This is a genomic window from Neiella litorisoli, assembly GCF_014773395.1.
Taxonomy (GTDB): domain Bacteria; phylum Pseudomonadota; class Gammaproteobacteria; order Enterobacterales; family Neiellaceae; genus Neiella; species Neiella litorisoli.
Map to the genome: position 1 here is coordinate 1 of NZ_JACXAF010000009.1, position 57,671 is coordinate 57,671.

At 48.2% G+C, this 57,671-nt stretch carries 53 protein-coding genes (1 of these 53 running past the window's edge); 21 read left to right on the forward strand and 32 right to left on the reverse strand.

Features of this window, described 5'->3' with window-relative positions:
• From IC617_RS08015 to IC617_RS08070, 12 genes are all read right to left on the reverse strand, one after another.
• Window positions 1-879, reverse strand: an 879-nt coding sequence (locus IC617_RS08015) for a hypothetical protein (RefSeq protein ID WP_191144475.1), incomplete at its 3' end; no start/stop codon positions are given.
• A gap of 77 nt (window positions 880-956) precedes the next feature.
• Window positions 957-2,000 (reverse strand): DUF3150 domain-containing protein, encoded by a 1,044-nt coding sequence (locus IC617_RS08020; RefSeq protein ID WP_191144476.1) that lies wholly within the window; start codon window positions 1,998-2,000, stop codon window positions 957-959.
• A gap of 102 nt (window positions 2,001-2,102) precedes the next feature.
• On the reverse strand, window positions 2,103-2,573 hold the full coding sequence (locus tag IC617_RS08025) for a hypothetical protein (RefSeq protein ID WP_191144477.1): 471 nt from the start codon (window positions 2,571-2,573) through the stop codon (window positions 2,103-2,105).
• A 131-nt stretch (window positions 2,574-2,704) separates the two neighbouring features.
• Window positions 2,705-3,751 (reverse strand): AAA family ATPase, encoded by a 1,047-nt coding sequence (locus IC617_RS08030; RefSeq protein ID WP_191144478.1) that lies wholly within the window; start codon window positions 3,749-3,751, stop codon window positions 2,705-2,707.
• A gap of 80 nt (window positions 3,752-3,831) precedes the next feature.
• The gene (locus tag IC617_RS08035) at window positions 3,832-4,356 is read right to left on the reverse strand and encodes a hypothetical protein (protein ID WP_191144479.1); all 525 of its coding nucleotides are present in this window, start codon (window positions 4,354-4,356) and stop codon (window positions 3,832-3,834) included.
• A 103-nt stretch (window positions 4,357-4,459) separates the two neighbouring features.
• Entirely contained in the window at window positions 4,460-4,633 is a 174-nt protein-coding gene (locus tag IC617_RS08040) for a hypothetical protein (protein WP_191144480.1), read from the reverse strand.
• A 721-nt stretch (window positions 4,634-5,354) separates the two neighbouring features.
• Window positions 5,355-5,549 (reverse strand): hypothetical protein, encoded by a 195-nt coding sequence (locus tag IC617_RS08045; RefSeq protein ID WP_191144481.1) that lies wholly within the window; start codon window positions 5,547-5,549, stop codon window positions 5,355-5,357.
• A gap of 317 nt (window positions 5,550-5,866) precedes the next feature.
• Entirely contained in the window at window positions 5,867-6,079 is a 213-nt protein-coding gene (locus IC617_RS08050; protein WP_191144482.1) for a hypothetical protein, read from the reverse strand.
• Window positions 6,080-6,174: 95 nt separating this feature from the next.
• Window positions 6,175-6,702, reverse strand: coding sequence for a single-stranded DNA-binding protein (locus IC617_RS08055; RefSeq protein WP_191144483.1), 528 nt, complete (start codon window positions 6,700-6,702; stop codon window positions 6,175-6,177).
• A gap of 752 nt (window positions 6,703-7,454) precedes the next feature.
• Complete coding sequence (locus tag IC617_RS08060; RefSeq protein ID WP_191144484.1) at window positions 7,455-7,799, reverse strand: DNA adenine methylase; 345 nt, start codon at window positions 7,797-7,799, stop codon at window positions 7,455-7,457.
• Window positions 7,800-7,879: 80 nt separating this feature from the next.
• Complete coding sequence (locus tag IC617_RS08065) at window positions 7,880-9,238, reverse strand: RNA-guided endonuclease InsQ/TnpB family protein (RefSeq protein ID WP_369410382.1); 1,359 nt, start codon at window positions 9,236-9,238, stop codon at window positions 7,880-7,882.
• A complete protein-coding gene (locus IC617_RS08070) occupies window positions 9,238-11,019 on the reverse strand; it encodes an ATP-dependent helicase (RefSeq protein ID WP_191144485.1) in 1,782 nt (593 codons plus the stop codon). The genes IC617_RS08065 and IC617_RS08070 overlap by 1 nt, the downstream gene beginning before the upstream one ends.
• Before the next feature lie 353 nt (window positions 11,020-11,372).
• Between IC617_RS08070 and IC617_RS08075 the strand changes: the two genes are divergently transcribed.
• From IC617_RS08075 to IC617_RS08095, 5 genes are all read left to right on the forward strand, one after another.
• Window positions 11,373-11,669, forward strand: a complete 297-nt coding sequence (locus IC617_RS08075; RefSeq protein ID WP_191144486.1) for a type II toxin-antitoxin system TacA family antitoxin — start codon at window positions 11,373-11,375, stop codon at window positions 11,667-11,669.
• Entirely contained in the window at window positions 11,647-12,156 is a 510-nt protein-coding gene (locus IC617_RS08080) for a GNAT family N-acetyltransferase (protein ID WP_191144487.1), read from the forward strand. The genes IC617_RS08075 and IC617_RS08080 overlap by 23 nt, the downstream gene beginning before the upstream one ends.
• Before the next feature lie 673 nt (window positions 12,157-12,829).
• Window positions 12,830-13,192 carry a PM1101 family membrane protein gene (locus IC617_RS08085; RefSeq protein ID WP_191144488.1) on the forward strand — a complete coding sequence of 121 codons (363 nt, stop codon included), beginning with the start codon at window positions 12,830-12,832 and terminating at the stop codon, window positions 13,190-13,192.
• Between the two features lie 298 nt (window positions 13,193-13,490).
• The gene (locus IC617_RS08090) at window positions 13,491-14,189 is read left to right on the forward strand and encodes an abortive infection family protein (RefSeq protein ID WP_191144489.1); all 699 of its coding nucleotides are present in this window, start codon (window positions 13,491-13,493) and stop codon (window positions 14,187-14,189) included.
• A 686-nt stretch (window positions 14,190-14,875) separates the two neighbouring features.
• A complete protein-coding gene (locus IC617_RS08095) occupies window positions 14,876-15,829 on the forward strand; it encodes a hypothetical protein (protein WP_191144490.1) in 954 nt (317 codons plus the stop codon).
• Here IC617_RS08095 and traN read toward each other — a convergent pair.
• The 6 genes from traN to IC617_RS08125 form a co-directional block, all read right to left on the reverse strand.
• Window positions 15,826-19,086, reverse strand: coding sequence for a conjugal transfer protein TraN (gene traN, locus IC617_RS08100; protein ID WP_191144491.1), 3,261 nt, complete (start codon window positions 19,084-19,086; stop codon window positions 15,826-15,828). The genes IC617_RS08095 and traN overlap by 4 nt on opposite strands.
• A 1-nt stretch (window position 19,087) precedes the next feature.
• Complete coding sequence (locus IC617_RS08105; RefSeq protein WP_191144492.1) at window positions 19,088-20,188, reverse strand: TraU family protein; 1,101 nt, start codon at window positions 20,186-20,188, stop codon at window positions 19,088-19,090.
• A gap of 133 nt (window positions 20,189-20,321) precedes the next feature.
• Window positions 20,322-21,599 (reverse strand): TrbC family F-type conjugative pilus assembly protein, encoded by a 1,278-nt coding sequence (locus tag IC617_RS08110; protein ID WP_191144493.1) that lies wholly within the window; start codon window positions 21,597-21,599, stop codon window positions 20,322-20,324.
• A 4-nt stretch (window positions 21,600-21,603) separates the two neighbouring features.
• Window positions 21,604-22,092: a S26 family signal peptidase gene (locus IC617_RS08115; RefSeq protein ID WP_191144494.1), complete on the reverse strand. Its 489-nt coding sequence runs from the start codon at window positions 22,090-22,092 to the stop codon at window positions 21,604-21,606.
• Between the two features lie 121 nt (window positions 22,093-22,213).
• Complete coding sequence (locus IC617_RS08120) at window positions 22,214-28,933, reverse strand: hypothetical protein (RefSeq protein WP_191144495.1); 6,720 nt, start codon at window positions 28,931-28,933, stop codon at window positions 22,214-22,216.
• A gap of 180 nt (window positions 28,934-29,113) precedes the next feature.
• Window positions 29,114-29,968 carry a DsbC family protein gene (locus IC617_RS08125; RefSeq protein ID WP_191144496.1) on the reverse strand — a complete coding sequence of 285 codons (855 nt, stop codon included), beginning with the start codon at window positions 29,966-29,968 and terminating at the stop codon, window positions 29,114-29,116.
• A 215-nt stretch (window positions 29,969-30,183) separates the two neighbouring features.
• Here IC617_RS08125 and IC617_RS08130 point away from each other — a divergent pair, with 215 nt between their 5' ends.
• From IC617_RS08130 to IC617_RS08140, 3 genes are all read left to right on the forward strand, one after another.
• A complete protein-coding gene (locus IC617_RS08130; RefSeq protein ID WP_191144497.1) occupies window positions 30,184-30,543 on the forward strand; it encodes a hypothetical protein in 360 nt (119 codons plus the stop codon).
• Entirely contained in the window at window positions 30,536-31,576 is a 1,041-nt protein-coding gene (locus IC617_RS08135) for a hypothetical protein (protein WP_191144498.1), read from the forward strand. The genes IC617_RS08130 and IC617_RS08135 overlap by 8 nt, the downstream gene beginning before the upstream one ends.
• A 125-nt stretch (window positions 31,577-31,701) precedes the next feature.
• Window positions 31,702-32,394 (forward strand): hypothetical protein, encoded by a 693-nt coding sequence (locus tag IC617_RS08140; protein ID WP_191144499.1) that lies wholly within the window; start codon window positions 31,702-31,704, stop codon window positions 32,392-32,394.
• Window positions 32,395-32,475: 81 nt separating this feature from the next.
• On the opposite strand, the gene IC617_RS08145 is transcribed toward IC617_RS08140, so the two are convergent.
• From IC617_RS08145 to IC617_RS08160, 4 genes are read right to left on the reverse strand one after another with little or no spacing between them, the layout of a single operon-like run.
• Window positions 32,476-33,648 (reverse strand): hypothetical protein, encoded by a 1,173-nt coding sequence (locus tag IC617_RS08145; RefSeq protein ID WP_191144500.1) that lies wholly within the window; start codon window positions 33,646-33,648, stop codon window positions 32,476-32,478.
• Window positions 33,648-34,334, reverse strand: coding sequence for an ATP-binding cassette domain-containing protein (locus IC617_RS08150; protein ID WP_191144501.1), 687 nt, complete (start codon window positions 34,332-34,334; stop codon window positions 33,648-33,650). The genes IC617_RS08145 and IC617_RS08150 overlap by 1 nt, the downstream gene beginning before the upstream one ends.
• Complete coding sequence (locus IC617_RS08155; protein ID WP_191144502.1) at window positions 34,312-34,578, reverse strand: hypothetical protein; 267 nt, start codon at window positions 34,576-34,578, stop codon at window positions 34,312-34,314. The genes IC617_RS08150 and IC617_RS08155 overlap by 23 nt, the downstream gene beginning before the upstream one ends.
• Window positions 34,571-35,089: a carbon storage regulator gene (locus IC617_RS08160; protein ID WP_191144503.1), complete on the reverse strand. Its 519-nt coding sequence runs from the start codon at window positions 35,087-35,089 to the stop codon at window positions 34,571-34,573. The genes IC617_RS08155 and IC617_RS08160 overlap by 8 nt, the downstream gene beginning before the upstream one ends.
• Window positions 35,090-35,405: 316 nt before the next feature.
• Between IC617_RS08160 and IC617_RS08165 the strand changes: the two genes are divergently transcribed.
• A complete protein-coding gene (locus IC617_RS08165) occupies window positions 35,406-35,939 on the forward strand; it encodes an N-acetylmuramoyl-L-alanine amidase (RefSeq protein WP_191144504.1) in 534 nt (177 codons plus the stop codon).
• A gap of 676 nt (window positions 35,940-36,615) precedes the next feature.
• Here the strand turns inward: IC617_RS08165 and IC617_RS19050 are convergent.
• The 6 genes from IC617_RS19050 to IC617_RS08190 form a co-directional block, all read right to left on the reverse strand.
• Window positions 36,616-36,792, reverse strand: a complete 177-nt coding sequence (locus IC617_RS19050; RefSeq protein WP_369410383.1) for a DUF6471 domain-containing protein — start codon at window positions 36,790-36,792, stop codon at window positions 36,616-36,618.
• Between the two features lie 154 nt (window positions 36,793-36,946).
• The gene (locus IC617_RS08170) at window positions 36,947-37,393 is read right to left on the reverse strand and encodes a hypothetical protein (RefSeq protein ID WP_191144505.1); all 447 of its coding nucleotides are present in this window, start codon (window positions 37,391-37,393) and stop codon (window positions 36,947-36,949) included.
• 420 nt (window positions 37,394-37,813) lie between these two features.
• Window positions 37,814-38,599: an endonuclease gene (locus IC617_RS08175; protein WP_191144506.1), complete on the reverse strand. Its 786-nt coding sequence runs from the start codon at window positions 38,597-38,599 to the stop codon at window positions 37,814-37,816.
• Window positions 38,600-38,625: 26 nt separating this feature from the next.
• Window positions 38,626-38,817 (reverse strand): hypothetical protein, encoded by a 192-nt coding sequence (locus IC617_RS08180; protein WP_191144507.1) that lies wholly within the window; start codon window positions 38,815-38,817, stop codon window positions 38,626-38,628.
• A 262-nt stretch (window positions 38,818-39,079) separates the two neighbouring features.
• Window positions 39,080-39,907 (reverse strand): abortive infection family protein, encoded by an 828-nt coding sequence (locus tag IC617_RS19055; RefSeq protein ID WP_191144508.1) that lies wholly within the window; start codon window positions 39,905-39,907, stop codon window positions 39,080-39,082.
• A gap of 205 nt (window positions 39,908-40,112) precedes the next feature.
• On the reverse strand, window positions 40,113-43,349 hold the full coding sequence (locus IC617_RS08190) for a TolB-like translocation protein (RefSeq protein WP_191144509.1): 3,237 nt from the start codon (window positions 43,347-43,349) through the stop codon (window positions 40,113-40,115).
• 213 nt (window positions 43,350-43,562) lie between these two features.
• Between IC617_RS08190 and IC617_RS08195 the strand changes: the two genes are divergently transcribed.
• On the forward strand, window positions 43,563-44,066 hold the full coding sequence (locus tag IC617_RS08195) for a hypothetical protein (RefSeq protein ID WP_191144510.1): 504 nt from the start codon (window positions 43,563-43,565) through the stop codon (window positions 44,064-44,066).
• A 101-nt stretch (window positions 44,067-44,167) separates the two neighbouring features.
• Here IC617_RS08195 and IC617_RS08200 read toward each other — a convergent pair whose 3' ends face one another.
• Together IC617_RS08200 and lepB are read right to left on the reverse strand one after the other, a co-directional pair.
• A complete protein-coding gene (locus IC617_RS08200) occupies window positions 44,168-45,016 on the reverse strand; it encodes a hypothetical protein (RefSeq protein ID WP_191144511.1) in 849 nt (282 codons plus the stop codon).
• Window positions 45,017-45,288: 272 nt separating this feature from the next.
• The gene (gene lepB / locus IC617_RS08205) at window positions 45,289-46,119 is read right to left on the reverse strand and encodes a signal peptidase I (RefSeq protein WP_191144512.1); all 831 of its coding nucleotides are present in this window, start codon (window positions 46,117-46,119) and stop codon (window positions 45,289-45,291) included.
• Window positions 46,120-46,463: 344 nt separating this feature from the next.
• On the opposite strand from lepB, the gene IC617_RS08210 reads away from it, so the two are divergent.
• From IC617_RS08210 to IC617_RS08255, 10 genes are all read left to right on the forward strand, one after another.
• On the forward strand, window positions 46,464-46,769 hold the full coding sequence (locus IC617_RS08210) for a hypothetical protein (protein ID WP_191144513.1): 306 nt from the start codon (window positions 46,464-46,466) through the stop codon (window positions 46,767-46,769).
• A 76-nt stretch (window positions 46,770-46,845) separates the two neighbouring features.
• On the forward strand, window positions 46,846-47,139 hold the full coding sequence (gene traL / locus IC617_RS08215) for a type IV conjugative transfer system protein TraL (RefSeq protein ID WP_191144514.1): 294 nt from the start codon (window positions 46,846-46,848) through the stop codon (window positions 47,137-47,139).
• A gap of 20 nt (window positions 47,140-47,159) precedes the next feature.
• Window positions 47,160-47,828: a TraE/TraK family type IV conjugative transfer system protein gene (locus tag IC617_RS08220; RefSeq protein WP_191144515.1), complete on the forward strand. Its 669-nt coding sequence runs from the start codon at window positions 47,160-47,162 to the stop codon at window positions 47,826-47,828.
• Window positions 47,825-48,961: a TraK domain-containing protein gene (locus tag IC617_RS08225; RefSeq protein WP_191144516.1), complete on the forward strand. Its 1,137-nt coding sequence runs from the start codon at window positions 47,825-47,827 to the stop codon at window positions 48,959-48,961. Before IC617_RS08220 ends, IC617_RS08225 begins: the two co-directional genes overlap by 4 nt.
• Before the next feature lie 2 nt (window positions 48,962-48,963).
• Window positions 48,964-50,352: a TraB/TrbI/VirB10 family type IV secretion system protein gene (locus IC617_RS08230; protein WP_191144517.1), complete on the forward strand. Its 1,389-nt coding sequence runs from the start codon at window positions 48,964-48,966 to the stop codon at window positions 50,350-50,352.
• Between the two features lie 19 nt (window positions 50,353-50,371).
• Window positions 50,372-50,914 (forward strand): hypothetical protein, encoded by a 543-nt coding sequence (locus tag IC617_RS08235; RefSeq protein WP_191144518.1) that lies wholly within the window; start codon window positions 50,372-50,374, stop codon window positions 50,912-50,914.
• Between the two features lie 11 nt (window positions 50,915-50,925).
• Entirely contained in the window at window positions 50,926-51,672 is a 747-nt protein-coding gene (locus IC617_RS08240; protein WP_191144519.1) for a thioredoxin domain-containing protein, read from the forward strand.
• A gap of 16 nt (window positions 51,673-51,688) precedes the next feature.
• Entirely contained in the window at window positions 51,689-52,474 is a 786-nt protein-coding gene (locus tag IC617_RS08245; protein WP_191144520.1) for a TraV family lipoprotein, read from the forward strand.
• Window positions 52,475-52,487: 13 nt separating this feature from the next.
• Window positions 52,488-55,073 carry a TraC family protein gene (locus tag IC617_RS08250; RefSeq protein ID WP_191144521.1) on the forward strand — a complete coding sequence of 862 codons (2,586 nt, stop codon included), beginning with the start codon at window positions 52,488-52,490 and terminating at the stop codon, window positions 55,071-55,073.
• A complete protein-coding gene (locus IC617_RS08255) occupies window positions 55,073-55,321 on the forward strand; it encodes a cold-shock protein (protein ID WP_191144522.1) in 249 nt (82 codons plus the stop codon). Before IC617_RS08250 ends, IC617_RS08255 begins: the two co-directional genes overlap by 1 nt.
• Window positions 55,322-55,422: 101 nt before the next feature.
• Here the strand turns inward: IC617_RS08255 and IC617_RS08260 are convergent, their stop codons facing one another.
• Complete coding sequence (locus IC617_RS08260) at window positions 55,423-56,097, reverse strand: hypothetical protein (RefSeq protein WP_191144523.1); 675 nt, start codon at window positions 56,095-56,097, stop codon at window positions 55,423-55,425.
• Window positions 56,098-56,981: 884 nt separating this feature from the next.
• On the reverse strand, window positions 56,982-57,317 hold the full coding sequence (locus tag IC617_RS08265; protein WP_191144524.1) for a hypothetical protein: 336 nt from the start codon (window positions 57,315-57,317) through the stop codon (window positions 56,982-56,984).
• Window positions 57,318-57,540: 223 nt separating this feature from the next.
• Here IC617_RS08265 and IC617_RS08270 point away from each other — a divergent pair, with 223 nt between their 5' ends.
• Window positions 57,541-57,671: the 5' end (the start) of a PD-(D/E)XK nuclease-like domain-containing protein gene (locus tag IC617_RS08270; RefSeq protein ID WP_191144525.1), read on the forward strand. 910 nt of this gene lie beyond the right edge of the window; 131 of the gene's 1,041 nt are visible here — the first part of the coding sequence; its start codon is at window positions 57,541-57,543; the stop codon falls past the right edge of the window.

Below are 57,671 nucleotides of genomic sequence, written 5' to 3' on the forward strand. Positions count from 1 at the left end.
ATCGCCTGAGTCCGATTCATCATCACCAGTTGAGCTATCGCCTGAGTCCGATTCATCATCGCCAGTTGAATCATCGCCTGAGTCCGATTCATCATCGCCAGTTGAGCTATCGCCTGAGTCCGATTCATCATCGCCAGTTGAATCATCGCCTGAGTCCGATTCATCATCGCCAGTTGAGTCATCACCTGAGTCCGATTCATCATCGCCAGTTGAGTCATTGCTACTAGGTGGTGGCGGCTCATTGGCTTTGTGCTCCAATTCATCCGCAATCTGCCTAGCGACATCAAGTGCGTCACGAGTGGATTTCAGGTTCGGGATTGCACTCATTGCGCCTTCAATCAGATCAACCAACTCGCCTGCCCCTGCCTGTAACAAGAGCTCGCGTGTTGCTTCTGCGATGTGAGTTAAGGGATAACCATGTTTTTGGTAAGCGCTACGTCCGTGATACAAGACATAGTTTATTACCAGTTCTGGCACACTCGCTTCAGGTCTAGGCATGGCGAAAATTTCACGCTCAATGCATTCACTGATCGTATTACCAAGTGTTTTTGCACAGCCAGGGAACTTGGCAGCAACGGCATTCTCCATTCGAACATCTTCAATACGATTAAGTAGTGAAAAAACCAAACGGCTCTCACCCATCGCGCAGTGTTGATCTGTAAATGCCAAGTGCCCATGCTCATGGTCACACAACCCTTCCACCAGACGTCGATAGCTTGGATCTTCAAGGTTTCCTTTAGGTAGAAAGACCCGCTGGAAATCGGTAGCAGGAGCGAAATGATCCTGCAGCACATGTTGAATATCACTCCGACGGCCAATAACACTAGCCATCGCTTGCAGCCGCTTTTGAAAACGGCGTTGCTGTCTTGCGTTATGCATATTGTCTCCTCCAAGAGAGTTGCCCAAACCAATGGTTGCTCAAACAGCGAGCAACACATTTAAGTTTGGTAGGGGGTTTACAGGCCTGCTCCCCATGAGTCGAGGTCATCCTGTTGATTGATATCGCCGGTTTCCAAGACTTCAAACAAATCGAGTGCTACAGGAGCAACGCTTTGTTCTTGTGCTTCGGAAATAGGATCGGCTTCTGAGGTTGGATCAAATGTAAAGAGTGGGGCATGACCCTCTGCAAAGCTTCGGATCATATCTTCGTTGCCCAGCGCCAACACAAAGTGCTGCAAACGAGCAAAGTCTTCACCTTCGATGTAACCAGCCTTTGGTAGCTTCGCTAACTCAGCTCGCGCTGCATCAACGATGTTGCCAATGGATGGATCTAGAAAGCTCAGGGATGTGAGCTTTGACATCAATCGGTCAATGCCTGAGTTAATCACTGACTGCTTGATCTTCTCCCGCAATTTCTTGCTGCCTCCGGGAAGCGGCTCAAAAAAACTTTTGGTGTATACATCAGATGCCATTTTCGCGACATCTTCATATACCAATCCAATGGTCTCCTCGATAACCTCATCGGCATCACCTTCATCGGCCGGCGCAAACGCTAGCGGCGGTGAGGCTTTGAAGATGAAGCTTTTCTCGAATTGCTCTTTGTTCCAAGAGTACTCTCGGATTAACTCCTCGACCTCTTGGTTCTCAGCGACATGACCCGCCATGAGCTGGTCAAAATCCTTCACGACCTTACTTAGCTTGTCGTAAAAGCGTTCTTCTATGTCGTTGATCCCATCGTGAAGCTCATCCAACCGACTAACCGGCAGTAATGTTGCTCCGCCCGCCACTTTGACACCCAAGCTGGCAAGCAGACGCTCAACAGCACGTGCGGCATTTCCTTTGAACGTCAGGTGTTCTTGAGGAAACCAGTTGAAACTGGTGCCTCGCATAAGCTTGGACTCAATTTGTTGACCATCAATGATGATTTTCTTTGAGTTCAATGATTTTTCACCGCAACAACCTCGGACAGTTACTGCGACAAGACAACAGCCTTGTTTCAGTGCTTCTAAACGGTCTAGGGTGCTTTGAGTGTTTTGTTTTGCGTCGTCTAAGTTAGACATGATTTGTCTCCTCCAAGAGATTTATCGGGAGACAGATCTATCCCCGACAGGGTAGAAATTGTCTCCCTGTTTAGGGGTTGTGCAACTGAAGGTTGCTAGGTGTTAGAACGGGATATCGAACTTGATAACACCATCCCACACGTTGAATGCCCAAGGCGCTCCTTTCGTGTTTTCGGTGTAACCTTTGTTGATTTTTTCCGTTATTTTCTGGTTGTACTTTTGCCCAGACTCAGTGAGCGATTGACCCATGGTTCTAACATAGATCCATTCATCATCACTCAATTCACTGCGCCACCAAACGTGCAGCGTGCAATCATCTTGCTTGATCGCCCACTGTTTGCCATCGGGATGTTCGAACATTCGAAACCCCTCTCGCACATCTTTGAACACCTGCCCGCTGTCATCCAAAGCGCAATGACATCGCAACGCAGGCTTGGCGGCTTGGCCTAATGAAAGACGCACCATTTCAATCAAGTCCCACCCTTTTTGCATAAAGCGTTCTCTTGCCTTTATGCCCTCTAGGTAGCTCACTTCATTGACACTGCCAATGATGTCGTTGTCATCAAACTCCACAAATACCGACTTCTGGCTTGAGATATTACGAATCGCAAAGTGTCTCTTGCCATTTGGCAGCTCAGCAGTTAACCGCTCGAACAGTTTTCCCTCCCACTCTTTAAGCGGGATTGAAGCAGTGTTCGAGCTAACTACTTTTTTGCGGCGTTACTGATCAGCTCTTTCACGGGCTCATCAATACTTTCGCTCCAGATAGCAGTCACAATCGCTTGTGCAGCATCTTCGTCTTCAGCATCAACGTTACCCCAAAAGGCAAAGCTCAGAGAGTCTCGCGGTGTGCAGTTCATGCCAAAGCGCAGCATGTAATATGCCCATGCTACTAAGTCGGCCGTACTGAACGTGCAACGAATCGAACCTTCTATCTTGCCGCTTCGATCTTCGCCTAAAAGCGCGTCTCGAAAGGCATTCGCCGTTTCAACCATCCGCGTAATGATCACAGTTGGTAGTTGGGTGAATTGATTAGACAAGATTTTGGTCTCATGAATTGCATCCGGGTACTTCGTCTCAAACCAACCAATGCGACGACGAAGCGCAGCATCAAGTGCTTGAGAAGTGATGTACCTGTCATGACCGCCCTCACCTTTGGTGTTGGATGTCGTCATGATGTAGCACTGCGGATGTTTTTTCAGTGTGCCGAGCCCTGGGACATGCCATGGTTTCCCTTCCAAAATATTATGAAGGGACGTTGTCATGTCATCCGTGGCTTTATCCACTTCGTCCAGCAGCAGCAATCCACCATCGCGATAAGCTTGAGCAGCTGGCAGCAAAATTCGCTGCGTTACTACCTGACCATTTTCAGCAACCAGTTCTTGCTCGGTTTCTAAATGATGGCCACGCTTTTCTGGTGTGATCGACACTTTGTAGAACGGCAAGTTAAATCGCGATGCTAACCACATCGCAAACTCAGTCTTACCAGTGCCGGTTTCTCCCCAAAGCCCAAAGACCTTGAGTTGTGCTGGCGCCTGCAACCACATGACGGCAAACCGCAAAATGTCATCTTGCGGCAAGTAGTTCGGGTTGGGGCTGATGCAATCTGCATGGCGGTGCTTGCGCATCTTGAAATCAGCCTCTTTCCATTCAGCTTTCTCAGGAAAGATATGCTCGCCTTTCACAATACCCATTTGGGTGTAATCGACAGGTTGCACTTGCTGCAATTGCGCGGCTGGTTGAGTTGTCATAGGTGTCTCCTCCAAGAGAGTAAATTGGGAGATACACCGATCCCCAAAACGGGCATCTTCAAATGTATCCCCGTATTGGGTTACCACTGAGCGTTGTACTCAATGGGAGTTAAGTCGAACGACAACACTTCCGGCAGTCGCAGAATCGCTTTCATCAAAGCGGCTGCAGTGTCGGAGAGTTCGCGACCTTGTTTTTTGGCAATATGGGCAATTTCGAGTCGGATCAGATTTGCATCTTTTCCGAACGCTCGACAGTAGGTTTCAAACTGTTGTGAACAAACCCACTCCAACTCACGCGTATAAGTGCCTGAGCCAGTGCTTGAGTCTCGCAACAAACGTAACGAGTACTCCAAGTGCCCTTCGAGAAACTGCTCAATATCGTCATCAGTCCAGCGCATGTAAAACACGCCTTCCTGACCATCGAAGCATGGATCAAATGAGAAATTCTCATCGTAGGCTTCGTTTGGAACTGTGCTCTGTCTCTCTAGCCGTTCTTGAATGTAGTCATCCAGCGAATGGGGTTTGTAATCGCTGTCCGACGACAAAGGGTGAAGTTGCTTTTTGCCGCGTCGTTTCGATGCGGGTACAAAGTTAACCTTTCCCATAGTCTCCTCCTGATATGGGTTACCCAACATCACAGGTGAAGACAGATCGAGCCCTCGACAGGACAAGACAATCTCACCCTGCTGGGTCTAGTGGGGTTAGCAATTAAGCGAGAAAGATTTCCTCGTTCGCTTGCTGTTGGTAGCGCTTTGCTTTAATCAAAGCTCGCGCCATCTGTGCCGGCGGTAAAATGGCATCTTTCAATCGACGATAAAGCTTGCGCTCACGACGACGAAGATACGCACCGTTGGCTTTAGAGGTTTTGGATGCTCTAGACATAGCCTCCTCCGTGGTGGTTAGGTCAAAAAGACCATTGGGCAGCCTGTATACACAGGTCATTGAAGCGTTTTCTCTTGCGCGACCAAGGCACATTGAATTCAGACAACTCAATGCACATCTGCATCATTGATTAAGACACTCGAAGCGAGTCGAGACAGCGAACTGCAAAGTCAAAACAAATCATGCTGAGATTTTCAGATGCCAGGCTTGGCAAAGGGAGGCACTTTCGTGCATTCGATAGTTTTGCAGTGCTTACCACATCACTTTGGTTACTCTTTGTGAAAAGCTCCAAGCTGGAACTTTTTAGAAAGAGCAAACGAATTTGCTCTTAAATGGACAGCCCTGTTAGGAAGGCAAGCCCAAACGTTTTTCCAAGGATAGATCCAAGGTCAACGCGTAGCCTCAACAAAGTTGAGGTGATCTTCGGCTCATTAAATGAGTCCGTCACCGACAGAAACTGACGGTCGCTGATAACTGCATTACTCAGCTGTAATGGGAAACACAACACAAGATGCGAGGCATTTCTCTAATCCATTTCAGACGAAATGGAAGTGTCTTTATTTTCACACAAGACAAAAGTGCCGATCAGATGATCGATTGAGAAACTGGATGTTCGGGAAAGCACTTTTGACAGAAAAGCACTTTCCAAAACCACCAGCAGGTCGTTTTGGCTCTTATTTAAGAGGCTATGCAGGAGTATTTCTTGCGATGGGAAGCCGCACTAACGGCATTCGTTGACTCGGGCGCTTGCGACCACAATATCCATTGGGCCGATAAGCTTGCGCTGTCGGCTGGCTGCTTGAACGCGAGCAATGATTTCATCATCGTTCAGCGAATAATCAAGCTCCAACGGGATGGTCGCGCCATCAGCAATGCTAATGGTTCCTGAGTCTATATTAAGCGAATGTTGCTTCATGAGGCCTCCTTAGAATGCAAAGTGGGATCGCTTCGCAAATGCACTTTGAATTTTCAAAAATGCACTTGAAAAGCGACCCCACTTCTTAAGAAGACTTGGTTTCGCTAACCGGCCAAACGACTAAAGATTAGTGTTTGGGCTTTTGTGGGTGGGATTTGTCATAAGCTGTCTTTGCTACGATGCTGCCTCCAACTAGCACAGCCACAAACAAACACACACTTAAGATCACCCACGCATAAATCGTCATTGGTGCTACCACTGAATTCAATGGACCTCCTTAATATTGTAGCAAACATGATCGACAGTCAGAAAGACTGTCAATCTGAATACAACAACATGACGATGTTACCGCCAATAAACGCCACCATAAGAACCGCACCTATAACCAATGACCAGACTGCAAAATGCAACTGAGACACCGACAAAGGGCCAATTCCGATAGTAGTTAAACCAGCGACAAACAGGCTTGCTCCGATTGCTAGCAATACAGCCAGAACCGAACCAAACAAAACTTGAGTAAATTTGTTCATGTCTCGCTCCCCATTTCTCTTACTTCAAACTTCAAGAGAAAGAGACAGAACTCCCCTTTGAAAAAGGCGAGAAGCTCTCGCCCCTTTCAGAATAATTAATAGTTGTATGCTCCTTCATTGAATCCACCCGGTTGTGGCGCAGGTTGCTGTGGAGCACTTTGATAACCGCCTTGTTGCTGCGGTTGTGCAGGCTGTTGATTGTGTTGCGGAGCAGCTTGTTGGTTGGTCTGCGGTGCAGTTTGTTGCGCACCTAAGAATCCGGCTGCTTTCAAACAATCTTTGGCTGCCTTTGGAATATGGACAGCGACTCGATAACCTTGCACTTTCATCGCTTGGCGATCTTGCTGGGTATCCTTGTCCTTCCATTTTTCGACGACGAGCTTGCCTTCAATTTCGACATAGTCACCTTTTGCCAATGTCGCTTTCACTGACTTCAAGAATTTGTCAGCAACTTTGACTTCGACAAAGTAAACACGGTCAACCCACTGCTGGGTTTGTTGATCGCGATAGCCATCATCAACCGCAATACTCAATGAACCGAAGTAACCGCGCTGACCATTTTTTACGTCGACGTTTGAGATGTTTCCAGAAATACAAACATCATTTTTCTTTGCCATTTTCATAGCGTTATCTCCTCATTACTTATGCTTAAAGCAGGGGTAATTCACCGTACTGCGTGCAGGAAGCATTGGAGACAGATCGCCCCAGTGAGGTCGATTCAATCTCCACCCACACTGGGTGCCAATTCACTATGAGAATTAATTTCTCACAGGTTTTCGACCGTGCAACCGCACAGTCAACCGCAGGGTTTGTCACCCATTGGTTAGAAATGATTTCTCGCGAGTCATTAGCGATCTAGACAGATCTGAAAAGGAAAAATCATTGCTGAAATTCGAGGCACATGATGCATAACACACCATTTAGCCAAAGCGCAGGCCTTGGCTAAATGCAGTGAAAAACATACAGAAATCCCGCCGTCCGCGTCGGGTAAACCGAGCTTCCGGTGAGCAATATACGAAGGGTAGTAACACTGTTACTGAGCAACTTGACGTTGCGTTAGGGAGGGATATACATCCACATTTAAGGCGATAAAGCCACAGGGTCGTTGCACGAAGCAATCTATAGGTAACGATAACCAACGCGCCCGATTCATGCAACGGACTTTTGGGTCAACTAACGCGCCATTTTGCGATTTTTTTCATGCAACCCATCAATTCACGCAGTCTAGGAAGTTTGAGATTGACACGCAGCTAACAGAGGCTCTATAAAGAACACCAGCGTTGTCTCCTCCAAGATATAACGCAGTCAAGGAGGGGTCCTTGGCGGGAACTGAGCACCTTCGGGTGCTCTTTTTCTTTGTCAGGCTCACTCAACCCTATCCTGCCGCGACAGCAGTCATTCTCTCATCCCACGCCATCAACACTTCATCGGCCATATTTCTCTCTTTACAACTAATCTGACGCAACACTTTTTTGGTACTCACCACTGGCGCTTGATAAATCTGCCGTGTACGTAAGGTGTCGCTATTGCTCACCAAAACATGCACGCCGCGATTGGAAGCTATGTGGCATGCCTGCGCTAAGCGCTGCTGGTCATTCTCTGTGAAACCGCCTTGGGCATAAGCCGTAAAGTTGCTCGTTTCTGAGCTACCAATGTACGGCGGGTCGAAATAACCCCAGGCTCCTGCGGGAAGTTCAGCCAGGACTCGCTCAATTGACATCCTCCCCCACCTGACTCAGTGGGGCATTCCCATTACTATGGGCGCACACTAAATTGCTTTAGTTGCAAGTTCCTGATTCATCAAGCAGCTAATGCCGACTCTCCACAGGCTAACAAGCGGTGTCCCCGCTCTAAAATATTTAGTGCACCAACAATATCTGCATTGTTGGTGTAACCACATTCAACACACTCAAACTGCGCTTGAGTTTGACGGTTTTCTTTCGACACATGACCGCAGCAAGGGCATGTTTGGCTGGTGTACTGTGCTGGTACAGCGACAACCAAGCCACCATTCCATAATTGCTTATACTCAAGCTGCCTTCTGAACTCATACCAACCCTGATCGAGTATAGACTTGTTCAGTCCTGACTTGGCTTTCACGTTCTTGCCGTGTTGCTCTGCATCACCTTTCGCTGACTTGGACATATTTGATACCCGTAAATCTTCAATTGCTATCATTGCGTGATTCTTGCTGATCTCAAAAGATGATTTATGTAGGTAGTCCTTGCGGCAGTTGGCGATACGGGTGTGCAGCTTTTGAGTCTTGGCTTTCTGCTTTTGCCAGTTAGCAGAAAACTTAACTTTTTTGGACAGCTTACGTTGCTCAATAGCTAGGCGTTTTTCGTGCTTACCAAATGCGTTAAGCGGTTTAAGGTGCGAGCCATCTGATAGCGTTACAAACTTTGCTATGCCAACATCAACACCCACAGCAGATGTTGAACTATGCTTTGGCTCTGCAATCTCTTGCTCAACCTGAAAAGATATATACCAGTGACCTGATTTGAAGCTAACGGTGCAGTTCTTGATTGTGCCTTGTACGCCTTGGGACTTACAAAACTTCACCCAACCTAGCTTACTAGGCAACTTGACGCGGTTGCCCTCAAGTTGACAATACTTGTTGAAGTTAACAAAGCGGATTGAATCTTGGTTTTTGCCTTTCTTCTTGAATCTAGGTTTTTCAGCCGAGAGCGACCTGTCGAAGCATCGCATCCAAGCGCTATGCAAATCTTTAAGTTTTTGCTGTAGATTGTCGGTGTAGGCTTCCTTGAGCCAAGCTAGATCGTCTTGCTTTTTCCACTGCGTTACCAACTTATTAAGCTCAAATGCACTTGGGATCTTCTCGCCAGAATCCAGTTTCTCTAAGCAGTAGCGCAAGCCTTGATTCCACACAAATCGAGCGTGACCGCAAAGCACAGCAAGCCTAGCCGTTTGCTCAGCGGTCGGTTGGAGTCGAAATTTGTAAGCTTTTCGGATATGCATACTGTGATTATATACAGCGCTAACGCAAGATGCTATCGCACCTTGGGCTATTCCCCCTCCCTGCTGCTTCGCAGGGAGCCTTCTAGCCATTAAGGATGGGCCAACGGGCAGGTGTGCATGAATCCAAGGTATGAGCTTGGTTTTCTGGCCCGCCCATTTGAGCCACGACTTGGTATACATTAGGCAACATCCCCAACCATTTTTTTCAATTCAGCCAACTCATCCGAATCGCTTTTAGGCGAAACCAATTCCCCAAACCCGGTGATGAGAAATGGACTGGGTGTTTTGGGACACGAACCAATCAAGACACGCTTCGCGCGCGTCATCGCAACAAAGCAAAGTCGACGCTCTTCGGCTAAGTCACTGCTGTTCTTGCTTGGACAAATGTCACTGGTCATTTTTGGCATCCAGACCCGTTCAAACTCCAATCCTTTAGAGCCATGAAACGTGGCCAACGTCAGCAAGCTTCGGCAGTCGTCCTTCTTGCCTTGTTTGCTCTCGCACATTTCCACCAGCTTCTCGATACGCTCAAGCCAGCTCCCTTTGAGCTTCATCACCATGTCGATGACCGATCCCGCGAGACCTAGCTTGTCACGCTCACGGCTTTGCGCAACTGACAACAGCTCGAGTAACTTGTTTGCTCTTTCTTGCATCACACCTACCTCATGAGTGTCGGTGTGAAGTCCAATCAGCTGCTCGTGCAACATCGATGTCGCAGTACACCATTGCTCCGAGTGGTTAACAAAACCAAACCCCTTCGCTCTCTCGGCCGCATGCACAATTTCCTCAATGATCGATTCATGCTCATGCAAAAATCCAAGCGCATTAATCAAGGCTGATCGGTTGAACGGTTGGGCACAGATCTTGAGCAACATGGCGGTACCAATCGCATCTGGCTTATCCCAAATAGACTGCCCACCTAGTCGTCGAACGGTAATGCCATAGCTAGCTAGTGCGGTTTCCACATCATTTAAGACAAAGTTGGTTCGAGCAAGAATTGCCCAATGGTGAGGCTCAACCGCCACAGTATCGATCAATGCGCTGAGTTCCTTGTCCCATGACCCAAAGGCATAAGCTTTCAGAACCGACTGGCCTGGGGGGATAGAGCACATCATTTCTTTTTCAATACGGTCTTCGTTATCCTCAACGACACGAACGGCCCCATCCAGTATCTCTGGTGAGCAGCGAAAACAGGTTGAAAGAAAGTGCGTATGAGCGCTGAATTTTTGCTGGAACCGCACCATGATGGCGTAGCCTTGACTGCCGCGCCAACCATAGATGCTTTGATCATCATCCCCGACGCACGTCAGTTTCGTACCATTTTCACCGTGCGCCTCAAGCCACAAGTACTGGAGTTCGCTGGTATCCTGAAATTCATCAACCAGCAGGTGTGTTTTCGGCATCGGCGATAATTCACCACGAGCTAGCGCAGCGACCACTTGCCGCGCCACGCCGTTGAGATCAACTCGGTGGTAACGTTGCAGCATGGCTTCGTACTCTGCGTAAAGCTCGAACGTCACCGGAGGATGACTTGCTTTGTCTTCTCCCGGATGCACTTGCCGACCGTAGTGACCAATCCAGTAATCGGCCTGCCCGACTGTCCATTTATGCAACCCGAGATGTCGTTTTACGCGATCAACCCAAACAGTATGCTCTCCGCCAATAAGTAACTTATTAGGAAGCCGAAGTTGCCGCCACATTTGCAGCATCAAGGAATCGAAGGTGCCAATTTGAACGCGTTCAAGGGCCGACTGGGACAACACGGACTTAATCCGCCCTTGCATTTCGCTTGTTGCTTCATTGGTAAACGTCACCATTCCAACTCGATTTCTAGCATGCTGAGTCAGATATTCGGCAACACCGACCATGGTGTGTGTTTTGCCGGAACCGGGAAGCGCGCAAACCAGCTGATGGTCGTCACTCATGTGAATGACATTGGTCTGATTTGTTGTATAAGTCATTGCTTTGGCATATCAACTGTCATGCACGTCAGTCTAGCGATTGTCCAAGAACGACTCAGGTCAGTTTAAGGCACTTTTGCGGGTCAAACGGACTCTCCGCAAGCACATCCACCAGCTTAAGCACAGGTATTGGATGGTGTACGTATCAACACTAACAATTTACTCAACCCTAGCCAGAAACCCAAAGTGACACCATTATGACGTCACCTATTGACTTTAGCTTTGAAGTTTAGTAGTATGCAAGATGTGACATTTCACAACACAAATATAGGCCGCTAGTCCCAAAGCGAAGTGGATAGCGGATATTTCGTTTGTAATGCAACAACGCTGAGATTCTCAGCAAGGAGAGCCAAATGGCTACTAATGATTGCGAGAGACTAACAACTCGCATGAGCACTGAAACAAAAGAGCTACTTGAGAAGGCGCTTGTTTTGTCGGGGCACTCAAACTTGAACAGTTTCATCACTAGCGCAGCTGCGCTGTCAGCGAAGAAACTGATTGAGCAAGAGGCGAATATTCATCTTAGTCAAGATGAGGCAGTTGATTTCCTAACCGCCTTAGATAGACCAAGAACCGCAAACGCGCATTTCCTTAAGGCTGCTCGCAGACACAAGGAAACTATTACTAATGCAGATTACGCAACTAGATAAAACGCGACACAACAGAGAGAAATTTGACTGCGGCGTTCGCGCCCTTAATGAGTACTTAAAGAAAACAGCTCGCCAGCACGACAGACTCGACCTATCGAGAACATTCGTCCTGACGGACCAGAATTCCCCTCAAGACATCTTAGGGTTCTACTCACTGTCCACCTGCAGAATCGACTGGCCAGAGTTACCCGAAAATCTCCGAAAAAAGTACCCGAACACGAGCATGTCCGCCGCGCTCATCGGGCGACTCGCTGTTGACCTGAAAAAGCAAGGCCAAGGGTATGGAGGAGATTTACTCATCGATGCGATAACAAATATTGTCAGCTCAGTCGCGCACCTCGCTTTACCACTGATAGTCGTCGACGCTAAGGATGACAAGGCTCAGCGGTATTATGAGAAATTCGGCTTTGAACCCATCGCTCCAAGTAGTAGGCGACTCTTCATGACAGTCAAGCACGCCAAAGAAATGCTCGACAGCGTTTCGTAATTGAAGCACAGGGCAGAGCGACTTGTGGGTAAGTGAGAAGTGAAGCTATGGCATGGCGAAATTCACTTTCTTGCTTACCGGAAGCACAATGCGATTAGTTGTTAACCTTCTAAGTTGAGCACTAGAAGGTTGCGACTAACTGATTGATAAATAGGGTGGATAGTCTCGAAGCTCACTGATTTTATCGTTCAAATGGATTAGTCTGGACGTAATTCGGCACTCTTATATTCAAAACTAGATCCAATCTGATAAGTTGCTCTAACTCATTTGTACCCCAAAGCGCGAGTAACTACTCACCTGCTAAACGGGGCATTGCCTTTCTGAGCGCAGCAAGTACGCAGCTCCAACCCATTCGCCTTTGCCACAATTGACCATCCACAACGACGTCATAGCAGTCGATTCGATCAGTCTTAAGTAACTCAATTTTGTGAGTGACCGGCCCACCGGAATCAAAGTCGGCTATGTCGATGATCCGACGCAGTTTAGGTATCTGCCGAGGCTTGTCATAATCTTGAACTGGCTCAGATTCTCGATTGGCGCAGTTACTGTATGATTGGTTTATGTTTTTTTGATATTTATTTGTGCGACGATACATAGGAGCCTTCTACCTTGCAAGGTAGACCAACCTTGCACGGTTGCACTAATAAACTGTTAGCACTACAGGAGACAAAGTATGGAAACCATAGTAAAAACAAAAGAAGAACTCCAGCAGGCCAAAGAGTCAGGAGCTGAACTCATCCTTGTGAAAGGCGAGTTAGCTAATAAACTGAAAAAATCTAAGAAAGTAGCACAACTAAGTGGCGTTGGCCTTGCTGCATTAACTGCAGCTTTAGGCGTAGCAACGGTTACAGCTCCAGCCACAGGCGGGATATCTTATTTAGCAGCTGCTCCCGTAGCTGCATTAACAGGAGTTGAGATTGCAGCCATTATCGCAGCAGCATCACTTGGTATCGGGTTAGTCGTTGCGATCTTTATGGGGTATGAGGAAATTGATTACTCGGAAGGTAGTTTAAAACTTAGGAAAAAACGAAAATAATGAGCAAATTCTATCCCGGTCCGCCTTATTTTTATTTTTGTAAGAGCTGCGGATATAAGTTCTCAAGGAAAGTGAGAGTGGGCTTATTTTGTCCTAAGTGTAAATCATTGCGTGTAGTTACCGATCCCTCTGTACGCAAATAGTGCTAACAAACGCATCAAAAGAGCTCGCAGGCTCGCTGGGACGTCAAAATTGCGGCAATTTGGTTTTGTGCAAGCCCAATTATTCAGCAAAATTGCCGCAAATTTTTGTCGCTCTTTATGCGGGCGTTAGTTATTTGGCATCAAGGATTTAGTGCATGAAGCAAATAGAAAGGATGAATCTGGTTAACTCGATAGCCTGTAATCTTCAAGAACAGATGAATACAACCAGTATCAATACATTCCTTTCTGGGTTTGGAATCGCTTGCGAAGATGTGTCTATTGTTCCCTCAAAACGTACATACGTTGAGGGGCTTCTCAAGTCAGCGGCGAACGACCTTGTAATTGAAATAGCTAGCCAGCTTGGTTTGTATCGAGCCAAAACCATAGCGACGGAGAACCTGGCTAGCTATCTGGAAGCTGAAGACTATAGGGCAGCAAATGATGACTTTGAGCGAGCCATTGCATTTATTGACTCCGACCCTGAGCAGGCAATGGGTAGTGCTTCATCAATTCTAGAGAGTATATGCAAAGGTATTCTTGAAAGGCTGGCCAAACCCATACCCAAAGATCAAACACTTAAGTCTCTTGTTAAAGCTACGTATGGGGCAATGGATCTTTCTCCAGAATCTCACGCAGATCCCGACATAAAACAAGTATTGGGTGGCATTGCAAATGCGGCCGTAGGTATTGGTGTAATCCGAACCAAACATAGTAGTTTTCACGGGCGTAGTGACTCACAAAAACGGTATCGTTTAACCGCTCGTCATGCGCGTTTAGCCGTAGGTAGTTCAGCAGTTCTCGGCTGTTTTCTTATCGAAACTTACCTCGAAAGGTTCGCTGCAAATGCCAAATAACACGCATCAAAAATCGCCGACAAAAAAAGCGTGGGCTGGACTCGCTAACGCTCGCCTTTTATGTGGGCGGTTGACCTTGCTGATATACGCGGGTTTGGTTATCCGCATGACTTGTTTGCGCCGTTGGGGCCTTGCCTCAGTCTAGGAGCGCGAATTTAAATCGCCTAACGCCCTCGAGGGTTGCTCGCACTGCTGCCGCCGATCAGTCTCATTCAGGTTGTAACAGGCTCTCTTTTCTTAGCTGCTTTTGGGTTACCCTACTGCCTTGCTGTTGGGCTCAAATCGTTGCGCAATGTCCCAGATAAAGCCGAGCAACTCTCGGGCAACAGCAACCACCACTTTGTTTTGCTCTTTGCCTTTGGCCTTCATCCGTCGGAATTTGTTGCGCCCATTAACAGTGTGGCTCTGGTTCGACTAACCCACGATAAATCGCAGGAGATCGACACTTCAGTTCAGGGAATCATGATGTCTAACTTCGGGTCACACTGTGCAATCGACAGTGTCGTGTATGAGCTAATACAGTTCAAATGACAATTTACTTTCGAACTTCACGAGTTTAGTGTTCAATCGTGTCCGTCGAGGACAATTTGTGTACAGTGTGTACTTCGCAGGGATTGCGACAAATAAAAACTAAGCAATGATAGCCCTGTCATCACCTGTTTTTATTGAAAGAAGGACTTACTCTAATGAAACACTATCTCATGGGCCTGCTTGGCGCCTTAACTCTCACAGCCTGTGCCACCAATGACACTTCTTATGCGGCCAAAGGGGAGTACTTCCAACCTCACCCTGATCGCTCAGAAGCATGGAATACTCTCAGCGCAGGCATCAAGAACACCAAGATCCGAGATGCTTCTGCCCCAGCCGATGCCTGGAACGATACCGGAGCTTTCAGCTATGCAGCATCTGGTTTGGCAGGCTATGCGATGGATGGAGTTTCGGGAGCAGCGGGCTTTACAGGGTTAAATTGGCTTACAGACCAAGATTATCCACTCGATATGTCCAATGTCATTATGTGGCATCCTGCTGATCACACCCAGTTTGAAAGCGAAATCGCTCAAGCAAAAGCGAAAGACGAAATTTGGAACTTAATTTACGCACTCTTTGAAGCCAATTCCAAGATTCTAAGTGTGAAGCCTCACAATGCTCGCAGTCCAGGAGAGATGAACCAAATCCAATACACTGGCGAGCTATGCGTCACTGCTTATGAAAGATATAAATCTCGAATGATTGCTATTGGCGCTTGGAGTAAAGATACTTGGGAGCGCAATGCTCAAGGCGATTTAATCTGTAGAGCTTACCCTTCAGTAAGTATTGTACGCCCAGTTCGGCCAAACGACTGGAGGCCTTCAAATGTCGAGGCTAGCGAAACGGGTTACTTTGTCGCGACCATCTACCTATACCTATGGGCCCAGGGAGAGTCTCTATTTGGTGACTTGCCAAATGCGAGCGTGTTCGTGCCAAAAGGCGAACACAGCAATTATCTGGTCAATGATCGCATCCGAGTACGTGAAGTCGGCAGAGGTTTTCCGTATGTATTTACTGACGGTAATCTCAACGTGTTCGTACGCCCTACTTCCGGCAATCAAGCAAGAATGAGCGGACCAGAAGCGCAATCCAAGGCGCCGTATCAGTACTAAGGCGGATTGAGAAGATCAAGCCCGTAGTCACAGATAGGTGGCGCGGGCACGATCGAACAATCAACGTCATCTGCGTCCATCAGAGTATTGGCTTCATCGGCTCGATCAGTCAGGTTGTCAGTGCTTGTTTCTAACCTATCAGCAGTTCGATCCTCGACGTTATCTCGCCCATACGGATTGAGTATTCGCCCGTCACCGGTCAACGAATCCATTGTTATTTCCGAGGACTCCGGCATTAAATCAGCCTCAAGCATCATGTTAACCCATTCGGTCAAATCGATTGCCTCCCAGTCCAAGCTGGCCAACTCACCTGGAGTAAGGCCATTGCATCCCACCGGGCTTTTACCCAGCATAGGATAAGCTTGTTCCATGATAATTCTGGCCAAAGGTGAATTGAAACAACACCAGTCCTGAATTTTTTGAATACAAACCCCAAGCGCCTCTTTGTTGCAACGTGATCTACCCTCTTTCATGCAAGATTTTTGGGCTATCTTGAGGCCCATGTCCATTTCTTCGTCTTCGCACTTCGTGATCAGTGTTAAACCTAACTTCACCATCTGATAGGCGGTATAGGCTGCCATAACACCCCCAACAACGTTCACAGCTGTTTCAGCAACACTAGAGAGCGCGTATGTTGTTGTAGCTCCACTTCCCGATTGAACAAATAGAGTCTGGGCCAACTCCTCCGGCAAATGTTCGTATAAGAACTCCATGGCGGCTTGCTTTAGGGAATCCATCGATAGATCCGCGGTAACATCGCCTAACACTTCGCCTGCACTGCTAACGACTTCCGATGATTCCGAACCCAACAATGAATCCACACCAGACGATATCGAGCTGCTAACGCTCTCCCACGCGCCCGACATTTTTTCTCCAACAGTGGTCAGACCCTCACCTATCGCCTCGCGGGTATCCATCCAATATCCGGGCAAATAATCCGTATTGGTCGCCAAATAAGCTTCAATGTCCATCATGCCTTTGGTGGCAACGAAATAATCGACCATGCTGACACCGGCTGGTTTTTCGCAACAATCGACACCCGAGACTGATGTCGCATCCCAAGTACAATAGCGCGGTTCCCCTGCAAAGATTTCGCATGTGTTTGGATCACTCGGGTCGGTACAGTTTGCGTCATGCCCCATGTAATCAAGCACAGACAATTGAGCCACAGCAGCTTCGAAATCAATGTTGACCTGATCGGTACCAAAGTCACAGTCATTGCCAAGGCATGGCATATCCCCTAGACATACGTTTGTTGTTACTTGTTCTGTTTGTGTAATAGTTGTCGCCGTATTGCACTCAAAGTAGGTGTCTTGGACATAGCAGGTGCCAGTAAACGGATCTTCCCAACCCTCCGAGCACTCGGAATAGCTTTCGACACAAGTTGGATCCTCCCGATACACCAAGCACTGGTCTTCTAGATTTCGAATCATTTCGTAGTCGTAGCACTCCTCCTCCCCATCAAGATCGAAGTCATTGCAAATAGGCTGTTCAGCCAAGGGATCGCAAAAATAACCATCAAAATTTGCTTCCCAGCAAACGTTGGCAGTATCGCCTTCGAAAAAAGGACCAATCTGATTGAGCAATGCTTGATCAAAGCCTCTGGCTCCCTCATCTAAACAGCTAATCGAGTTATAGGAGCAAAACTGATCTGTGATGCAGCCATCTTCACCGGGAGTGCACGGCTCTTCTCCGGGCAAAGACCAACCCACTTTCTCGGCGCATCCTTCAGGTTCCTGAATGACTTCCTGTAGTGGTTTTACGTCTTGATCAAACTCAATCACAAACTCATAGAAGACCTCCCCCAGACCGCCCACACCAAGCAAGTATTCGATGACAATCTTATTGCCATTGACCATATTTGACACTTCAGATGTGACATCTACAGAGCTATTGTCGGATGTCGTGTGATGATCGCACTTGATGATGTTGCCCGTACCAACGTGGTCTTGCCACAACTTGAAATCCATTGGATGATTGGCATAACGACTTCGCGGCAACGTTAGTGCTGAATCAGGCACCTGAGCCCAATAGGAATTTGACTCATCACTCGAGTGCGCTCGATATTGCCGGTGGAACGAATTGTTAATCCACATGGTAAGTGCATCATCGATACGAATGCGCGAACGGGTCGCTCTCGCTACGCTGATGCCCGGATCAACCTCAAACACAAACTGTGCCGCATAAACCTTACATTGATCCTCATTACCGCCATCCAACCGCGCATCGCTCAAGTAGTTCCCTTCATCTCGACCAACCGATAGTCGAACGGTTCTTGCGTCGTCGAACGACAATGTATAGTCACCGGCGTTTCCGGCGAAACTCACCAACCGAAACGGTAAAGACGCGGTGCGCTCGATATTGCATGACGAAGGGTTATCTCGTTTCGGCTCCATGCACCGAAACTCTTCCCAATTTGGAATGTTGCGTTCGGTCGTCACAGTCGTCGTTGTATCTGAGCAAGTGGTCTCCCAAATTCCGGTGCCAGCTTCGACTTGGTCTAGCGAATCAAAGCCGAAATTCAGCACACTATCTTGGGGGCTCATATTGGCGGGGCGATTGTTGTTATACATACCCAAGAAAGACTGGTATGCAATGCCGGCACTGTTGGTGGAACTCTTGAGGTCGGTGATGTCCTCTTTGGCAACGTCTTTAAAATCGCTCTCTTCGTCATAGTAGTTGCCAACATTGAACACTGATTGGGAATGTCCCATTTCCGCCGACTGCACTTGGGTCTGGTCAATCACATGCCCTGTTTGCCCAGGATCTGGGTTGTCTATAAAGACCAATTCCCCAGTGCTTGAATCCCGCTGCACTAGTTGAGCGCCATTCTGGCTGTAACTGACATTGATGGAATGATCGGAATTCATTGATGGAATTGACCCGGTCGTTCCCGCCATATCGGCTTGAGCTTGGCTGTACCTTGTATCGAATTCCAAGGTATACGGGCTCAAATCAGGCGCCACGCCTCCCCCCGTTGTGTATTCGGTCGCCAGCTCACTCTCTATGTTCCGAGAGAATGCCCCTCCCGTTCCGTACTGGTCACTTAAATCCGTTACACGCTGAGTGCCCGTAAAGTTGTCATCAGGATCGTCGGTATTGTACTTGGCTTTTAGTTCGCTAACTTTCTCATCAACAGCCCAAGCGGGCATCGCCATGCTGGCCAGCGTCACAGCAAAGGAAACTGTGACCACGTGACAGCACATGACACCAGCCATCACTCCGCTTAACCACTGAAACCAAATCCGATCCCTCATGCTATATCCCCGGCAATTCCCTTACGCAACAATCCGTATAGCGCCAAATCACATAGACAAAATCTTCCATACCTGGTCGATGCCGTCCACCGACGGGCGTACTCCACTTGTGAATACTTTCACCCAACGGATGAGCGCAATTTTGCGGCGAATTAATGGTTTCAGGATTACCTGATGCATCTCTGATTACGTAGCCATCGGTATCCGTTTTGGGAATAGTCACCGTTGTTGAACTTGCTTCGGCGACAGGATAGAACATTTGCAGCTGATACATACTTCTAGGCAACATCGGTGCAAATTCTCGGTCGCACATTGCATCCAGCCCCATTGTTTTTAACGCCAAGCCCTTGCGGTGCAGCGAGGCAAGCAGACGTTGAGTGATCAGACTAGAGTTTCTCACCGGATCGGACGCGGCATTGATGTGGCCGGTAAACGGATAGATGCACGACGCATCACAACCAGCGCTTCCAAAGAACTCCTCTTGTACCACGCCTGCTGTAGTGGCCACGCAATCCGCCATGCACCATAGCTTGGCCGGCGGCGTTGAGAAGGCCACCGCTTCTGGATTTAGTGCCAATGCCAGCACATCATCATTCCACGTTGGATCCACTTCACTCATATACATCAAGTCAAAATCGACCATCCCGTCTTGCATGCAGTCGGGTATGACAAACATTTCCAACATGGTTGCCAGCGGAAACGAGAAGTAGTGATAGTGGAGCATCGCCATATCGTTGTTACCATGACCATCTTGCCCACCAGCGACCCCCATGTTGCCAAAACTGCTCTGCAACCTCGTATTCAATGACGGACTGCACCAAGGCACACGGACCACTTCTGCAATTCTGGCGGGCAGCCAAATCCCTAGCTGCCAACCAACTTCCGGCACTCCCAATGGATCGGTGCAAGCGCAAACCGACGTTGGAGGCGCTGAACCATCCGGTTTATCCCCCAAGCCCATCAACGAAATCGGGAAAATACGAGTCCAACAAATCTTATCGATGATCCCTGACCATAAATCAGCATCTGGGCACATGTCCGCCTTTGCCGCAGGACTAGCCATCAGCAGACACAACAACGCCAGCGTGACAACGGGCTTCATGCTAGCCCTCGAACGAAGTTCAGGAGCATGTTCAACCACGACTGCAATTGAACGTATATTTGTTGCCCTATCTCTGGATGCTCAAACGCCACGTACAGTCCAATTCCAAATGCGGCCACTAGCAGTGGTAGTCTCATAATGTTGGTAATCCTTTATTGTCGACGAGCCATTCATTGCCGATCTCCATCACATGGAAATAGGCTTCTTTTGTCTGGATGACGGTGGGAGTTTGCTGAACAAAAAATCGATCTTTCAGGTCTTTCTTCAGTAAATAGACCTGCATGCCAAATCGTTGCGTTAAGCTATCCAACTGCTTGCTGCCGTTACGCTTATCAATATGAGTCGCGATAGGCATGATCTTGCGATAGCCGAGTGTTGGAATCGTATCCAGCGCCCATTGGAGTTGATGACGGTTGCTCGGATCGAATACCAATAGAGTCAGCGGATAGTTCGCATCTTTAATCGGATTGATGATCTGACCTTTACGACCTAAAACCTGATCACCGCGTTTGATGTCAGCATTCAATCGTACCGTCGGATCGATGTACCACTGTTTGTGTTTTTTAGCTTTCGGTAAGTTAGAAAACTCACCATGAGACGCCCAGAACCGCTTGATCGCTCGCTTCTTAGCGCGCTCAAAGTCATAATTGGCCAAGCGTTGCTGCATGAGAAGCTTGGCATCTGGCTCGGCAATGTCGTAAACCTTGCCGATAACACCAAAGTCTTTGCCTTGCTCATCAGGGTGAAGCTCTATTTGCTCACTGAGCCATTCTTTGGAGTACAGCCCGCGAACCACCCATTGCTTTTGTCCGTCGCGGTAAGCGATAGCTGGTACGCGATTGATACTAAAGGCTTTGAACTCATCGGGATGAAGCCCTATTTTGACATCATCACCATAATCAGAAACTACCTGCATCATCGCCTTGAACGTGGCCGCAACTGGCGAATCAGCCTCTATGAATCCGCGAAGGTAAATCGGCATATCTCGATCACGTGCATAACGTATAGCTCGACCTAGCTCCGATGAACTCATTGAGGAACTGATAAACATCATCCAGCCTTCTGTGTTCGCTGAATCGTTGCAGTCTTCAGCCTCTAGATCAGTCGCTTTGGGCACATCCATGGCTAACGGTACATTTAGATCACCAAGAGTAACTGCGTCCTGAAACGACAACTGCTCGTTGATTGTCGGGTTCACGGACTGATTAAGATATTGCTCAGCACGTTTTGCAGCCTCCAGCGCCTCTCCTTCGTATTGCGCCACACGATCCGCAAGCGCTTTTTCATCGTAATCAGTCCAACCTTGCTCTTTTGCAAACTGGATGGCTTCTTCTGCTGTACGGTTGGTTGACTGAGCATGATTTTCGGTTGCCTTGGAAGGCAATATCAAAACCGCCAGCACCAACGCCATACCCTTAAAACAGCGCATATGCTCTCCCTATGATGGCGTCTGTGCTCACGGTTCCCCAGAAGCGCGAGTCATAGCTAAATCGTGTTGTTCCCGATAAGAACACTTCGCTCGCCGGAACAGTGAGGCGGCGTTCTAATTCTTCGGGCGCTTGCTCGACGATGATCGGCAATTCGCCAAAGAAAAGAGGAATGGGCTTGGACTTGTTGACAGTGATTGAATACCGGTCGATATCGACGGTATCGCCGCTAACGGCACGTACCACTTTGACTAAGCGTGTGCCTTGCGGAATCTTGGTATCCGCTCGCAGCATTTCGTATGCCATTAAATTGCCGCGCGCTATGTCCTTATCCCACGTATCGACGAGGTACCAATGGGTGAATAGGCAGCTAGGTTGTTGAGGATCAAATCCGATGTAAAAGCGCTGAGCGAGCCCCCATACGCACAGTGCGGGAATCCCTAAACACCAAAATGCAACTTTCAATTGGCGGTGCATGTCTCGGTCCGTTGACTTTAAAACCTCCTCATTGTCAGGCAATTCAAGATTGAATTTAGGTCAACTAAACGCGTTGTTTAGAGAAAAGCTCGCCCGATAGAGACAGGCGAGCTTTATTTGCTTATGGGAACCAAACAGTCTGACTCATTTCGGTATATTCACCCGAATCATCAAAAGCTCGCACGGTGACATCGACGGGACCTGAATACTGCGAGTACATCATCGACAGGCGCAATGTGGTCGTACCCTGTGCTTCTCCATCCACTTCCCACTGGTAGAAACTCATGCGGCCATCGACATCATCACAATCTGCCCACATACTCAGACCTGTGGAGTAATCCACCTGCTTGAGCGCACAAATTGGACGCACATTATCCGCGACCTCTACTGTCTCGGTGAGCGTTTTGGTTTGGCCAAATAAGGTCTCGATTTCCATCGTGATCTCATAAACACCCGCCGCCAACGTACCAAAACTCTGGGTTAAGGTTATCGGGGTTTCAGGATCCGACTTGAGCACTCCATCCTGATAGAAGCGCACCGACGTCAACCTGTCATCTGGATGAGGTACAGACACACTAACACGTGCACTAAGAGTCATAGGTTCACGGTGTTTGGTGTTGCCGTAGTACATGCGTGTAAACGTACCCAACTCCTCTTCAGGCAGGACTTCGACAAAGACCGTTGAGCGAGTTTCTCCACCCTCCGAATCTCGCAATACGCCTTCAACGGTGTAAACACCTGGTTGCGTAATACTGACCGTTTGAGCCTTGGTACCATGACCGCTGATAACTGTAATATCCGGCGTTTCAATGATTTCGTAGCTATACGTCACACCCGGCATGTAGGGCCTGTCATGAATAAAGGAGAATTTCACTTTGGCTGGCGCATATTTGTAGTAGACCTGGCTCATGAGCAATAAATCCTGTGGCTCATAGACCCATGTTCTTAGCGATGCCGTGTAACTGGTCGACGTGGAGGCAGAGAACCCGTCATACCATGCCTCGACCGTGATCGGGATTCGACTGTTAACCACCCACGCCGGATCGGTGGTTATTGTCACTGTTTCGCCACCCAGAATAGATCCGTCTGGCAACGTCCACTTGTAAATGATTGGAAGATCAATCCCGCCTGACTGAGTCATCTTCGCCGTCAGCTCGACCGTATCACCGGCCCGAATCAAGCTTGGTACCGATACGAAAACCGACTTAGGTTGTGGCTCTTGCGACGAAATCGTTAGCTTACGGGTAAACCAAACATTGTCCATTTCTGGCATATCAGAGAATCGGGCTCTGGCATACAGCGTCATGCGAGACGATTCGTTCAGCTCCAGATTGTATTCACTGCCATCAAAGTCAAAGTTGTTTGGATCATTTTCCGACCACTGCACGATGACATCACTTGGATCGATGCCTTCGGCCAAATCAAGCGAGTAGCTCGCGAGCTGATCATTGAATACTCGGGTTGGTCCATCAATGTTAAACGATGGCGTTGAGTAAGCTAATACTTCTATCGATTCGGTAGTGCTAACGATACCTGTATGGCGATTAACCATTCGAGCCCGAACAAACATAATGTCGCGTTCTTCGAATCTGTGGCTGAATCGACTGTTGTTGTCGAACTCACTGGCCGTACTCCACGAGATCCCGTCTTCTGATACCTGCCAACTCAGATGGCCCAATGCCTCTGTATCCGCTTGAGTGAGACCTCGATATGACAACGTTAAGCTAAACGGTGTCCGCCCGACCACTCGGCTACCTACAACTTGACCATCAATTGCTTCACCCTTGAGAACGCGGGCATAAAGGCGATCCGAATCGATTTCTCGCGAGTACGCAATACCATCTGGAACCACCAAGCGCCCTAGTACCTTAACTTGCTGGGCTTCAACCAACTCACCCGGAGTCCAGTCAAATTCAACTTGTCCATTTTCGTCGACACGAGTCCAAGTTGTTAGCGGCTCCTCCTCGGTTCGGTCGATCCGAACCAGCATCGCCTCCCACTGCCCCATGGTCTCCGCATCATATTCCATCTCCTTGGTCTGGTAACTGTACTGACCCAACCGAGCTTCGATGGTATGCGTTTCAGTGTTGAGCATGTCCGTTATTGCAGACCAATTAGCTCGCATCGTCACGTATTTTGACGGGACGTACACGCCTTGAACCGATTTACTTCTGCGGATCAGCGGATTCTTGTCGTACCAAGCATTCAAATCAATGTCGAACGTATCCCACAACACGCCTTCTGGAACAGCCAGCCGCATACCAACTCGCTGACTTGTGCCACGTGAGGTTTGACGCCCCTTCGATGTAGTTACGCCAAGCGATGAAGTGGCTTCGAACGTCGCCTCACCCACATTAAACTCAGCAACAGCCGAACCGATGTAGCGAGTACCCGCGTAGATCGCACCAACTCCCTCTTCCATTTCTTCGGTCATGTTGACCACAATTTCAGGGGCGCTTGGATCAATGGTACTGAAGGACTCTGTTGACTCTTGGAGAACGACTGAATGACCTTCGCCATCATACATAGTGACGCGGTAGGTAAATTCATGCGGTCCATTTTCTTCGGTGTAACCCGATAGCATCATGCGGTCATAGCCAGGTGTAGCGACAAACCCTGCTGGAATGGTCGTAAATTCGTACACACAACGTGGACGACTTCGGTTGGCGTAGTATTCCGCCTGTTCCGAGTCTACCGCCGTGTAGCAACGCCGGCCGGAGTCTTGCAGAAGGGTGATGTCATGACGCTGCGTAATGTTGAAGTTTTCTTCGCGCATTCCTGACAGCTGGAACGACATTGGTAGGTACTTCCCAACTATCGTTTTAGTAAATTGCTGATCATTGATATTGCTGGCCGTGATGGTGATATCGTACTCGCTGTTCGGTACCAAATTGTCAAACGCACCCTCTCCAAACGCGTACACACCATCATTGATAAATTCTAGCGGCATCACTTCATCACCAATGGTGACTTCATCGACTCGCATGCTGTCTGCAACACCGTTAAAGGCTACGACATGCATGTGTTCGCTAAAGTCGAACGCGTCGCCCGTATCCATGATCTGATAGTTGTCCAGCACATCGAATACAGCTCCACTTCTCAAGATCGCTATTTCTTCTACACCCGCTATCACTTTCGGCAAGCGGTTACCATTACCATCTTCTCCAACAACCTCCAGAGAGTACATCCCCTCTGGCACATCGGTGACATCGACGGTATAGATGATTTCGCGTTGATAACCATATTCTGGTGCGGACAACGAGGTCAGATGTTCCTCTTTGCCACCCATAGAGCTTAGGGTGACCACTTGCGATGCTTCAGCGACATCAATATCAAGATCATAAATCTCAACATCATCGACTAAGAACAAACCGTCGATCACGCGGCTCTCTTCAATCGGCGTCAATTTCAATTGGATCACATCTGGCGCGGCCCAATTAAAGTTCTCATCATGAGGCGCAGTTCGCACATGCACTTTTGCTAGGTTACGCTCGACATCAACAACAATGCCCTCCGCCACCGGAATAGTCACCTCTAATTCCTCGTTGGCGACATTCGCGGCAGCCGCTAATGCGACCGGCGGGATGAGGTATGCGTGCAGGATATTGTCAAACGGATTCGCATTGAAATACTCATTGCCAGAATCCACAGCAACACTGAATACGCTATCAATTGAAAACTCTGCGCCATAGCTCAGGAAGTTGTCGTAGTCGAACACGTCATGATTGAAATCATCGAATTGGATATTGCAGTAGTCTTGTCCAGCCCGAACCACGCAACGTTGCTCGACTGAATTTGACTCTGGCAATTCCTCGCTCTCAAACACCCCAGGGATTTGCATGATGTTTAGATCATGAAGTACTACATGCTGGTCATAGTTACGTGCTTCCACCTCAACGCGCAGCCCAGACACTTGTGCATTTGGGTTATATAGAAGTTCAGCCTCCTGCCCCTCAATTGGGCTATTCAGCATAACCGGTCCACCACTTGCTGTGGCTGACACGCTTGTGACCACCGGATCAATTGGCGCTTCAGTCGTAAACTCGTATGTGCCTTGCAGTAGTTCAATCGGCTCGGCACTCAAGTCCGACAGGTAACTTACCCGGTAAGGGAAACTACTCTCTCCTGCATCGCTCAGCAAAACCGAAGCTTTGTTGATCGTGCCTGTTTCAACGGATGTAACAGGCGATTCAACAAGCCATTCAAACAAACATTCTTTACGGTACTCGGTGCTGGTGATGGCAATGGAGTCTGACGAGGTCAAATGGCATCCAACCGCATCGAGCAGTGGCGTCACCTCATAGTCTCGTACACCGACTAACGGCTCTCCATTCTCTTCAAAATCAGGTTCAGGTAATACGGCTCGCAGCGTCCCAACAATGCTAAGCTCAGTGTTTTCGAAGAATCCGCTACCGGTAAACACCCCTTCGAGGGAAGCTATAAATGCTTGTTCTCCAACAGAGCCGATCACGCTATCAATGCTTAAACTAAAGGTATCCGTGACATTAGCTACATTGCCTTCGCCTAACGAACGATCGTCCAACGCATTATGATTAAATGGCGCAAATGCCAGCTCACAACTATCTTCTCCAGCCTTAATCGTACAACTTAGATTGGAGTCAATCTCTATCGGTTCAGGGTAGAAAATATGTGGAATTTCGCTTCGCGAAATCCAGTGCAATGTGGCCTCCGTATCGTACCCTACTGGCGAGATCGTGACCGTGACGCCATCAATGGCATCTGCTATGTCGGTCAGCACAAACTCGCTATATTGAGGGTCTGGATTTTCTCCAGGCTCAATTGGTTGTAATTCGCCTTCGACGGTCACGTAGGTCTCTTTTAGAACCGGCGGCTGAGCTTCGGCAACAAACCAATCTTCATAGCCACTGAAAGCAAGAGCTTCATGACCCAAGTGATCGTACATTCGCACTGTGTATTGAATGGGGTGAGTCCCGTGAGCATCCACAACTCCGCGAGCGACCATGCGATCGCCCTCAATTGTCGCAGTTAATTCAGGAGGCAAAACGTCTACTGTGATAACACAACCAAATGAGGAGTCCGTTGCGACACCTGCGGCGATCTCAGAATCTGGTGTGACGGTGCAGTTGGCACCAAACTCTTGGACAAACGTCAGTGTTTGCTCTTGAACCGCCGCGACGGGGAGTATTTCTTCGCTGGTGACCTTATAGCCAAATGGCATGTAATTCACATCAACACGCTGAACAAACTCTTCACCATTACTGGTGGTCGCTGTTACTTGTAGTTCAACAATGTCATTTCGATTCAGCGTGAGGCCATTTGTGGAGAGTTGGGCCACTTCAGCTCTAGGACTGCTGAAGGACACAGGTTGACCATCCCACAAGACTTCGGTGATCGCGACTGAATTCACGACACCATTGAAAGCCGCGACTGTGAGGTGTTCCGGGAAGTAGTTTTCTCCGCCGCTGGTGAATGGCTCCAATAGTTGAAATACACCCATTTCCGGCGCAGTTCGCAGTAGGGTCAACTCAGTAAGATGGTCGTCAATTGCAGGAATTTCGTGCCCCAGTTCATCCTGCCCTATTACGCTGACTTCATAGTTTCCCATCGGCACACTAGATAGATCCACTGCATACACTAGGTCAGTAAGCCACCCACCGGCTGCATTGAATTCACTTGAGGGGTATTCATCCATGTCAATGGTATCGATAGATACCGTGTCACTTAACTCAATAGGCGGCACCTCTAGCAATATGCGCCCATCAACAACCAACTGCTCTTCTAATTGCATTTCGCCTACAGGCGTTAGCTGTACTGTGATTTTGTTGGGACGCCGCCAACCGAAGTCTGACTGATGTCGTGGCAATTGGACTTGTATTAAAGCTGAGTCTTGAGGAACTGGAATATCACCGTGGCCTGCAATGGATAAAACAGGCAAGTCGGTCGCCCCCTCCGATTGACCGTTTACGACCAACGCGGGAATGGAAGGAGGCGTCATATTCGCCACTATGTCGGCAGTTTGGGCGACGGCCCCAAAACCGCGAATTTGGCTATCAACAGTGAAGGTGAATTCACTAACAATATGCAGTTCATCGCCAGTGGCAAGCTGTTGATAGTCGACGCTCTGATGATCGAAGCCATCAAACAATGCCTCACACATAGTTTGTCCTGGCGCGACATCGCAATAGCTTGTCTCTGGGACTAAAGTCGGCTGCTCAGGTTCATAGATCCCGGGCGCCACACCAATCGTCACTCCCTCTAAGAATACCCGCTGGACGTATGTTCTTGGCTGAACCTCAATTCGAACCCCCATAAGCGGGTCGCTCGGATCAACGACTTGCTGCGGCACAAGGCTCGCATCATCTCGATCATCGACCAAGATGTTGCTGGTACCGACTTTGACGTAGACTCGTTCGACCGTAGGAGCATCCACATCGTTGACGACGTATGAATGTGCAGAATCCACCAGCACAATGGGGTCCAACGCAGGATCCTCAACGTAGCTGATACGGTAGTTCAGCGAATAAATGCCGCCTGCAGTGGGTAGGATGGTTGCTTGAGGAAGCCCACCTATGTCCTCAATGGCATAGCCTGTTACGTCGTACCACTCAAACAAACAATACACGTTGCCGGGAGAACTAGACGACGCCAATGCAAAATCGGTCGTCAACTGACAACCGAGCGCATTAGCCTCTGGGAGCACGCTATATTCATCGACCGACGCCGAGACCTCGCCCGAGTCAATAAACGAAGGATGCACAGGAAACGCTTCAATTTGCCCCGTAAATCGGACTGATTTTGCATGAACATTAAACGCACACAACAACAGAGCGCAGCATCCTACGGCATATCGACTAAACATGGTTTGCTTCCCTTTTGGCACAAATAGGCTTATCCCACGCTATAAACGTACCGAAAGAGACCCGCAATTAAAGGTCAGTTATTGTGCCGTTTCGGCTAATTTTGAGTGCAATAAAGCAGGCTCATGATGGTTGAGCCTGCTTTGTTGGCGAGTTGATAAATGTAGGGATTGAGAAGTGGCTTACCGCTGTGCGAGGTTGACTGACGGGATACCAATATGCCGCAGTACAGTAGTCACTGGCTGTGCTCCCGGAATCGAATCGGAATTCGCTAAATAAATAGCGGGCGTGCCACGGACACCAAGCTTCTCACCCAATGTGTAGTGCTGACCAATGATTGCCGGATCACAGGTCTGTCGACCAGGTACATTCACTGAGTTTGTCATTACGGCGCTATCGAACGCAGCCTGCTGATCCTGCGCGCACCATGCTGTGAGCATGGTCATGGCTGATTCCTGACTAACACCACCGCGCGGAAATGCTAAGTAGTGAACGGTAATCCCTTCATCCAAGTAGGTTTGGATGTTTTCATGAAAGCGACGACAATAACCACACGTCGTATCAGTGAAGACATAGATCTCCGCTCGCTCATTACCTGCTTTATAGGTTAATGCCGTTGACCGTGCCTTGGCCAACACCTCCGCACGAAGGCCTTTCTCGCGCTCATAGGTCAAATTCACATTGCCATCGATGGTATCAATCAGCGCACCACGCATAATGTAGCGACCCTGCTCTGACATCCAATAAAGCGCGGGACCAACGCTAACCTCGACCCAACCATCGACATCGCTACTGCGAACATCATCAGGCTTTAACTCAGTTTTGCCGTAAAACGAAGCGCTCAACTCTTCCAATGAAAGTGTTGGGTGCTGCGGTGCCACAGGGACACTAGGCTTAGGTTCCGCGGCCTTTTTCGCCCCGAACCCTGCGCCGACGAACGCGCCCAAAACTAAACCGAACAAACAGGCGCCAGCAATACTGCCTGCTATCCATCCTCTCTGCTTCTCGACTTCGTGCTTCTCTTGCGCTTCGCTCATTTGGTGGATTCCTTTATTGAATGTCATTGCGGGTCATTGTAAGGATGAGAGGGCTATCAAATGGGTCAGATATGGACTCAAATCAGCCCAAACATGCCCCATGCGTCGTGTAGCAACACGATACGATGCAACGTGTACAAACCGGACAAATATGCTTGCTGTCTTAGAATGACGCTCGCTACACTGCGGGAAAATGTTGTTTAAGGACACCGATCATGACTCGTTTCATCATTCCATTGGTCGCTACTGGACTATCGTGGTTTGCCGTAGCAGAGCCTGTCTGTGTAAGTACAAGTCGCCCCAACGCAGAAGCATTGGTTAAACAGCTTGCAGTTGAGCACTCTGCAGCCAAAGACGTTGGACAAGAATTAGTGACAGGGCAGATCACCACCGAACAGTTCGGTGAAAACAGTACGTTGCGCGAGTCAATCACCATGGTTAGCGGCGCCTATGTACTTCCTGATGATGACGCAATTCAAACTTGGCTGGCCGAAGTAAATGGCAAGCCTGTTATCTGTGCAAAATTGTCAGAAGTCGTTCAGCCCTTAGCAACACAGGGATCATTTGATGAATAAGAAGGCATCAACCAATACATTGCACAAACACTGGCAGCGACTGGCCAAAGAACTTGATCTATCGCTGCCCGAGCAGTTGGGCATTTGTTTCTTGAATGGCGGCATGCTGTCGATATCTACTAGCAAAGCGCCACGTGACCTTCAGCGTCACGTAAAGCGGGCCAACCTATTCGCAGCAGTTAACAAGCAAGCAAAGCCGACAGCAAATCCTCAGATCGCCCAAACAATCTTGACGGCAGCTTGCAGCTTGAGACCTGGCCTAATCGCAGAGCTGCACGGTGCCAACGGCCAGCCATCCAATGTTTGGGATCTGAACAATGCCACCAGCACGTTAATTGCTCCAAAACTCACCGAAACCATTGAAGCCTTTCAGCGTCTCACAACAGCGATAGGCCAACACCTGCTGCAAGCAGAAGTTAAGACAATTGAAAACGCTTATCGGCAGGGCTTTTTGTTTCTCAAGCACCAGATAGACCGTGATCCGAAACGAACTAAAAACGTCTACCAATTGCTGCGAGCTTTTTTACCACCGCATCTTGCTGCGCTGCTACACCTTGGAGATTACGTCCTATCGAAGAACGCTTCCTTGCTTCAAATGCGAGCCTTATCTCACATCACTGCGCAGTTGCTAGTCGACACGCCAGAGCAGCTACGAGACGCCGTTTGGAATTGGCACCAGATGATGTACTACGAACCAAATACCAATAATACCCGCGTTCGCCCCCAGTTTTATGCCGATTTTCATACCATTGGCGATTATGGGAACTACGGGTTTGTGATGGTTGAAAACATTCCTGCGGATGTTCACCAAAGCGCAGCCAAGGCGCTCGAACAATACCGTCCTGAATTTAGCAAGCCAACACTTGCCGAAGCTGCTCTCGATAACGTGAATCAGCGAATGGCTAACATTCATGGTTTCGAAGATATGCATCAAGACAACCCGATTGCACTTCTAACTGGCTCTGCGTTGCTATTCTGCGAATCATCCATGCAGTCGCTCAGTATCAGACTTGAAGAACCTGCAATGGCTTAATCAAGATTATACCGAGCTTGAATTAAATAGCCCCAAACCGAGAATCATTCAGTCGTACTCGCTTATAATGATGTTGTTGAAGTAAAGTTCCCTACAACACTCTTGGGCGACAAGGGGATTAAGAATTGAAGAAGCTCACTTATAACCAAAGCGTTTCTTTAAACCTAGGTGAGAACCCTGACTACAAAAAACTGAATAATGATAGTTACGTGTTACAGGTTATGGAGAAGCAACAAGCTCTTTCAGAAATATATCTCCATAACCGCTCTTGCGTCATTACTATGGCTATAGAAATTGAGGGTACGATGGGAAGCTTATTGGGGGCTTTCTTCACCTATACAAATCCTGAGACTGAGTATGGCGAGCTTGTTGCCCCTCCACATGAAATAACCCCCAGCTATCTATTTGAAGAGTTGCTTTTAGAGTCACCTTTGCTTTCATTCACCGCAAGGAGAAAATTAGTCGATCAGCTTTTAAAAAAAACGAAGCTAATCAATGGGAAGAACTTGCAGAAGTTAGTAAAGGGCTTGTCACAGCTTGAGGAGTGGAGGAATGCAATGGCGCATGGCTCGACGTTCTATAACGTTGAAACTGAACTCCTAGAGCTCAGCTATCACAGAGGCGGCTCTCGTAAACTTGTTCTCACTAACGAGTTATTTGAAAGGATAAACGAAACAGCGAACTTGACTACTAAGCTTCTCTCAGACGCTATTCAGACAGTGGAATTGAACAGAGGTCTTTTGGCAGCTAAAGAAAATGGTGAAACGGTCATTAGATACCACGATAGAGAAAGACCTACAAAGCTTTCAAGCTGTTAACCGTTGACGCCGACTCAACGATGACCATCGACAAGCTAAGCTTGCGAGGTCAAAGCTGTCCAACCCCTTGCTTGAAACTGATTAAACACAGCGGTCGTGACATCCTGTTTTAACAAGCAACCCGCAAACTACCACGTTGACAGCTATTGCAGCCACACTCCACATGCTTGAATTGCCATCACTCATGATAGTCGATAGCGCTGCAAACGAATTCCCAATAGGAATTAGGGTTAACCAAACATTTGGCTCTACGATACCGGTCGCAAACGCAATGATCTCCAAATGAGGCAAGATCACCCCTAACAGAACCAACTTGCTACGGATCTGCTCTTGAGTCTGACAACGACGCAGTAACAGCTGCATCCACGCCAAATATACTGTTAGAGCACTGGCCAGCGATATGATATTGATGACGAGACTAACCAAGTCGATCTGAGCCCATGCCGCCAAAAAGCCATGCGTTAGTTCAACTACGAATGCAGGTGAATCACTAGGGTTAATCTCCGGAGCTACGTTTGTCACTAGCAGAGAATAGAGCCACATCCAAAACCAATAATGGGTCGCATAGACCGCTATCGTGATCAGCGACAATACCAATCCGAACCCTTGCTTGGCCACCACGAAACGCTCTCGACTAACACCGTGCAACCAATACTGCTCCAAGGCCCCTCGCTCCTGCTCAGCCATCCAGATCTGCTGACATTTCGCTGCGGTCATCGCCATGCCGGCGCCAAACAACAAAGGCCACATCAAATACACCAAAGCAATGGTTGCATAAGGCTTACTCGACTTAGGTTGGGCAGGTAGTTCACTCTCAATTCGAATCGCGCCAAGCCAGTTGAAGTGTGAGTGCCCTTTTGCTTGAAACGCTTCTTTCCGGTAAGCAGTTACGTATTCTGATAACGCTCGCTCTAACTGGGCTTCGGGAAAGCCTTCCGGTGCTTCATGCAGCGTCAGCACAACCTGATGATTGGTTAATTCGAGCGAAGCCGTCACAGGGACTGTCTGCGCAATATCCAAGCCCTGATTCAAATGCGCTGTTAAGCCTGGTAGAAGCTGGTCATCCAAAGCAATTGACCATTCAACCCGCTCACTATCCCGTTGAGTTTTTTGCATACTGATCAGTAGTGTCCCTATCACCAACAGTAACAGGGGCAACGCAAACGGGATGACGATGTATCGGCGGATCAGTGTTGGGCGGTCCCGATAATATTGGCGCCAGTCAGCTAAGAACAATGCAGCAAACTGGGACATCAAGCTGCTCTCTCGTTTAGGGCTATCCGCCGCAGTCGCTCCGTCAAATTAGGTCCAGGCTGCCAATCAGACTCATCAAGCGAGGTGGCCATCTCGCCACCTTTTAGTACCCACGCTCCTTGACAAATTCGCACCGCTTCATCCACTTGGTGTGTCGCGTAGATACAACTGACGCCTTCAGACTGAGCATCGACAATGAGTTGTTCCAAGCAGAGAGCTCCCTCTAGGTCGATCCCGGTACTAGGCTCATCAAGCAGCAATAATCGAGGTTTAGCTATTAGTAGTTGAGCTAAGCGAACACGCTGCACTTGGCCAAAACTCAAATCAGTGACGGGCTTATCAAGCAACGGCTCAAGAGCCAAAGAGCTAACAAATCGTTGCGCATAGGCAGGGCTATAATTACCCCGCAACTCGGCAAGTTGCCTCACCACTTCCTTCACTTTTAAGAACGCTGTAGGCACAACGCTAGCTGGAAGCCAACCCAATGCAGGACGCTTGGATGACCACTTCACACTGCCAGATGTTGGCTCAATTAACTGGCCAACAAGTTTAAGCAGGGTAGATTTGCCACTGCCGTTTGGCCCCAGTAAGGCTTTGCTTTCCCCTGCCGACAAATGCAACGAGATGTCACGGAGTGCCCAAGCACTTCCAGAATAGCGATAGCTAACTTGATTCAGCTGCAGCATGTTGTTTGCGGTAGTAAATGGCGCTTTCAGCCATCGTGGCAAGTTTGCGTCCAGCCCAGACAAAACACGCAGCAACAAGCAACATAACGGATGACTCCGCGACCGCGTAGATACTGCCATCGCCATGTTGAAGGGCGGATGCTCGTGTAATAAGCATGATGATTAAATTGACGCTTGCAAAGAAGCCAGCAATCATCAGAACGATTCCAAAAACTTGCTGTGCTCTATCTTTAAGATTAACCATGAGACCTCCGTAGTTCTCTTCTAAACCCTGTGCGATTTTTTGATGTTAAATCCTCAATCACGCCGTATTGCTCACACTGCTCGATCAGTTGAGTATCATTACAATTACTCTCTATATATTGGGTCACCCTACCCAACAAACTGTCACGCAATCGCTTCAGTCCAATCTCAGTTCGCCAGATCTCAACATTTTTGTCGGCATTGAAACCAAGCCTTGCTGCTCGTGCTTCACGCTCAAGAATAGCGACTTTGATCGGTCGATTAGCATGCGGAAGAACGATCACCGATTGCCCATAATTGCGATTGATTAATAAATTGTTGTCTGCGCCGTTCGGCCGCCACGCAGCAGACGCGAGCGCGAAGGTGTTGCTATGAGCACTCACAGCAACACACAACTTGCCGCCTTCTCCGGGAAGAACGGTGACAGTTAGGGGATTAAAACTGTTGGTCTCGCTGGGTGTAATAATGAGCTGTTCAGTCCGCCTTAATAGCACCCGTTGAATGACGGTCATTCGCCCCTTCCTTCCTTGGTAGATTTAGCAGAAGTGTGTCATGTGATCGGCTACAAATCAGGTCATCTATCAGGGGGATCTGCGGGCAAAACTGCCCATGCTTGCTAGCAGCTCTTGAAATAGAAACTAACCACTCACAATCACACAATAAGTGCCACGCACACTAAGCAAGAACATATCAAACCCGTATTAATTGGCAGACACCGGAGGCGTTTCTAGCAAAGTGCATCTAAACTCAGACCGGACAGAGCCTCAAACTGGATTGTTCGACTCATTATTGGAAGCCAAATAGCACTTGCCGCCCAAGGAAAAGCTGATGAAAACTGTTGCACTCGTAATCGGTCACAAAAAGACCTCACCGGGAGCGGTAAACGCTACGAGTGGCCTTACTGAATTTGTATTCAATGAAAAGCTATCGTTGGACATCGAAGGGCAGATTCACGGAGTTAACTTGCAGCGGGTTTATCGACGAACATATACATCGCTACCGAATGACTTGAATGAGCTCAATCCCGCCCTGATAGTGAGCCTTCACTGCAATGCCTTTAACACTGAGGTCTCAGGGACTGAAGTTCTTTATTATCACAAATCGACCAAAGGAAAGCTTGCCGCTAGGCTCCTCAATGATCACCTAGTTGGCGCTCTAGGGTTGCACAACAGAGGCGCTCGCCCCAAAACCAGCGAAGACCGTGGTGGCTACCTGCTTAAAAATACCAATGCCCCGTGTGTTATTGCCGAGCCGTTCTTTATCGACAACGATAATGACTTGGCCATCGCGCAGGAAAAGTACGCCGAACTGGTACTAGCTTACGTGGAAGCCATAGTGTCTATAGTTAAAGAAATATCATAACTGAAGCGATCACCATATCACCAACCAAGATTCGAGACGCTGTTCAACACAAACTAGAATTGGCGATTGCCACAATTATTCAGCACTACCAACAAAACAACTCTGCCTTCTTTGGCAGCGCCCGAAAGCCATTTGGGTAAGCTTCCGCGATGTAACAACCCAACGAAGGGATAACAGCAATAGACTAAACATTGCCCACAGCCCACCTATTAAGGTTTACGCATAATATCTTTAGATGTACATTTAGCCATGTGTATTTGCAAAGTAAAGAGGAGGTATTATGTTAACCAAACTTTTGAATGCCTCTGAATTGTCGCTGAGTACTCCGTCTCAGTAGTAGCCGAAAAGAGTGTGAATATACTGGAGATAGCCGGATTTTTGGTACTCAGCGTCGTGAGACAGCTGTGGCTAAATGCCCTCTTTTTCTGAGGGATTGACGTTGATGGGAGTAGAGTTGGCTACACGGCTGCCCGCAGTTTAGCTATGAGAATAAGCCGGGGAGCATTCCGCTCCTCTTCATGGCATTTTAAAACGGAGATGTCGTGATTGAAGCCTCATTGTAAACGGCAAAGCAGATGAAGCGAGGGACTCGCTCATCACCCCCTATCAGTGGGCTGGTTCGTCCTATGGTTTGTGATAAATTCTTTGCTCCTGCTCCAATTTTAAAATATCTATTTCAATTTGATATAACTTTAATTAAGTCCCAGTACCAAGTGGTTTGATGAGTGCATTGGCTTACTTTGTTGCGTAAGCCTTGCTCACTGATCGGGCGGCCAAACTTTGTTAGTCGCTCAGCCACATCCCGATAAGATAGTCCTGCTAAAGCCATTTCAGCTTTGATCTGACGCTTAATTTCAACAGGTACCGCTTCATCTAGTCTTCGTGCCTGCTCGCTTTTGGCGGGGCATAAATGAGTTAGAGCAACTTGTCAGATTGGATCGAGTCTTGAATCTAAGAGTGACCGATTACGTCCAGACTAATCCATATTAGTTGTGGGCTTAGCTTAGCTATTTTTTTAACCGAAACGTCATCATGTTTTTTTTCAGGTAACGACCGTTATGTTGCTCCTCATTGACATCGAAAACTTCCCAACCTCTCCGCCCCAAAAAAGATAGAAAAATTGGTTCAAAACCGGAAACATCCTTTGGATGGAAATTGTTGGGCCTCATGACACCGAAATGATCCCTCATTTTATCAAGGCACTTTTTTCTCAGGTCAATGCCAAAGCTATTTTTACTATTCGGCTCTTTCTCCACACACTCAAAAGAAGCACCTCTATCGGTCTCAAATCTTACCGTGAGAGTACGCTCGCCTATAACCTCGTTGGGAATAATCGTTTCATCAATAAAAAACGTTGCATATTCAAGAGTGCGAGCTGTAGCTCTAGGCGAGAACGCCAGCACCAACATTAAACAACAGGATGTTAATTCTACCTTGTTAAGTACTTTCATCATCTTCTATGTGTTCAGATACATACAACAATTTGTTAATGCAGGTTTGCAGTAAGTCCGACAGCAAAGCTTAACAAATTGAGCCTGGATAGACTTCTGACGCTCGTTTTTATCTTCGACTTTTACGGCCGAAGAAGCCTCTCCTAGAAACGGTCACCACAAGCAAATTTACCGTCAACAATAATCTTGCCAGCACACGCCATAGCGCACAGACGAAAACCTCCATCAAGTATTCCACACCATTTATCGATACTTTTTCTGATGAAAGGAGAGTTATTGTCAAGGGAAAACCAAGAATCGTTTTCGATTAGTAACGGCTCAGCAATAAAAAGCCGTGCACGGTTAAACCAAGTGTTTCCAGACCTGATTTCTGCTGAGCACACACGATAGTCTTAATAATCTTCTTCGCCATATTTAGTATGTTTATTCAGTGCATTGTTCGAAAACGTATCGGTTGCCAACACCTTGGGCTGCCTCTATACGGCGATTCCGCTCACACTCCCAGGCACTGACGGGATCAAGCAAACTCCAATCACGCATTAATGCCAACGTGTCGTCGTCAACTTGGGCCTGATGGGCTTCAATCATGTAGAAGTACACCCTCGCGACATCACCTTTGACATCATCGGCAGGCTCAGCCAAGTCATGTTCAAAGTCGACTTCGAAATCACAATGTCCGTAGATCCGTTCCTCTCCATCTATAACAGCAAAGTCATAATTTGACCGATCGCCGTTAAGTTCACCGACGGCGGGTACTAGGTTGTTTAAGTCATCATGAGCTTTTTTAAAAGCAGGGTTCAACTTGTATGCACAGTCCCGACCGGAGATAAACTTGCCATTGTTTTTCTTACATTCAGGGTGATTGTGCTTATTGACCCATTCATCTAACTGCCCACCAAATAAATGGGCAGGCATGATGTGTTCCCACTCAATACGGGACGCGCGCTGATTAATCTTTCCACGTTTAGTTTTTGGATTACGGGGGGTATAGCCGCATTTTAGTGGATTGATCATCGTCTCATGCTTGTTCCCGTCGCCGTCAAGGTCTTCGATATCATCAAAGACGTAATCGCATCCGCAATAGAAGGTTTGCAAGTGATCGAAGTACACTTCTTTTTCGGCTTTTGATTTTGCATTTGAAAAACTAGTCGGGTACGCAGCACTAGCTGTGGCCGAGACTAGCAGCATAACAATGACTGGCCATTTCATCACAATGGGTTCCTTACAAAGCGGTTCTAACGAGGCCGAGTATCAGAGTTTTCATGCTGAAATGCTACGTGCCAACCTTGGGTATATCGTTGGGCTTGCTCAATACTTCCAAACAAGTCACATAGCTGGTCGTTTGCTGCGGCAGACGCAACAGGGTTTTCTTTAAGGCTAACGATATGCAGCCAAGTCTCAACGAGGGGAATTGATGGGTATTTCATACGTGTTCACTCCTTTGAACATGACAGATGCCATAATCCTTTATAGCTACGATTGAGCTTAGCAGATGTTTGCCATCCCCGAAATGGAACATCTCCCGAATGCTTGACCACTAAAACTCTATCACTCAACTCACTGATTGGGCGTTAGAAAATGGGAGCACAGAGCAGTCATCGCTTCACAGACATAAGGGTCCAATGTCTGAACATGACAGATCGGATGTGAGACAATACGCTCCCACCAATTGTTCGCTCCTGAATGGTGTCATTTTCTATACCGCTCAATGCATTGTTCAATATAGTGAAATACCGTAGCAGCTGCGTTTGTCATTGCTCGAGCTTCCGGTTCAAAAAGCAAGTCATTATTGTGAGCAAGACTTGCATGATTACGAAGAGTACCCAAGGCATTAATGGTACCCGCCATACTATTGAGAACAGCAGCAACTTCTGCGGGCCTATTTCCCTGCGGCTTAAGTGCCGGGTGATTGCTCTTGAGCTCTTTGAATGCCTTTTGTGCGGTAACCGTTGGATCCAATGTAATCCCAGCATCTTCGCAAAGGTTCACCAAATAGGCTTGGAGCGCCGTATGGACACGGTCAATTGCACTAGCGGGCGATAGGCTTCGTGCATCGTCAAGTGCACGAGTTACAGTCTCAGGCATTGACGGCGAGGGCGTTGGCAACTGAACCGCTCCTACTATTACTAACTCTCCGTTAGCAATATGACACCCCACTCCACAGCTTGAGAGAATTCGATTTATGTGATTCTCGGAGGGTACCGTCAATCCGAAGCTTTCTAATTGCTCAAATGCGTTATAAATTGCGCACACAAAACTTGGACCATTCTCGCGGGCATCTAACATCAGTTCTTCGAGATCTCGTTTTGCCCAGTCAATATTAGAGCTTTTGACCTGCTCTCTGCCTACCGACTTAGCCATGTGCCACTTGTACGATTCGATGAGACTCTTTTCATCACACGTTTCACTGGTGATGACTTTTCCCATCAACCCCCGCAGCTCATTGAAGGCGTCATTTGGAATAGCAAACGGGTATTCAGTTGCAAATTGGAGTTCAGCAGGTAATTCGAGAGGCACGTTGTTCCTAGTTTTGTGAGTAGCTTATTGCAGCGATACTATCGCGATACCTAGCTATAATAATAGCCGTAACATACTGCTTATAATGGACATTATGACCTGAATCAACATTCACATCGAGTGAAACCCACCTGCGAAGGAGGTGGGTTCAAGCTCACAATAGAAAAGCCCCAATGGCGGAGCTTCTAATTGATGCAATTCGCTGCTAATCGAACGTGGGCTTGATCAAAGCCCATCGAGTCATGCACCTACCAAGATCGTTATACACGCATCCGTAAAGAGCCAGCTTGCCATTTGCCGAGATTTCTCCCGTTCCCGGCAGCATTTGATTAACTGAAACTCCGTCAACCTCATGTCCCCTGCCAGCCAGCCATGTAACCTCCATATTTTGAGTGTCAATGACATAAGCATCCGTATCCCGATTATAATCTTCGCCTGCAACCCATTTTCCCTTTGACGTAAAGAATGCATAACGCCCTGAGCGACTTACATCGATCAAAAAGCTATCGTGCACTACGCTGACCGGATACACGTCGTGATCAATCACTCGCTCCCACTCTCCTCCGTCGACTGGGCGCCTAAATAACTGGTAATGATTACCAACCCAAACGGAGCTGAGCGTTTTATTCGTGCTTACATAAATCCACTCACCATCGCCGCTGAGCTTCGCGACAGAGCCCGGCATTGCTGGTGTCAGTGGTTCATCATTGCCCACCAAGTACAGCTGGTAATCTTGCCAATATATGGCGCTCTTCCCGTTATCAGACATATCCGCCAAACGTGCGCCATCTTTAATGAACCACTCCATTTGGCCATTTGCATGAAACCGATATATTCCGCCATTGGCTCCACCGTCCGTAATATGTGCAATGACAGAATTACCCCTAAACGTTATTGGTCTGGCCACGGCTCGACTACTAACTCCACTTCGAGCAAGTACGCGATAGTTCGGTGGGTTCACACACACATCGTGATCTTCGGGTAAGTGATCGTACTCACATGGGGCAGGATACCTTGCAAACCATGGCCCTTCCCCTCTGAGTTCGTACTGGTTTCCAGTTATGTATTGTTCCCAAACCACATTATTACGATCGATAAGATAGGAACTGTAGTGATGATTTCCTTCATACCCCATGCCGACATTAGTGCACGACTCTTCCCAACAATCATTTCTCCACAACCCGGTCGCATAAGGATAGGTGCTTTTTCGTCCGACGAATTCTGAACCATCGGCCATCCAATAGCCTTCTTGCCCCCATCCAACTTTTGGTGAGTAATAGCGCGTAGGATCGTCATTTGTATCGAGCACAGATAACCATGCTCGATCTTCCTCGGGCATGGGATCGGTAAAAAATTGAAAAGGCTGGTTGCAGCTTGTTGCCGCCCACGGCTCATTCACCCGATCACCAAATAACGCTTCGTCTCCATTAGACATGGCATCCAACACCGCACAGCCATACCAAACCCCCTCTGGGTTAAATGCCACATTATTCAAGTTCACGGGCTGATTTGTCAGTGGATTTATCACCGCCAATTCATGCAAGTCATCACTCTGGAATGTATCGATACTCAGCGTGGTATAAACCGGAGTGTTCTCGCTGATAGTGCCGCTTGTAGAAACCATTAGCCGTGCATCATGGAGCGACACGGGCCAATCCGATTTGCCACCAACCGATTCGCCTGGCGCAGTATCTCGAACTCGCGGCATATCGAGAAGCAACACATCTTCGTTAGCACTAACATCATTGACGCGAATCGGCGCTGCTGACGAGTTAGAAAACTGGGCCATGTAACCATCAATTAGGCCTAATGCACCAATTCGAACCTCACCAAAAGCATTCACAAAGCCTGTGAGGTTATAGCCATCTGGTCGACTGCTCGCCCCCAGGTATCCATTAAGTTCGAGCTTCAACAAATCCAACACCAGAAGCTTGAGATCGCGCCCAATAGCTAGATCGAACTCTACACCAACGGTACCAAACAGCTCCTCGCCTTCATAAGAATCAGCTGGCACTTGCGTTTTGCTCGAAGCAACACTAAAACCTCCCCTGATGACCTCAAATTGCCCAGCCAATGACGACGAATCAAGCCAGTCAGTCAGGTTTGTTTCAACCGCGATAGGCGCATCTACGGCTAATCGAAATGGAACAAATCCTACAACTACTTGCAGTTGGCATTTGGGAGTGAGCTTTAACTGATCATCTACTGTCAGGGCTACTTCGGCAATTTGATGCCTTGCATCACCGCCGACTGCAAATGCCAATGAAGTGTTAGCCTTGATATCTAAAGTGAACTGCCACGCAGAGAAAGCTTTACCTGTCTTATCAGACACAATTTCAGTTGGCACAGGAGCCGATGGTTGCATGTCCTCAGCAACACCCCACGAACAATCCAAAACCGACTTTCGTAGAGCTTTCAACGCTTTCCGAGGCAGAATACCGCCGGTCGTTTGTTCTGCTTCCTCCTCATTCTCTGAGCGATAAACAGCATGCGCAATCACATCCGCAATACTGAGACTATCCAGCGGGTTCTTACGAAAAACATCAGCGGAGTTAACTGGCTCTAGTTGAACCTGCGTATTACCGTTGTCTAAAGCATCATGTGATGCCACGCGGCCGATGATATCCTCAGATACAATTAGAGAACCAACAGGAGGGCTCGTGACCATCTCAACCTGCAGGTTTTCTTCATCAACACTCATAACTTCTGACGCATCGACGACAACAACATCATCGTGAAGCCATTCAGACGCTGATTCGGTATCCAAATCCGTTGTCATCCACCCGCCGGCAAAGATACCTGCGGCATCACCTACAGCATGATAATGCTGCGCAGTATCGAGAGTGCTGGTATCTTGCATACGCTCTACCAACACTGAGCCGGAACCATTCATTACACCATCGATTGCAAAATCATCGACAATGTCAGCAACCGCTGCTGGCTCCCAGCCATTCAAATCCGTCATGGCCGCACTAAGTAAAATATCCGTACCAACGGCAGGCGCTTCATCTAAGTAAAGTTCATTGACGTTGATATGCAGCAGGCTTTCTGCCGGTAACTCAATAGAAAACGCGGCCTCCAGTTCGCCTGCAACCACACTTTCTGCTTCGGCTAGCGTGACTCCCCCACTCACAAGCTGGTCTCGACGCGCCAAGAATAAATTGGTTAATAACGAGACATATTTTTGCTCGGAATCCAAGTCAACCTCGAACGCTACCGGTTGATCATTAACGGTATAATTCAGTGTCAACGTGCCTTCTGTGATCCCATCGAGAGTAACAGTCACCTCGGTCTTATGGCTCACGACATAAGCTGATGAATCGGTGCTTATTTCGTGCTCTAGTGGAATGATCTGCGATAACTCAACAGACGCAACTGCTGCTGGAGCGCACAGCAATCCGACCCCAACACTCATAGCGCATGCATTAACAATGCTATTCATTGTGTGAATACCTTTAGTAGTTGAATGAAAAATGACCCCTTATTCGGTCACCATCCAAGCTACCTCAAGTTTTCTGTCGGACTACCGAGCCCAAATTTGCCGTGTCCGTCTAACACTTTTGTCATGCGGGACTAGCAATCGCTTCATTTGGCGGTAGCTGTCTTGCTCTCTTCACGATAACTTAGAGCGATCAAACGCAGCTCCGGAGCGATTTTGAATCGAACTACCCCTTATATAGACAGCCCTTTCCCGACGTTTTTCGAAGTGCCCTCGCACCAAACGAAATCCGCACTCGTACTGAAACCTGTCAAGACTCAAAAAGATGGCTGGCATTCTGTTCAATTCTCAGGGGCGTGGCCTAAGCAGGGAACGAGGGAATACGACTGGAAAAACGACAAGGCACACCTGCATCTGCAAATCGGTCGATTTGAGCATCAAGAGCTGCTCGCCGTGATGGTCGGTTACATTGAGCAATGTGAGTTCACGTTTCACGGCTCTAATCGCAACAAATCACTTTCTCTCAACCGCCAAGGCTCTGCTATTTCCATTAAGTTATCTGGGCCCGCCTTTGCTATCACCCAAACACTCGGCACGGCGGTATCAAACCAAATGGCAGATCTTGTTGCGTACCAGTACGCGTTGAATTATCCGGGAATGAGTATTGATGCAGCACTTCTCAGCGCCAAACGATTCGGCTACTGGCATAAGCGAAGCTAAAAGCCTTATATGATGAGTAATCACCTGCTTGAGCAATGGTGCCATTCCTCGAGACACCCGCCCCATCAATAGGTTGCCGCGGGCGCTCGACGTTTAACCAATTACCAGCCCTGATAATTATCCAACAACTGTTTAATGAGGCGCTTATTGGTCTCATCCAGATTCCAGCACATAGCACCAAAACTAAAGTACTGGTTCGCATGGCGGGTCACTGAGTGATATACATCATCTTCATTGTCCCAAGCTACTTGCGACAAATCGTGTTCCTCACCCGCGGCCAGAATCATTTGCTCAGCGACATATTGCTGAGTGGCTCTTGTGTTGTAGCAACTGGCGATCACATAGCGCATCGTTCGCTGCCCTCCTGAGCCATCTCCAAAAAGGAGTTGTCGCAGGTTGATACCAAGTTCGTGCTTTGATGTGACATCATCCAGCGTCATACCATTCGGTAACGCCAAAAAGTCAGTACCAACAAACCTTATGATGTCCTTCAATGCTTGTAGAAATCTTGCGTCCGCCCCTTTGCTTTTTTTCAAATCTAACAACATGCTGACCAAGCTTTCCGTGGCGGCTTTGACTTTGTCCTCAGTGGCAGTAAAACCCATGCGGCACTGGCGCTGCGTTCCATCGTTGAGGGTAAATACATAGCCATCGATCTCGCCTTCGTTAAGAACCAGACCAAAGGAGGCGCTTGGGCAACCAAACGTAGCTTGCACCATATCCTCAAACCCCTGCGAAATATCTCGAATGGATGGCAGCCCATTGCCCCAGCATATGAATCTCAACGCTTCTGTTTGAGACATTCCCTGTGCTTTTTTCAGCTCCTTGGCTTGTCTTTTTGCTTGCGATAGAGCTAGCCCTGACGGCAGCTTTAAATAGGGCTCAAGATCCGTGTAAGTGAGAACTCTTAGGCTGAATTTTGGTTCAGTTGAAGTGCTTGCATCGGTCATTCATTCATTTCCTCTGCTCATTTTGCTGCCGGTACCAATGAGCCAAAAATGAAAACAACCAACAGTACGAATTCAAAAAAGATGACTGTAATTTGAGATTGGTAACTAAATATTCATTTTCAATCTAGTAGCAAAACTGATCTCGTTTCTTCGGCCCGGCAGTGCCGCGGTCGCTAACCGCTTTGGCTACACTACCTTGCTTCTAATCAAGGCTCAAGTGATTCTAATGCAATCAAATAGGGTACCTGCTAGTTTAAGGTTAAGGCACTTTCTTACTCGAGCATATCAATCGAACCAATGCGATCAGTTCGGACACGCACAGCATCATCCCGCTCTAAACTGAAAATAATATTTCTCGCTACCCCCACCATGAGATGCCGAGGAACAAATCCCCAATAGCGGCTATCTTCACTATGAAAGCGATTATCGCCGATCACAAAGTAATGATTCTCAGGCACAACCCACTGACCCATCGGTTGGTTGAGTTGGCGCCAAAACTCCAATTGACTTCGTTTGGTGTCGTGATCAAATTGAATCCGGTACGATTTAGCGCCCAATACCTCGATATTGTCTAACTCCGATCGCGTCACTATCGACTCACACGCCCTGTCGCTATCACAACGAGGATAAACAAAAAGGGCACCGTCTCTTTCAATGATCGTGTCGCCTGGCAGCCCAACGATTCGTTTCACAAAGTGCTGTGCCGGATACAGCGGCCATTTGAAAACGACAACATCAGCGCGTTCTGGCTCCCCTAAGCGCAATAACTCCATTCGAAAAATGGGATCACGTAGGCTGTAGCTAAATTTTTCAACCGCAATGAAATCCCCCTTCAACAAAGAGGGCTCCATCGAAGCAGAAGGAATGGAATAAGGTTCATATCCCCAACTTCTAACCGCGACTAGGAGCATAACGGGCCAAAACAACAACCCTGCAGTGACCGAATATGGAAGGCGAACGGACAATGCTTTTAGCTGCTCAGGGGTAAATTGCGCTTCACTGTACTTTTTTTGGTCAATTATCAGTTTAGCTTTGCCTGCTCCCCACCAAACGCCGCAAGTCAGCGCCAACAGTGCCGTTGAGACCGAGATTAATGAGTCCATTGCATCCTCCGTTTGTTGCAAATGGAGTATCCCCCACCCGCAAAGCGAGAAAGGGTCAACTATGGCGTTTTTTCGTATCGCTCCTTGACCCTCGCAACCTACCCAACTAATTCGGTCACTTTCCAGACAATTAATTTATTTATATTTTTCAGTGTGTTGAAAGGTAAATCTTGTCAGTGCGTCACAAGGCAATCGTTTACTGGTTTGTTTTAGGGTCATGTACGGGCAGTCAATTTAAAAATGATTGACCTGTTTTTGGTTGATGTTCGGAGTTTACTTTCACTCGACGAAAGTCATCCGACAATTTAATTGAAAAACATCGAACTGAAACACAAGGATTAGTCATGAAAACTATCTCTACTCGTATCGCGCTCATTGCTTCTATTGGCTTGCTGGCTGTTGAAGCTTCTGCATACACCGCCGGTGCATCTGGTGTAACTGGCTTCACTACCATCTCTGATGCATTCGCGACTTGGTTGAATGGTGAACCAGGCAAGGTAGCTGCGGTACTGATGCTGTTGTCTGCTGTATTCCTCGGCGTAGTGAAGCAAAACTGGCTTGCTGCTGGCGGCTGTTTCGCAGGCTGTTTGTTGCTGGCCAATGCCAACGACATCATCGAAGGTCTGTTGGGCTACGCACTGGTTATCTAATTCAAACCAGTTGGGTTCTGGCCGCAGGCCAGAGCCTATCCCCTTCTTAAAATCTCAATTGTACGGCTGACTTATTATGGCTAATTCCAATGCATACCGCGTTCCTCGACGCATTAATGATCCCATGATTGCTCTGGTTTTCGATGTAGACCAGTTGGGCCCCAGTTTTATGATTGCTGGGTTTGGCAACATCCTCGGAGTCACACTCTACGGCGCTATCCTCGGCCTCATTTGGTTTTTTGTATCAGGACACATTAAGCGCAAGTACCCAGATGGGTTCTTGCTTCATATGGCTTGGTACTACGGCATTGTCCCTTTTGGAGAATCACCGGCTCTACCTGATCCGCTTCGCCGTGACTGGCTCGGTTAAACCAACAAGGATATGTACCCATGAGTTTTGCAACACAAGTGCGCGAATCGTTCAGCCAAGCTATCGCAAGTAGAAACATTATGCTGCTTTCGAACTTCATTCTGGTTGTCATCGTTTTGTTCCTGTTCATCAAGACTGCAACCGAAGATGTACGAGTTGTCGCGATACCGCCGGTATTTCGAAGTGAAATTGAGCTTGTAGGCGATCAGGCTAATTCAACGTTCAAACAAGGTTGGGCGATTCACTTTGCCCAGATGATTGGCAATGTCAGCCCAAAGAACGTGGGGTTCGTTGTCGATCATGTCACAGGGTATCTCAGCCCTCGTCTTAAAAAAGCCATTGAGTCTTCCATGACCAAAGCCGCCTTATCCATTCAAACGCGCCGCATTCAGCGGAGCTTTGTTATTGACGATCTGCATCACAACCTTAACTCGGACATTGTTTATGTCTGGGGTCAGCGCACAACTCAAGCCCCTCATTCAAAGCCATTAGTCGAGCGCTGGACATACGAATTCAAAATTGCTTCGTCTAATGGGATGCCGCGTATCGTCCATCAAGACAACTATGAAGGTCTCCCACAACGTTCAGAAATGCGGAGCAATAAAGTCGTGGACGACGCGTACTTATCGAAAGATGTCGCTGATGTCGTTGACGCAAATGGCAACACCAAGAAAGGAACCGACCAATGATGCGATGGACTACCACCATATTTGCCTTGATGACAGCGACACAAGTTATGGCAAATCCCGAAACAATGCCTGAGCAAGATGTTTTTAATATACCTGTGGAAGCCATTCATCCAGATGCTCTCCCGAAACCACCTGAGCTGCAACAAACCGAGCAAGAGCAGCAAAATGCAATGCGAGAACAACTCGCTCGACAAGGGGATGCGGGCCCATTGCTATTGGACTCATCACCTGATCTACTAGCGTTGCTTGAACGTTCTGCGGAGCAAACAGAGCAATTGCTGGCAGAAGAAGAAGCCGCTCTGGAACAAGAGCAGGAAGGCTCAGATATTTACCGCCAAATGCAAAAGCAGTACGCGCCGCAACAATCGTTCAAGCGGCAGCCCGGCGGTGCACTAATGGTGCCAGTCGCCATGGGGTTGATGAATCGAATTGCAACCAACTACCAAATTGCATCGGTCAGAACAGCAGATGAAACAGCCTCCATTGAAACCAATGAGGGCTGGGTGTACATCACACCAACGACGCCTCTTCCAATCTCAATCATCGTCTCCGAAGAAGGGGTGCCCGAGTCTGAAGTGAACGTCACGATAGTACCACTCGAAGTGCCACCAACGATGATTCAGTTGGAAGTCGCTTTGACTAACGACATGGTCGCTAAAGGCCATGCGTTCCAACAAGAGCGCGAAGCACACGCCACTCTCAAAGCCGCCGTAGCGGCCGGCAAGCGTAAAAAAGACAACCCACGCCACGTTAACCGGATCAAAGATTTATTAACGACCGTTGCTCGACAAAAAATACCAATGGGATTTGAGTTTGTGAATGGTCGTCATGTCAAATCGCCATTCGACCGACCTTGCACGGTACCTATCTATCAGCGCACCGGTCAACGGTTGAGCTCTAGCCGTGAGCACATCGATGTGGTGCTGATCCACAACAACAGTACCCGCCCCTATCAGGTCCGTGAGGAAATGTGCCTGTCCAAAGATGCACTCGCTGTGGGCATCATTAATAAGTCACTGCTTATGCCGGGCGAAGAGACTGAAATTTATATCGTGCGGGACAAAATGAAAATGGCTTTGGAGCTGCAAACGCCAGAACGTCCGCGTCTAACTCTTTCTTCGGCGGAGGGTTAATCATGAATATTAAAGAACAAGCTGAAGAAATTTGGAATGACCCTAAAAAGCGGAACTATGTATTGCTTATCGCAATGCTTCCTGTGGCCTATCTGCTCTACAAAGCCATGTTCGCTCAAGCCACACCACCACCGGCAGTTGTCACTGACGATACAACTCAGATCACCAACTTAATTGGTACGGGCTCCATCGACAAATTGGAGTCAAACCAGATCGCTGAATTTCTTCAAGAATATGAAGACAACATGCGCCGCCGCGAGGCAATTTTGGCCAAAAAGGAAAAAGATCAGGTTGCCAAACACAATGCGTTGCGCGAAGAGTTGGAAACCACTCAGTCATCGCTACGCCAGCTACAGCAAACCTTTACCACCGCCCTGCAGAACATCAATACAGGACAGAATGGTCATGGCCGTCGCATTGTCGGTCGCAACGGCGGTCAGCAAGAAATGTCAACTGGCGATAATGGTCGGACCATCAATCGCTACCCAGCGGCTTCAAATCCACCGAATGATTTTAATGAACGCACGAAATCACCAAGTCCATATGTCTCATTCTACCGCGGCGCTAACGGCGAACAGCATGCAGAAGGATTTCCGAAGCCGGCAATTCGAACCATTACGCCACATACGGTACGTACCGTTAACGCCGATGGCGATGTAGAGGAAAAGCCTGCTCCTAACAGTGTTGCGTCACGTGCCGCCATTCGCCAAGAAAACGCCAATGTGATGCGTGACTATGAAGCACTGCCGGAGGAAGAAGAGAACGAGACAGGGTTCTTACCCGTCGGTTCAATCATCACAGGCGTACTAATCAATGGTGTTGATGCACCAACGAGTGGTAAAGCAGGTGACGTGCCGTTCCTCCTTCGAGTGAAGCACGAAGCGCAACTACCCAACTACTTTACCACCGATATTCGCGAGTGCTTCATTGTTGCATCTGGCCAAGGCAACTTAGCTACGTCTCGGGCTGATGTTCGCACCAATACAATTAGCTGCGTCAATGAAGATGGCGAAGCGATCGAAGCGAGCCTCAAAGCCTACGCCGTATCGAGCAAAGACGGTAAAGCAGGCATTCCTGGCCGCCTCGTGACCAAGTCAGGTCAAGTCATTGCGCGCGCCATGATGTCAGGCTTCATGAGTGGCATTTCTGACGCGGCAGCGCCTCAAGCGGTGAACATTATTTCCGACAATACCGATGACGGTTGGCAGTCGCCTGATTGGGGCAAACTAGGTTCCAGCTCTGTATTCAATGGAGCATCTAACGCGCTCGATACGGTCGCTGAATACTACATCTCCCTTGCCGAAGAAATGCACCCAGTGATCGAAATCGGTGCCATGAATGAAGTGAACTTCATCGTGACCAACGGCGCCACGCTCAAATTTTCTAACTAACACGAATCAGGGACGACTTATGAGTGAAACTACGGCTCAACCCGAATCGAAAGCGGTCTCGCAGAAATCAGCGAGTCGCATTCAGGCAATTTTAGTAATTCTCATCATCACAGGGCTGCTCGTATCTGGCGCTACATGGTGTTACCGCCAAATCCAATACAGCACCATCGAGTACGTCAACGCGCAACTGGCACAACACCAACCTAGAGTCAAAGTGATCGACCTCAAGCAAGCGTACCTAACGCTCTCCGAGAAGGGTTACAGCGGTCAAGAAGCCGGTGAATACATTGAGCTCGCTGCGCGCATTGCGCAGGCTGACAATTTCACTCTCGTAACAAGCCAAGCCGTTTTGTTTGCACCAGCATCGATGCGCCTCAGTCTATCGCCATCTCTGCGACAACTTCGCGACTATTACCAGCAACTTAGAACAACTGATCCAATGCGCTTTCCGCCCGTGGCAACGCAAGTCGCTATCGATCCGGTCACGACAACCGAAGTTAACGAGCAAATGAAACAACTTAGCAGCGCCATACGCTCGCAAATGGCCAATGACGCAAAATGATGAGGTTCAACATGAAAACTCTACTAGTCACTCTATCTTTGCTGTTTGCTGCGCCCTCCATGGCAAATGAGGAGGTCGCAGAGAGCACTGCGGCCCTGGTCGAGTCACTCACGACCGAGATGCAAGAGGAGATGGAGGGCAAAGGCCCGATCAAGTCTTTGACCAAACTCCCGCTCAACTCTTTAAATTTGGTCGAAACCAAAACGGGCGAAAGCTACTTTATTTCTAGCGATGGCCGTTTTGTTGTCATGGGCCGCGTCTTTGATAACTGGTCTCGGTCATTTATTGAGACCGAAATTGACGCCAAGCGCACCATGCGGATCCCTCTTGATGCAATTGGTGTTGACCCGGCCGAGCTCGCTTCATTCTACATCGGTGATCGCAGCATTGAATTACAGGCCACTGTGTTTGTCGATCCAACGAACGAGCGCTCGCAAGCCTTTATCAAAGAGATCATTAACAACCCGAATAATCGCTACATTCGAATCGTGATTGCGCCGGTCAATGGTCACGCGGCAGGTGAACGAGCAAAGGCTTTTTGGTGCGCCGAAGACCGAGCACAAGCCATTGTCGACTTAGCCTACGGCACGTCGCGTAACTACCCTAGCAATCCGCATTGCGATTTGAGCCCGTTAGCGCGATCCATGATGGTTGTGCAAATGCTGAACATGCCATACCTACCCTATTTTTTCCGCGATGATGGCCTAACCCACATCGGTATCCCCGTTAACTACGACGAATGGCTTGCGCAGCCGTAAGCAAGGAACACGACTTATGAACAATCTAATCAAAGTAACTTTGTTGACTGGCTTGATCAGCGCTGCGCTCTCTGGCTGTTCTTCATTGTCGATAGGCGAGGAGACCTTCAATTGTGACGAGCAACCTAAAGGCTATGTGGGTGAAGATCATGTTTGCGATGGCCCCCGCGAGATCTACAAGCTAACCAATAGCTACAAAAACGTAGACGAATACCGCGAAGCAAACGGCATGAATCAAGAGCCAGAGCAGGAGGATGACTCTTGGTTCGGCTCAAACGATGACGACGATAATGAAGAAGCGCCGATCGCGACCCCAACTGTCCCAGCGCCGCTCCACCCAGACTCAACCATGGTACTCAGCCCGGAGCAACACAACATTTATCAACCGCTGAACTCCAATACGCGGCACGATGCTAGTGATTATCAAGCTGCTCATGCAATCCAGCCGGAAGCAATAGCGTTGACACAATACAGCTACGCTCCATCGGACTTAGCGCCTGAACCTTTGGCTATCCTCAATCCCCCACAAATTCTTCGTATTTTGTTTGCTCCGTGGCGCGATGAAACAGGTGATTTGAATATGCCGGGCTACGTCTATTCCAACGTTCAAGAAGAGGAGTGGCTGGTTGGCGACGACGCCAATAATCGCCCTGGTCGCATGACGCCATTAGTGGTCAAAGGCGCCACAGCGACTGAAGGAAATGCCCGACAACATCGCGCCAAAGGTGTCGATGGTCTAGGCGTCAAACACCCTAGCCAGCCGAATATGACGCCAGCGTCAAAAGCTCAAGCGAACCAATAAGGACTGTTAGTTCATGCGCTATTTCAATCTTATGAACAAGATTTGTCAGTTCAACCATGTTTCGGACTGCATCAGCATGGTCGACTACGATCCAGACTCCAACTTATTCGTTACCGAAGGGCCATATGCCGGATTTGGCTTTATTTGCCAACCAACCAATGGCCGCAACGAAGAAATTCAATCTAACCTCGAACAAATTTATGAAATGCCATGGCCAGAAGGCACGTTAATGACATGGCAGCTAGTCCCGCTTCAGGACGTCGACGCATTCATGCTTGGTCACGAACGGATCCGCGGTCATCGTATGGACGGTGAAGACGGACGCTACAGCGATGATGTTTCGCGTAACCGTCGGGACTATCTTCGCGATTCAATGCGTGAACCTATCTACAAAGAAACCGGACTTCGTGTACGCAATTTCGAACAGTGGATCACCGTCAAAATCAAAATCAGTGAACAATACCCTTCTGAAAAAGAAGAGTTAGCCATCACCAAGTTGCAAGACAGTATGTTTGCAAAGTTGCGTTCGATTGGATTCCACCCGCAACGAATGACCGATGAGCATTGGAAGTATCGGGTCAGCTCCATTCTCAACCGCAACGACAATGCTGCTTGCCGGACGGGTCATCGCGCTGTTGATTCGTCACGCCCTTTAAGCCAACAAATCATCGATCCTGGCAATGGCGTCTTTGTACGACGCGGCGGTATGGAGTTCAAATCCGGCGACCAAACCACTGGGTTCTGCAAATTCCTCTCTATCAAGGAATTTCCTGAGTGGCTTTACCACGGGCAAATGCTCGATTTAATTGTGGACTGGCGCGAAGGAACGGACGGAATTAACGATCCATTTATTCTTACCTTGCAACTTGAGTTTATGGATAAGGAGAAATCGCGCGGATCCTTTGAGAAGAAACGGGGCTATGTCACTCACAATGCATCGGGGCCAATGGCCAAATGGAGTGACCGCATTCGTTATCAGAAACAAGATTACGATCTCATGTACGAAGAGATCGAAAACAAAGGCGCCCACCTAGTCAAAGCGTACTTGCAACTTGCTATTTTTGGCGATGATGAAGAATCGTGTAACGAGGCAAGCCGACATGCAGAGTCCTACTACGGTAAGCAACGTTTTCGTGCATACGAAGACAACTATTTCTGCTACCCCTTCTTTCTTGCCACATTGCCATTTGGCGTTGATGCAAAACCATTAAAACTATTTCGCCGACAGGGGTTGTGGTCGTCCAAGGGGCTAGCTCACCTTACGCCACACCTAGCTAGCTGGAAAGGTAATACGGCCTACCCAGTATTGGAGTTGGTCACTAGAACGGGGCAGCTGTTTGGCCTTGACCTGTTCAAAACCGATGGTTCGTACAACTGTGTCATTGCGGCCGCTTCGGGCTCGGGTAAGTCGTTTTTAACCAATGCCATCATTCAGGGTTACTTAGGTTCGGGTGTGGCTCAAGATGGCGGTCTTAACCACGATTTAAGCGACGACTATCAACCAAACGATGGTGCTCGCGTGTTTGTGATCGACGTGGGTAAATCCTACGAAGCCTTGTGTGAACAGTATGCTGGCGGGCAGTTCCTAGACTTCGGAATGGAAATGAAATACTCCATGAATCCATTCCCTGCCATTGACGATTTCTATGGTGAAGAGAATGGCGAGCTCGGCCAGGCGCACATGGTACTTAACCTGCTCAAAACCATGGCATCTGAGTCAGGAGAGATCCCTGATTCAACCAGTCAGCTAATGCTCACTTTGCTCACGGAGATGTGGGAAGAGCTTGGCAGTAACGGCACCATTACTCATTATGCAGCCAAATGTTTGGACTGCGTTCAGCATCCAGAATTGGTGCAGATTGGCCACCAGCTAAAACCTTGGTGTGAAGAAGGGGTGGACGAGCGTATTCCAAAGGGCTACTTCGGTCGATTCTTCGGGAACAAACACCCTCCTGTCGACTTCAAAGGGCGATTAATCATCTGCGAGTTGAACGCGCTCAAATCCGTACCTCACTTACAGAAGTGCGTGCTGATGGCCATTATTAATAATGCTCAGCATGCAATGATGACGGACGGTGGTTGTACTCGTAACTCGCTATTTATTCTTGACGAAGCTTGGGAGTACCTCAAAGACAATGCCGGCGGAGGCAAAAACTACTTTGCTGACTTCCTCGAAACCGGATGGCGCCGTTTCCGTAAAACGCGATGTGCGGGTATTTGTGTGACCCAAAGCCTGTTCGACGCCTATCAGTCCCAAGCCGGTATTGCGATTGTCAACAACAGTCCATGGAAGCTATTACTCCACCAAGAGCCTGAAACGGTTGAAGCACTTCAGAAGGAAAAAGCCTTCGACGGTAGTGAGTTGGATTTTCAGATGATCAAATCGGTTCACACCAACAAGGGCTTCTATTCGGAAATCTACGTGCGCCTTGGTCAAGCGAAAGAAATATGCCGTCTGTTTGTAGATAAACGCACGGTGTTAATGTACTCAACCGACCCGGATGATCGAGCTGCGATTGCTGCGTACCGACAACGAGGCTTGTCCATTACCGACTCAATTGATGCGGTACTCAACGACCGCAAAGGGAGGGCTGCCTAATGGCTGATCGTTTATCCGGCATTATTAAGTGGTTCGATAATGCAAAAGGCTATGGTTTCATTGCACCTCTTGATACTGAGTCCATGACGCCCACAGACGTTGAGATTTTTCTGCACCATTCTGCGATTGGTGGGAATGGTTTTCATAAAGTACACAAAGGTGTTCTGGTGACGTTTAGCACCGTTCCGCGTGACAAAGGGTTGGCTGCTAGCAATGTAGAAATGGTCAGCAGCCAATTTCAAGACTAAACCGCACAATTAATTAGACTGACTCTGCCCAAGAACATTGGATCATACCTCCAATGTTCTTGGCTCATTTGATCGGAAGCCTTATGTTCATGCCGACATGGTTAATGCCAGGTATGTCGGTTTCTTAAGATGTACTCCCATGCTAATTCACTTGCGAACTCATAGAGCGGCAAAAACGCCGGATCAGGCTCAACAGGTGGTAGACCGAACACCTCGGCAAGATCGCCAAGCAAGTATGAAACGGCCGGATAGGTCTGGCCTCGGGCGCGGCCGATTGCAGGTTTTAGTTTCTCCATTGTTTCTTCGATAGCATCAGAAGATAGTTCTTTGATCCGCTGGAGCTGTGCCAGGTAACTGCGGGCCATCAGAAGTAGTTCGTGGATTTGTGCCGATATAAACGGCGGCAGTTTTTCCTGAAATTGTGAAATCAACATATCGCGGATCGCATAAATGTCGTCTTCTATCAAGCTTCGAAGGTTGTGCGGGTAGTCATATCGCAATGCGTGAAGCTCTTGGGGGCTTGCGCCTTCAGCTTCTAGTTCGGCCACACGTTGTTGATAGTCGACATCCATTTCGCTGGTGTCAGCTTTCTCGGCGGCAACAAAATAATCGCGGTCGTGTGACACTTTAACATCAAGAGTTGAATAGTAATCGAGTAGCGCCAGTAACTCAGCTTGGGTGAGCTTACTTAAATCAGCGGTAATACCTGCGACTGCTGATAGATGGTCGCGCCATGTGGAGTTGGTTCTTGTGGAGGAGGTTGGTTGCATCATCATACTTATCCTTTAAACAAGAAGTATGCTGAGGCCAGACATTACCAATCGCAAAACACGTAGCAATGCCCACTCACATAAGAGTGTTCGGCCTCAGCTACGGTTATTTGCTGTAGGTAAAAAGAAAACGGCTTCGATTAAAGCCGTCTATAAACACTAATGCGATTTTTAAATGAAGTAAAGCGAGTGATCATAGTGCCCCGATAACGTGATCCGCGTTGAGCAGTACAAGGCGCAGATAAAATTCGCACAGAGTTCGCGCAAATTCAGCGAGAGATCATAAAATGACCTTCGCAAAATCAACCACTTATTTACTGGGGTTAAACCTCATGCTACAAACAGTCATACTGAACTGCCAGCATTGTCTCGATGCAGTATTTAGGAGCCATGAAATGAAATGCAAGCTAATGATAGGCGTACTCTTATCGTGTGCAATGTCCGCCACTGCAGCAGCAGGAGGTATAGAGTTCGATAGTAGCCATTCATTTGAAGTGCGATGCGAGCATTCAATGCAAGATCAACGAAAGATGGATTGGGGCATCACGTTAAAATCCACCAACGGGACTCTTGAGGAACATAATGATTTAACTCCCGACCTGTTAATCCAATCCCAATTAGTACGTATTAGCGCAATCGTCGACGGACACAATTGGGTGTTCCATACAGTTAATCAAGACGAGAGAAGAAAAATATATACAACGTACAACTACTACAATGAGCCAACAAGCCGCTTAGGCAACAACCTTACTGTAGAATCCGCCACTATTCACTTAAAGTCTCAAACACTAATCTCAACCGACAAACACTTCTTTAGCCAATGCGTGTCAATAGGACTGGAAAAACTCTAACCTAAAAGGAACAACCTATTATTTGTGAAAACCTCCACCTTACGCTTCTTTCATGATTGGCGACCCCGCGTTTAAAGCAATGTAAACCCGATCACCGATCAGTATGGCCTTCAGGCCGGTGTTAGCGGGAATGCTCTGCCATCCGGTCATGCCATCGTCATCGGAAGTCCAAGCTTCAATCTCGACAACTAACGCACACGGTTCTCCGTGCTTAATTAATGAGGATTGCTTAAACCCTCCGCAACAAATGAATTGCTTGCTCCCATCCGGCAAAACCACCGGCAGCGAATTACCTGACACTCCCGATGATAATGCAGCTCCAGTGTTATCAATTACGATGCGTCGATAATTATGACGGTAAGCAACGCTAGGCACATTTACTCTCCAACCAAACCATTAAACTGTATATTTATACAGTATATTTATATTCAACGGAACAAGATGCTTTCCGGAGTGGATTATCTGTCTGATTTTGCTTCGGATTTATTCCGTGTGTCGCAGCCCGACTCCACAAATAGCACCTCAACGACAAGGGTTGCGACGCACAGGATTCACGATTCAATAGCATTGAACCAGATTGACATCCTATGGAGACGACATGGGTGCAGCACTTACCATTCAAGAACTAGACGACTCATGGCTGGATTGCATTCAGCCGGGCTATGACGAATTGGGTCAGCCTAACTTTATGACGCCAACCGGAGATTTAGTGACGGGGATCTTTGTTGA

Coding starts and splice junctions, on each gene's coding strand:
- IC617_RS08020 (WP_191144476.1), bottom strand. CDS start 2,000: ATGTCTAACTTAGACGACGCAAAACAAAACACTCAAAGCACCCTAGAC.
- IC617_RS08030 (WP_191144478.1), bottom strand. CDS start 3,751: ATGACAACTCAACCAGCCGCGCAATTGCAGCAAGTGCAACCTGTCGAT.
- IC617_RS08035 (WP_191144479.1), bottom strand. CDS start 4,356: ATGGGAAAGGTTAACTTTGTACCCGCATCGAAACGACGCGGCAAAAAG.
- IC617_RS08040 (WP_191144480.1), bottom strand. CDS start 4,633: ATGTCTAGAGCATCCAAAACCTCTAAAGCCAACGGTGCGTATCTTCGT.
- IC617_RS08045 (WP_191144481.1), bottom strand. CDS start 5,549: ATGAAGCAACATTCGCTTAATATAGACTCAGGAACCATTAGCATTGCT.
- IC617_RS08050 (WP_191144482.1), bottom strand. CDS start 6,079: ATGAACAAATTTACTCAAGTTTTGTTTGGTTCGGTTCTGGCTGTATTG.
- IC617_RS08055 (WP_191144483.1), bottom strand. CDS start 6,702: ATGAAAATGGCAAAGAAAAATGATGTTTGTATTTCTGGAAACATCTCA.
- IC617_RS08060 (WP_191144484.1), bottom strand. CDS start 7,799: ATGTCAATTGAGCGAGTCCTGGCTGAACTTCCCGCAGGAGCCTGGGGT.
- IC617_RS08065 (WP_369410382.1), bottom strand. CDS start 9,238: ATGTATACCAAGTCGTGGCTCAAATGGGCGGGCCAGAAAACCAAGCTC.
- IC617_RS08070 (WP_191144485.1), bottom strand. CDS start 11,019: ATGACTTATACAACAAATCAGACCAATGTCATTCACATGAGTGACGAC.
- IC617_RS08075 (WP_191144486.1), top strand. CDS start 11,373: ATGGCTACTAATGATTGCGAGAGACTAACAACTCGCATGAGCACTGAA.
- IC617_RS08080 (WP_191144487.1), top strand. CDS start 11,647: ATGCAGATTACGCAACTAGATAAAACGCGACACAACAGAGAGAAATTT.
- IC617_RS08085 (WP_191144488.1), top strand. CDS start 12,830: ATGGAAACCATAGTAAAAACAAAAGAAGAACTCCAGCAGGCCAAAGAG.
- IC617_RS08090 (WP_191144489.1), top strand. CDS start 13,491: ATGAAGCAAATAGAAAGGATGAATCTGGTTAACTCGATAGCCTGTAAT.
- IC617_RS08095 (WP_191144490.1), top strand. CDS start 14,876: ATGAAACACTATCTCATGGGCCTGCTTGGCGCCTTAACTCTCACAGCC.
- traN (WP_191144491.1), bottom strand. CDS start 19,086: ATGAGGGATCGGATTTGGTTTCAGTGGTTAAGCGGAGTGATGGCTGGT.
- IC617_RS08105 (WP_191144492.1), bottom strand. CDS start 20,188: ATGAAGCCCGTTGTCACGCTGGCGTTGTTGTGTCTGCTGATGGCTAGT.
- IC617_RS08110 (WP_191144493.1), bottom strand. CDS start 21,599: ATGGCGTTGGTGCTGGCGGTTTTGATATTGCCTTCCAAGGCAACCGAA.
- IC617_RS08115 (WP_191144494.1), bottom strand. CDS start 22,092: ATGCACCGCCAATTGAAAGTTGCATTTTGGTGTTTAGGGATTCCCGCA.
- IC617_RS08120 (WP_191144495.1), bottom strand. CDS start 28,933: ATGTTTAGTCGATATGCCGTAGGATGCTGCGCTCTGTTGTTGTGTGCG.
- IC617_RS08125 (WP_191144496.1), bottom strand. CDS start 29,968: ATGAGCGAAGCGCAAGAGAAGCACGAAGTCGAGAAGCAGAGAGGATGG.
- IC617_RS08130 (WP_191144497.1), top strand. CDS start 30,184: ATGACTCGTTTCATCATTCCATTGGTCGCTACTGGACTATCGTGGTTT.
- IC617_RS08135 (WP_191144498.1), top strand. CDS start 30,536: ATGAATAAGAAGGCATCAACCAATACATTGCACAAACACTGGCAGCGA.
- IC617_RS08145 (WP_191144500.1), bottom strand. CDS start 33,648: ATGTCCCAGTTTGCTGCATTGTTCTTAGCTGACTGGCGCCAATATTAT.
- IC617_RS08150 (WP_191144501.1), bottom strand. CDS start 34,334: ATGCTGCAGCTGAATCAAGTTAGCTATCGCTATTCTGGAAGTGCTTGG.
- IC617_RS08155 (WP_191144502.1), bottom strand. CDS start 34,578: ATGGTTAATCTTAAAGATAGAGCACAGCAAGTTTTTGGAATCGTTCTG.
- IC617_RS08160 (WP_191144503.1), bottom strand. CDS start 35,089: ATGACCGTCATTCAACGGGTGCTATTAAGGCGGACTGAACAGCTCATT.
- IC617_RS08165 (WP_191144504.1), top strand. CDS start 35,406: ATGAAAACTGTTGCACTCGTAATCGGTCACAAAAAGACCTCACCGGGA.
- IC617_RS08170 (WP_191144505.1), bottom strand. CDS start 37,393: ATGATGAAAGTACTTAACAAGGTAGAATTAACATCCTGTTGTTTAATG.
- IC617_RS08175 (WP_191144506.1), bottom strand. CDS start 38,599: ATGAAATGGCCAGTCATTGTTATGCTGCTAGTCTCGGCCACAGCTAGT.
- IC617_RS08180 (WP_191144507.1), bottom strand. CDS start 38,817: ATGAAATACCCATCAATTCCCCTCGTTGAGACTTGGCTGCATATCGTT.
- IC617_RS08190 (WP_191144509.1), bottom strand. CDS start 43,349: ATGAATAGCATTGTTAATGCATGCGCTATGAGTGTTGGGGTCGGATTG.
- IC617_RS08200 (WP_191144511.1), bottom strand. CDS start 45,016: ATGACCGATGCAAGCACTTCAACTGAACCAAAATTCAGCCTAAGAGTT.
- lepB (WP_191144512.1), bottom strand. CDS start 46,119: ATGGACTCATTAATCTCGGTCTCAACGGCACTGTTGGCGCTGACTTGC.
- IC617_RS08210 (WP_191144513.1), top strand. CDS start 46,464: ATGAAAACTATCTCTACTCGTATCGCGCTCATTGCTTCTATTGGCTTG.
- traL (WP_191144514.1), top strand. CDS start 46,846: ATGGCTAATTCCAATGCATACCGCGTTCCTCGACGCATTAATGATCCC.
- IC617_RS08220 (WP_191144515.1), top strand. CDS start 47,160: ATGAGTTTTGCAACACAAGTGCGCGAATCGTTCAGCCAAGCTATCGCA.
- IC617_RS08225 (WP_191144516.1), top strand. CDS start 47,825: ATGATGCGATGGACTACCACCATATTTGCCTTGATGACAGCGACACAA.
- IC617_RS08230 (WP_191144517.1), top strand. CDS start 48,964: ATGAATATTAAAGAACAAGCTGAAGAAATTTGGAATGACCCTAAAAAG.
- IC617_RS08235 (WP_191144518.1), top strand. CDS start 50,372: ATGAGTGAAACTACGGCTCAACCCGAATCGAAAGCGGTCTCGCAGAAA.
- IC617_RS08240 (WP_191144519.1), top strand. CDS start 50,926: ATGAAAACTCTACTAGTCACTCTATCTTTGCTGTTTGCTGCGCCCTCC.
- IC617_RS08245 (WP_191144520.1), top strand. CDS start 51,689: ATGAACAATCTAATCAAAGTAACTTTGTTGACTGGCTTGATCAGCGCT.
- IC617_RS08250 (WP_191144521.1), top strand. CDS start 52,488: ATGCGCTATTTCAATCTTATGAACAAGATTTGTCAGTTCAACCATGTT.
- IC617_RS08255 (WP_191144522.1), top strand. CDS start 55,073: ATGGCTGATCGTTTATCCGGCATTATTAAGTGGTTCGATAATGCAAAA.
- IC617_RS08260 (WP_191144523.1), bottom strand. CDS start 56,097: ATGATGATGCAACCAACCTCCTCCACAAGAACCAACTCCACATGGCGC.